Source organism: Rheinheimera sp. ATLC3 (assembly GCF_059429535.1).
Map to the genome: position 1 here is coordinate 3,453,822 of NZ_CM182103.1, position 56,379 is coordinate 3,510,200.

At 49.5% G+C, this 56,379-nt stretch carries 58 protein-coding genes and 5 tRNA genes (2 of these 63 running past the window's edge); 36 read left to right on the forward strand and 27 right to left on the reverse strand.

What is annotated here, in order from left to right; genetic code table 11:
• Positions 1-210: the beginning of an ABCB family ABC transporter ATP-binding protein/permease gene (locus tag AC5SV9_RS16005; protein WP_475148474.1), read on the reverse strand. Its footprint begins 1,593 nt before the window's first position; the window shows 210 of its 1,803 coding nt (coding positions 1-210); it begins with the start codon at positions 208-210; its stop codon lies off the left edge, out of view.
• 21 nt (positions 211-231) lie between these two features.
• Positions 232-513: a pyrimidine/purine nucleoside phosphorylase gene (ppnP, locus tag AC5SV9_RS16010; protein ID WP_134056460.1), complete on the reverse strand. Its 282-nt coding sequence runs from the start codon at positions 511-513 to the stop codon at positions 232-234.
• A gap of 255 nt (positions 514-768) precedes the next feature.
• On the opposite strand from ppnP, the gene AC5SV9_RS16015 reads away from it, so the two are divergent.
• A complete protein-coding gene (locus AC5SV9_RS16015; RefSeq protein ID WP_475148475.1) occupies positions 769-3,351 on the forward strand; it encodes an ExeM/NucH family extracellular endonuclease in 2,583 nt (860 codons plus the stop codon).
• 65 nt (positions 3,352-3,416) lie between these two features.
• Here the strand turns inward: AC5SV9_RS16015 and fadE are convergent, their stop codons facing one another.
• Positions 3,417-5,894: an acyl-CoA dehydrogenase FadE gene (fadE, locus tag AC5SV9_RS16020; protein ID WP_475148478.1), complete on the reverse strand. Its 2,478-nt coding sequence runs from the start codon at positions 5,892-5,894 to the stop codon at positions 3,417-3,419.
• A 173-nt stretch (positions 5,895-6,067) separates the two neighbouring features.
• Between fadE and AC5SV9_RS16025 the strand changes: the two genes are divergently transcribed.
• A complete protein-coding gene (locus AC5SV9_RS16025; RefSeq protein ID WP_475148479.1) occupies positions 6,068-6,835 on the forward strand; it encodes a class II glutamine amidotransferase in 768 nt (255 codons plus the stop codon).
• On the opposite strand, the gene AC5SV9_RS16030 is transcribed toward AC5SV9_RS16025, so the two are convergent.
• The 8 genes from AC5SV9_RS16030 to AC5SV9_RS16065 all read right to left on the reverse strand — a co-directional run bounded on the left by AC5SV9_RS16030 (position 6,814) and on the right by AC5SV9_RS16065 (position 13,267).
• A complete protein-coding gene (locus tag AC5SV9_RS16030; protein WP_475148481.1) occupies positions 6,814-7,563 on the reverse strand; it encodes a DUF3108 domain-containing protein in 750 nt (249 codons plus the stop codon). The two genes, AC5SV9_RS16025 and AC5SV9_RS16030, sit on opposite strands and share 22 nt — an antisense overlap.
• Entirely contained in the window at positions 7,547-8,194 is a 648-nt protein-coding gene (gene purN / locus AC5SV9_RS16035) for a phosphoribosylglycinamide formyltransferase (RefSeq protein WP_475148484.1), read from the reverse strand. Before purN ends, AC5SV9_RS16030 begins: the two co-directional genes overlap by 17 nt.
• A gap of 8 nt (positions 8,195-8,202) precedes the next feature.
• Positions 8,203-9,246, reverse strand: a complete 1,044-nt coding sequence (gene purM / locus AC5SV9_RS16040; protein WP_475148486.1) for a phosphoribosylformylglycinamidine cyclo-ligase — start codon at positions 9,244-9,246, stop codon at positions 8,203-8,205.
• Between the two features lie 78 nt (positions 9,247-9,324).
• Complete coding sequence (locus tag AC5SV9_RS16045; protein ID WP_475148487.1) at positions 9,325-9,732, reverse strand: hypothetical protein; 408 nt, start codon at positions 9,730-9,732, stop codon at positions 9,325-9,327.
• 7 nt (positions 9,733-9,739) lie between these two features.
• Positions 9,740-10,636, reverse strand: coding sequence for a LysR family transcriptional regulator (locus tag AC5SV9_RS16050; RefSeq protein ID WP_475148490.1), 897 nt, complete (start codon positions 10,634-10,636; stop codon positions 9,740-9,742).
• A 23-nt stretch (positions 10,637-10,659) separates the two neighbouring features.
• On the reverse strand, positions 10,660-11,625 hold the full coding sequence (gene cmoB / locus AC5SV9_RS16055) for a tRNA 5-methoxyuridine(34)/uridine 5-oxyacetic acid(34) synthase CmoB (protein WP_475148491.1): 966 nt from the start codon (positions 11,623-11,625) through the stop codon (positions 10,660-10,662).
• A gap of 8 nt (positions 11,626-11,633) precedes the next feature.
• Positions 11,634-12,359, reverse strand: coding sequence for a carboxy-S-adenosyl-L-methionine synthase CmoA (cmoA, locus tag AC5SV9_RS16060; protein ID WP_475148492.1), 726 nt, complete (start codon positions 12,357-12,359; stop codon positions 11,634-11,636).
• Positions 12,360-12,430: 71 nt separating this feature from the next.
• The gene (locus AC5SV9_RS16065) at positions 12,431-13,267 is read right to left on the reverse strand and encodes a DUF72 domain-containing protein (protein WP_475148494.1); all 837 of its coding nucleotides are present in this window, start codon (positions 13,265-13,267) and stop codon (positions 12,431-12,433) included.
• A gap of 67 nt (positions 13,268-13,334) precedes the next feature.
• Here AC5SV9_RS16065 and AC5SV9_RS16070 point away from each other — a divergent pair, with 67 nt between their 5' ends.
• The 21 genes from AC5SV9_RS16070 to AC5SV9_RS16170 all read left to right on the forward strand — a co-directional run bounded on the left by AC5SV9_RS16070 (position 13,335) and on the right by AC5SV9_RS16170 (position 30,762).
• Complete coding sequence (locus AC5SV9_RS16070; protein ID WP_475148496.1) at positions 13,335-16,157, forward strand: transporter substrate-binding domain-containing protein; 2,823 nt, start codon at positions 13,335-13,337, stop codon at positions 16,155-16,157.
• Positions 16,158-16,240: 83 nt separating this feature from the next.
• Positions 16,241-18,019: an aspartate--tRNA ligase gene (gene aspS, locus AC5SV9_RS16075; protein WP_475148498.1), complete on the forward strand. Its 1,779-nt coding sequence runs from the start codon at positions 16,241-16,243 to the stop codon at positions 18,017-18,019.
• 69 nt (positions 18,020-18,088) lie between these two features.
• The gene (locus tag AC5SV9_RS16080) at positions 18,089-18,832 is read left to right on the forward strand and encodes a YebC/PmpR family DNA-binding transcriptional regulator (protein ID WP_475148500.1); all 744 of its coding nucleotides are present in this window, start codon (positions 18,089-18,091) and stop codon (positions 18,830-18,832) included.
• Positions 18,833-18,834: 2 nt separating this feature from the next.
• Positions 18,835-19,359, forward strand: a complete 525-nt coding sequence (gene ruvC / locus AC5SV9_RS16085; protein ID WP_475148502.1) for a crossover junction endodeoxyribonuclease RuvC — start codon at positions 18,835-18,837, stop codon at positions 19,357-19,359.
• Between the two features lie 38 nt (positions 19,360-19,397).
• Complete coding sequence (ruvA, locus tag AC5SV9_RS16090) at positions 19,398-20,018, forward strand: Holliday junction branch migration protein RuvA (protein WP_475148503.1); 621 nt, start codon at positions 19,398-19,400, stop codon at positions 20,016-20,018.
• 2 nt (positions 20,019-20,020) lie between these two features.
• Positions 20,021-21,031 carry a Holliday junction branch migration DNA helicase RuvB gene (ruvB, locus tag AC5SV9_RS16095; RefSeq protein ID WP_475148504.1) on the forward strand — a complete coding sequence of 337 codons (1,011 nt, stop codon included), beginning with the start codon at positions 20,021-20,023 and terminating at the stop codon, positions 21,029-21,031.
• A gap of 721 nt (positions 21,032-21,752) precedes the next feature.
• Entirely contained in the window at positions 21,753-22,163 is a 411-nt protein-coding gene (ybgC, locus tag AC5SV9_RS16100) for a tol-pal system-associated acyl-CoA thioesterase (protein ID WP_475148507.1), read from the forward strand.
• Positions 22,153-22,842, forward strand: coding sequence for a protein TolQ (tolQ, locus tag AC5SV9_RS16105; protein ID WP_134056423.1), 690 nt, complete (start codon positions 22,153-22,155; stop codon positions 22,840-22,842). The genes ybgC and tolQ overlap by 11 nt, the downstream gene beginning before the upstream one ends.
• The gene (gene tolR, locus AC5SV9_RS16110; RefSeq protein ID WP_475148510.1) at positions 22,842-23,267 is read left to right on the forward strand and encodes a protein TolR; all 426 of its coding nucleotides are present in this window, start codon (positions 22,842-22,844) and stop codon (positions 23,265-23,267) included. Before tolQ ends, tolR begins: the two co-directional genes overlap by 1 nt.
• A 7-nt stretch (positions 23,268-23,274) precedes the next feature.
• Positions 23,275-24,186, forward strand: coding sequence for a cell envelope integrity protein TolA (gene tolA / locus AC5SV9_RS16115; protein ID WP_475148511.1), 912 nt, complete (start codon positions 23,275-23,277; stop codon positions 24,184-24,186).
• An 8-nt stretch (positions 24,187-24,194) separates the two neighbouring features.
• Positions 24,195-25,541, forward strand: a complete 1,347-nt coding sequence (gene tolB / locus AC5SV9_RS16120) for a Tol-Pal system beta propeller repeat protein TolB (RefSeq protein WP_475148512.1) — start codon at positions 24,195-24,197, stop codon at positions 25,539-25,541.
• Positions 25,542-25,584: 43 nt separating this feature from the next.
• Positions 25,585-26,106 (forward strand): peptidoglycan-associated lipoprotein Pal, encoded by a 522-nt coding sequence (gene pal, locus AC5SV9_RS16125; protein ID WP_475148514.1) that lies wholly within the window; start codon positions 25,585-25,587, stop codon positions 26,104-26,106.
• 27 nt (positions 26,107-26,133) lie between these two features.
• Positions 26,134-26,931: a tol-pal system protein YbgF gene (gene ybgF, locus AC5SV9_RS16130; RefSeq protein WP_475148516.1), complete on the forward strand. Its 798-nt coding sequence runs from the start codon at positions 26,134-26,136 to the stop codon at positions 26,929-26,931.
• A 146-nt stretch (positions 26,932-27,077) separates the two neighbouring features.
• Positions 27,078-27,153 (forward strand) — tRNA-Lys (locus AC5SV9_RS16135).
• A 27-nt stretch (positions 27,154-27,180) separates the two neighbouring features.
• Positions 27,181-27,256: transfer RNA gene (locus AC5SV9_RS16140), tRNA-Lys, on the forward strand.
• Between the two features lie 18 nt (positions 27,257-27,274).
• Positions 27,275-27,350 (forward strand) — tRNA-Lys (locus tag AC5SV9_RS16145).
• Between the two features lie 23 nt (positions 27,351-27,373).
• A tRNA-Lys gene (locus AC5SV9_RS16150) sits at positions 27,374-27,449 on the forward strand.
• Between the two features lie 70 nt (positions 27,450-27,519).
• Entirely contained in the window at positions 27,520-28,578 is a 1,059-nt protein-coding gene (nadA, locus tag AC5SV9_RS16155; RefSeq protein WP_475148517.1) for a quinolinate synthase NadA, read from the forward strand.
• Between the two features lie 115 nt (positions 28,579-28,693).
• Positions 28,694-28,783, forward strand: a tRNA-Ser gene (locus AC5SV9_RS16160).
• A gap of 127 nt (positions 28,784-28,910) precedes the next feature.
• Positions 28,911-30,407, forward strand: a complete 1,497-nt coding sequence (bdpA, locus tag AC5SV9_RS16165) for a BAR domain-like protein A BdpA (protein WP_475148519.1) — start codon at positions 28,911-28,913, stop codon at positions 30,405-30,407.
• Between the two features lie 166 nt (positions 30,408-30,573).
• Positions 30,574-30,762, forward strand: a complete 189-nt coding sequence (locus AC5SV9_RS16170) for a hypothetical protein (RefSeq protein ID WP_475148521.1) — start codon at positions 30,574-30,576, stop codon at positions 30,760-30,762.
• Between the two features lie 12 nt (positions 30,763-30,774).
• On the opposite strand, the gene yjjX is transcribed toward AC5SV9_RS16170, so the two are convergent.
• Positions 30,775-31,293, reverse strand: coding sequence for an inosine/xanthosine triphosphatase (yjjX, locus tag AC5SV9_RS16175; protein WP_475148522.1), 519 nt, complete (start codon positions 31,291-31,293; stop codon positions 30,775-30,777).
• Positions 31,294-31,528: 235 nt separating this feature from the next.
• On the opposite strand from yjjX, the gene AC5SV9_RS16180 reads away from it, so the two are divergent.
• On the forward strand, positions 31,529-32,176 hold the full coding sequence (locus tag AC5SV9_RS16180) for a DUF445 domain-containing protein (protein WP_475148524.1): 648 nt from the start codon (positions 31,529-31,531) through the stop codon (positions 32,174-32,176).
• Between the two features lie 45 nt (positions 32,177-32,221).
• On the opposite strand, the gene AC5SV9_RS16185 is transcribed toward AC5SV9_RS16180, so the two are convergent.
• Entirely contained in the window at positions 32,222-33,421 is a 1,200-nt protein-coding gene (locus tag AC5SV9_RS16185) for a dipeptidase (RefSeq protein ID WP_475148527.1), read from the reverse strand.
• 147 nt (positions 33,422-33,568) lie between these two features.
• On the opposite strand from AC5SV9_RS16185, the gene AC5SV9_RS16190 reads away from it, so the two are divergent.
• Positions 33,569-33,949 carry a cytochrome b562 gene (locus tag AC5SV9_RS16190; protein WP_475148528.1) on the forward strand — a complete coding sequence of 127 codons (381 nt, stop codon included), beginning with the start codon at positions 33,569-33,571 and terminating at the stop codon, positions 33,947-33,949.
• A gap of 52 nt (positions 33,950-34,001) precedes the next feature.
• Here the strand turns inward: AC5SV9_RS16190 and AC5SV9_RS16195 are convergent, their stop codons facing one another.
• On the reverse strand, positions 34,002-34,703 hold the full coding sequence (locus tag AC5SV9_RS16195; RefSeq protein WP_475148529.1) for a YebC/PmpR family DNA-binding transcriptional regulator: 702 nt from the start codon (positions 34,701-34,703) through the stop codon (positions 34,002-34,004).
• Positions 34,704-34,809: 106 nt separating this feature from the next.
• Positions 34,810-35,397: an acyl carrier protein phosphodiesterase gene (locus tag AC5SV9_RS16200; protein WP_475148530.1), complete on the reverse strand. Its 588-nt coding sequence runs from the start codon at positions 35,395-35,397 to the stop codon at positions 34,810-34,812.
• A 137-nt stretch (positions 35,398-35,534) separates the two neighbouring features.
• Between AC5SV9_RS16200 and AC5SV9_RS16205 the strand changes: the two genes are divergently transcribed.
• Genes AC5SV9_RS16205 through AC5SV9_RS16215 form a run of 3 tightly spaced genes read left to right on the forward strand, consistent with a single transcriptional unit; the run spans position 35,535 to position 36,748 of the window.
• The gene (locus tag AC5SV9_RS16205) at positions 35,535-35,918 is read left to right on the forward strand and encodes a flagellar biosynthesis anti-sigma factor FlgM (RefSeq protein WP_475148533.1); all 384 of its coding nucleotides are present in this window, start codon (positions 35,535-35,537) and stop codon (positions 35,916-35,918) included.
• A 24-nt stretch (positions 35,919-35,942) separates the two neighbouring features.
• The gene (locus tag AC5SV9_RS16210; RefSeq protein WP_475148534.1) at positions 35,943-36,461 is read left to right on the forward strand and encodes a hypothetical protein; all 519 of its coding nucleotides are present in this window, start codon (positions 35,943-35,945) and stop codon (positions 36,459-36,461) included.
• A complete protein-coding gene (locus tag AC5SV9_RS16215) occupies positions 36,458-36,748 on the forward strand; it encodes a hypothetical protein (RefSeq protein ID WP_475148535.1) in 291 nt (96 codons plus the stop codon). Before AC5SV9_RS16210 ends, AC5SV9_RS16215 begins: the two co-directional genes overlap by 4 nt.
• Here the strand turns inward: AC5SV9_RS16215 and AC5SV9_RS16220 are convergent.
• Complete coding sequence (locus tag AC5SV9_RS16220) at positions 36,745-37,083, reverse strand: MGMT family protein (RefSeq protein WP_475148538.1); 339 nt, start codon at positions 37,081-37,083, stop codon at positions 36,745-36,747. The two genes, AC5SV9_RS16215 and AC5SV9_RS16220, sit on opposite strands and share 4 nt — an antisense overlap.
• Positions 37,084-37,099: 16 nt before the next feature.
• A complete protein-coding gene (locus AC5SV9_RS16225) occupies positions 37,100-37,513 on the reverse strand; it encodes a YccF domain-containing protein (protein WP_475148539.1) in 414 nt (137 codons plus the stop codon).
• A 153-nt stretch (positions 37,514-37,666) separates the two neighbouring features.
• On the opposite strand from AC5SV9_RS16225, the gene AC5SV9_RS16230 reads away from it, so the two are divergent.
• Positions 37,667-38,257 carry an HAD family hydrolase gene (locus AC5SV9_RS16230; protein ID WP_475148541.1) on the forward strand — a complete coding sequence of 197 codons (591 nt, stop codon included), beginning with the start codon at positions 37,667-37,669 and terminating at the stop codon, positions 38,255-38,257.
• Positions 38,258-38,358: 101 nt separating this feature from the next.
• On the forward strand, positions 38,359-39,348 hold the full coding sequence (locus AC5SV9_RS16235) for a GGDEF domain-containing protein (protein ID WP_475148544.1): 990 nt from the start codon (positions 38,359-38,361) through the stop codon (positions 39,346-39,348).
• Here the strand turns inward: AC5SV9_RS16235 and AC5SV9_RS16240 are convergent.
• The 3 genes from AC5SV9_RS16240 to AC5SV9_RS16250 all read right to left on the reverse strand — a co-directional run bounded on the left by AC5SV9_RS16240 (position 39,345) and on the right by AC5SV9_RS16250 (position 44,182).
• Entirely contained in the window at positions 39,345-42,413 is a 3,069-nt protein-coding gene (locus tag AC5SV9_RS16240; RefSeq protein WP_475148545.1) for a transglycosylase domain-containing protein, read from the reverse strand. The two genes, AC5SV9_RS16235 and AC5SV9_RS16240, sit on opposite strands and share 4 nt — an antisense overlap.
• 5 nt (positions 42,414-42,418) lie before the next feature.
• Entirely contained in the window at positions 42,419-43,507 is a 1,089-nt protein-coding gene (gene hemH, locus AC5SV9_RS16245; protein WP_475148548.1) for a ferrochelatase, read from the reverse strand.
• A 186-nt stretch (positions 43,508-43,693) separates the two neighbouring features.
• Positions 43,694-44,182 (reverse strand): FKBP-type peptidyl-prolyl cis-trans isomerase, encoded by a 489-nt coding sequence (locus AC5SV9_RS16250; protein WP_475148549.1) that lies wholly within the window; start codon positions 44,180-44,182, stop codon positions 43,694-43,696.
• A 156-nt stretch (positions 44,183-44,338) separates the two neighbouring features.
• On the opposite strand from AC5SV9_RS16250, the gene AC5SV9_RS16255 reads away from it, so the two are divergent.
• Positions 44,339-45,088: a substrate-binding periplasmic protein gene (locus tag AC5SV9_RS16255; protein ID WP_475148551.1), complete on the forward strand. Its 750-nt coding sequence runs from the start codon at positions 44,339-44,341 to the stop codon at positions 45,086-45,088.
• A gap of 16 nt (positions 45,089-45,104) precedes the next feature.
• Here AC5SV9_RS16255 and trpA read toward each other — a convergent pair whose 3' ends face one another.
• Genes trpA through AC5SV9_RS16285 form a run of 6 tightly spaced genes read right to left on the reverse strand, consistent with a single transcriptional unit; the run spans position 45,105 to position 51,689 of the window.
• Positions 45,105-45,905, reverse strand: coding sequence for a tryptophan synthase subunit alpha (gene trpA / locus AC5SV9_RS16260; RefSeq protein WP_475148554.1), 801 nt, complete (start codon positions 45,903-45,905; stop codon positions 45,105-45,107).
• Positions 45,902-47,092 carry a tryptophan synthase subunit beta gene (gene trpB / locus AC5SV9_RS16265; RefSeq protein WP_475148556.1) on the reverse strand — a complete coding sequence of 397 codons (1,191 nt, stop codon included), beginning with the start codon at positions 47,090-47,092 and terminating at the stop codon, positions 45,902-45,904. The genes trpA and trpB overlap by 4 nt, the downstream gene beginning before the upstream one ends.
• Positions 47,085-48,476: a bifunctional indole-3-glycerol-phosphate synthase TrpC/phosphoribosylanthranilate isomerase TrpF gene (gene trpCF / locus AC5SV9_RS16270; protein WP_475148559.1), complete on the reverse strand. Its 1,392-nt coding sequence runs from the start codon at positions 48,474-48,476 to the stop codon at positions 47,085-47,087. Before trpCF ends, trpB begins: the two co-directional genes overlap by 8 nt.
• Positions 48,469-49,515, reverse strand: coding sequence for an anthranilate phosphoribosyltransferase (gene trpD, locus AC5SV9_RS16275; RefSeq protein ID WP_495473523.1), 1,047 nt, complete (start codon positions 49,513-49,515; stop codon positions 48,469-48,471). The genes trpCF and trpD overlap by 8 nt, the downstream gene beginning before the upstream one ends.
• A complete protein-coding gene (locus tag AC5SV9_RS16280) occupies positions 49,515-50,099 on the reverse strand; it encodes an aminodeoxychorismate/anthranilate synthase component II (RefSeq protein ID WP_475148564.1) in 585 nt (194 codons plus the stop codon). The genes trpD and AC5SV9_RS16280 overlap by 1 nt, the downstream gene beginning before the upstream one ends.
• 3 nt (positions 50,100-50,102) lie before the next feature.
• Positions 50,103-51,689 (reverse strand): anthranilate synthase component 1, encoded by a 1,587-nt coding sequence (locus AC5SV9_RS16285; RefSeq protein ID WP_475148567.1) that lies wholly within the window; start codon positions 51,687-51,689, stop codon positions 50,103-50,105.
• A gap of 365 nt (positions 51,690-52,054) precedes the next feature.
• On the opposite strand from AC5SV9_RS16285, the gene rnm reads away from it, so the two are divergent.
• Genes rnm through rluB form a run of 5 tightly spaced genes read left to right on the forward strand, consistent with a single transcriptional unit; the run spans position 52,055 to position 56,024 of the window.
• Entirely contained in the window at positions 52,055-52,909 is an 855-nt protein-coding gene (gene rnm, locus AC5SV9_RS16290) for an RNase RNM (RefSeq protein WP_475148568.1), read from the forward strand.
• Positions 52,910-52,941: 32 nt separating this feature from the next.
• Entirely contained in the window at positions 52,942-53,562 is a 621-nt protein-coding gene (locus AC5SV9_RS16295; RefSeq protein WP_475148571.1) for an L-threonylcarbamoyladenylate synthase, read from the forward strand.
• 34 nt (positions 53,563-53,596) lie between these two features.
• Positions 53,597-54,442 carry a segregation and condensation protein A gene (locus AC5SV9_RS16300; protein ID WP_475149449.1) on the forward strand — a complete coding sequence of 282 codons (846 nt, stop codon included), beginning with the start codon at positions 53,597-53,599 and terminating at the stop codon, positions 54,440-54,442.
• On the forward strand, positions 54,442-55,026 hold the full coding sequence (gene scpB, locus AC5SV9_RS16305) for an SMC-Scp complex subunit ScpB (protein ID WP_226767029.1): 585 nt from the start codon (positions 54,442-54,444) through the stop codon (positions 55,024-55,026). Before AC5SV9_RS16300 ends, scpB begins: the two co-directional genes overlap by 1 nt.
• The gene (rluB, locus tag AC5SV9_RS16310) at positions 55,026-56,024 is read left to right on the forward strand and encodes a 23S rRNA pseudouridine(2605) synthase RluB (protein ID WP_475148574.1); all 999 of its coding nucleotides are present in this window, start codon (positions 55,026-55,028) and stop codon (positions 56,022-56,024) included. The genes scpB and rluB overlap by 1 nt, the downstream gene beginning before the upstream one ends.
• Before the next feature lie 172 nt (positions 56,025-56,196).
• Here the strand turns inward: rluB and AC5SV9_RS16315 are convergent, their stop codons facing one another.
• Positions 56,197-56,379 carry the 3' portion of a hypothetical protein gene (locus AC5SV9_RS16315; RefSeq protein WP_475148576.1) on the reverse strand. The gene runs 183 nt beyond the window's last position, so 183 of the gene's 366 nt are visible here — the last part of the coding sequence; the start codon falls outside the window, past its right edge; its stop codon occupies positions 56,197-56,199.

Genomic DNA, 56,379 nt, shown 5'->3' on the forward strand with positions numbered 1-56,379 from the left:
ACTATCAAGCGCATCAACAATATATTTAAGCGCCAGTGGCATCAGCAGTACCGCAGCCTTGGCGGCGATCAGCGCCAGCAGGGCCAGCAATACGCGGTACTTAAACTGCCACAGATAGGGCCAGAGCATTGTTAGCGTTTGTTTCAGGTTAGTGGCTTCCGGCCGCTTGGTCGGGGCCGGTTGTTTTGCTGCAGAGCGCATACCGCGCATTGCGTTGTCCTTATAGCTGTATCAGGCGTAGGTGCAAAGGTACGCGGTATCTACTGCCACCTGCAACTGAAACTTGCTGTTGGCCGGTACTTCAAACTGCTGGTTACGGCTAAACGTTTGCCAGCCATTGCTGCCGGGCAGCAGTACAGTGAGTGCGCCGCTAATCACTGTCATGACTTCGTGCTGGCTGGTACCAAATTCGTACTCGCCCGGTGCCATTACACCTACCGTAGCGGGTAGTTGCTCACCGGCAAAGGCGATAGAGGCAACTTTGCCGTCAAAATACTGGTTTACTTTAAACATGGGGTTTCTCCGTTAATAGGGCGGGCTTTAGTAAACCCGATCCGCTACGCGGATGGAAGTAGCAGTTAAAAATTTAGATGTCTGTACGGCTGATTTTGTCCTGGCAGGCTTAAGTAACCGCTGCTCTGAAGGTGAGTAAAATTTGCTGACGATTTTATGTAAAAAAATAGACCTGGTTATTTATCTAAAGTTAATGATTCTGCCATAAAAGCGTTTTATATTCGCTTGTCCTTAATAATAAAGCAGGGAGAAAACATGAAACTCAGGACGCTATCAGCAACTATCGCCATGTTACTGGCACCGGCAGTGAATGCCGAGCTGTTTATTTCAGAATACGTGGAAGGTTCAGGCAATAATAAAGCGCTGGAACTGTATAACCCAACCGATGCTGTCATTTCGCTCGATGGCTATGCGATAAAAGTGTATTTCAACGGCAAAACGGATGTTGGTACTACTGTTAATTTGCAAGGCAGCGTAGCGGCAAAAAGCACCTTTGTCTATGCCTCCAGTGCTGCCGTGGCAGAGTTGGTTGCGTTGGCCGATCAGACGTCAGGCCAAAGCCTGTGGAATGGTGATGATGCCATAGTGCTGACCAAAAATGATGTGGTTATCGATTCATTCGGCCAGGTCGGTTTTGATCCGGGTTCAGCCTGGACAAGCGGTGATGTGACGACAATAGACCGCACCTTGCGGCGTAAAGCCGTGTCTTATGATACTAACAGTGGCGATGTGTTTGACCCAGCGGTCCAGTGGGATGTTTTTGCCACCAACAGCTTTGACGACCTTGGCTTATTTAATGGTGAAGGTGGCAACCCGGGCGACCCGGATCCGGATCCTGAACCGATATTAAATTGTGGTGAGCCAGCTACTGCCATTTCAGCTATTCAGGGTGCAGGCAGTGCCAGCCCGTTAGTGGGGCAAGTGGTGCAGATAGAAGCCGTGGTTACCCAAGCTCTGCCGGGCCTGAAAGGCTATACCGTGCAGGCAGTCGGTGCCGAGCAGGACAGCGATATCGCAACGTCTGAAGGCTTGTTTGTTTATGTCAATAACAGTGCGCTAACGGTAGATGTTGGCCAGCGCGTGCGCCTGCAAGGCACAGTGGGTGAATACTTCACCCAGACACAGCTGGCGGATATTACAGCCACGCTGGATTGTGGTAGCAGTGCGTTGCCAGAGCCGGTAGAGATGAGTCTGCCGGTAGCCTCTCTTACCGAGCTTGAAGCGATAGAAGGTATGTTGGTACGCTTTAGTCAGCCACTGACAGTAAATGATACTTATACGCTGGGACGCTTTGGTGAGCTTACCTTATCAAACGGCCGCCGTTATACGCCCACTCAGGTAGTGATGCCAGGCGCAGAAGCAAATGCGCTGGACGCCCAGCATGCGCTGAACAAAATTTTAGTCGATGATGCCAGCACGGCGCAGAACCCGGCTACAGTGCCATACCCAACCGGCGGTTTATCGGCATTTAATACGGTACGCAGCGGCGATACCGTAACGGGGCTGACGGGTACCGTACATTACAGCTTTAATGAATATCGCGTAATGCCAACCGTAGCACCAACCTTTATCCAGACCAACCCGCGCACGGCTGCCCCGGAACTGGCCGCAGCAGGCAATGTGAAAGTCGCCAGCTTTAACGTGCTGAACTACTTTAACGGTGATGGTGCTGGCGGTGGGTTCCCGACAGCCCGTGGTGCAAATACTGCGCTGGAGTTTGAACGGCAACGGGCGAAAATTCTTGCGGCGATGAGTGCGCTGGATGCCAGCGTTATCGGCTTAATGGAAATAGAGAACGATGGTTTTGGCAGTACCTCTGCCATTGCTGATTTAGTCAGCGGCTTGCGCACGGTTACAGGCAATGACAGCTGGCAGTATATTAATGCCGGTGGCCCGGTTGGCAGCGATCAAATTGCGGTTGGCCTAATTTACCGTAGCGACCTGGTGGCGCCTGCTGCAGAGCTGCTGATACTGAACTCAGCCAATTCAGCACTGGATGAGCAAGGTGTCGCATTGTTTGATGATAGCCGTAACCGGCCTATGCTGGCGCAGCGTTTCCGCTTACTGGAAAACGATGCTGAGTTTGCCGTGATGGTGAATCACCTGAAATCGAAAGGTTCAGGCTGTGGCAGTGCTGATGGCGATAAGGGTGATGGCCAGGGCCAGTGCAATATAGCGCGTACCCGTGCAGCTCAGGCTATAGGTGTGTTCGCGGCAGAGCATTTTGCACAGGTGCCAGCATTGGTGATTGGCGATCTGAACGCTTACGCCAAGGAAGATCCGATCATGGCGCTGGCGCAAGCAGGTTACATCAATGTGTTTGAAGCGCTGGGTAAAGAGCCCGGCCACGGTTATGTGTTCTCGGGTATGTCTGGCTCACTCGACCATGCACTGCTGAACGATGTAGCCTTGCAGCATCTGGCCGATGCCACCAAGTGGAACATTAATGCTGACGAGCCGATAGTGCTGGATTACAACACTGAGAACAAGTCGGAGCAGCATCTGGTTGATTACTATGCTGCCGATGCTTACCGCTCATCAGATCACGACCCTGTGGTAGTCGCATTTGATTTGCCAGGGGCGGTACCTGAGCTGGATGTCAGTCTGCAATTGCAGCGCACTGTCAGTGCCCGCTTTGGCATGAAGCTGACGCAGTTGCGTTGGTCAGGTGAGGGCAGTGGCTTAATGCTGTACCGTGACAATGAGCAAATTAAGCCTCTGAACCGTTCCGGTTTAATTAATGACAGCTTCCGCTCAGATGCGGTGTCATTTACCTATAAAATTTGTCAGCCGGCTACCGGCAGCTGCTCAGCAGAGCTGCAGGTAAACTTCGATTAACATTGACACTGTTATCACTAATAAAAACGCCGGCTAATAGCCGGCGTTTTGTTAACAGCGAGAGATCAGGCTGCTTTATCTTTTTTGTCTTTCTCCACCGCACCGGCGCCTTGCTGGGTCAGGGTTTTATCTGCTGCCAGATATTCCGGTTCAAAGTCATCGACATTAATCGCGAACAAGCGGCCTTGCTCAGCATCACGCAGTAGCTTAGCTTCGGCTTCACTGATAACTTTCAGCTCTAAACCTAAGTCAGCCACTTCATTCAGGCGATAAAATGGCAGGCGTTTACCGGCAGCATGGCTGACTTTATCAAACACAGGTTCGGCAGCCAGCACGTCTTTTAACGCCTGTTCCATTCTACCCAGCTGATTCAGCGGCTCGTTTTGCAGGTATAAGTGATGGCCAAGGCGTGAGCGCGCTTCGCCTGGTGTTTGCATGATGCGGGCAACTTTATGCTCGGTAATATCAGAGGCTTTACGCAGCGTACGGCCCCATGGGAACACCACGCGTTTTAACACTGTACCGACGATACGGTTCGGGAAGTTATCAAACAATTCGTCTAAAGCCAGCTGGGCTTTGGCCAGATTGTCTTCACAGCACCACTGCACCAGTGGCAGATCTTCTGTTTTACGGCCTTCATCATTAAAGCGTTTTAACACTGCTGATGTCAGGTACAGCATACTTAAGATGTCACCCAGACGGGCCGAGATCCGCTCGCGGCGTTTTAAATCACCCCCCAGGGTGCCCATTGCCACATCCGACATCAGGGCTAAAGCGGCACTGAAGCGGTTCATCTGTTTATAGTATTTTGCTGTGGCATCGCTGTAAGGTGCAGTGCTGAACACGCCACCGCTTAACGATAACCAGAACGTACGGAAGAAGTTACTGATAGCAAAGCCAATATGACCAAACAGTGCTTTATCAAAAGCAGTGACTGCTGCCGCTTCATCATCCAGCTGCGCTGCCTGGAGTTCAGCCAGTACATAAGGATGGCAGCGGATAGCGCCCTGACCATAAATAATCATGTTGCGGGTAAGAATATTGGCACCTTCTACAGTAATTGCAACCGGTGCACCCTGATAACCTCTGGCCAGATAGTTATTTGGCCCCATACAAATGCCTTTACCGCCGTGCACGTCCATTGCATCAATAATGGCCTGACGCATGCGTTCAGTCATATGGTATTTGGTAATGGCAGAGATAACCGACGGTTTTTCACCTAAGTCGATAGCGCCAACCGACATCGTGGTTGAGGCTTCAGCCATATAGGCATAGCCGCCGACACGGGCCATCGCTTCTTCAACGCCTTCCATTTTACCGATAGGCAGCTTGAACTGACGGCGGATACGGGCATAAGCACCAGTCGCCATAGCAACGGCTTTAATACCGCCGGTACTGTTAGAAGGCAGTGTTATTGCACGGCCTACCGATAAACATTCAACCAGCATACGCCAGCCCTGGCCAGCCATTTTGGCGCCACCGATAATGTAATCCAGCGGTACGAAGATATTTTCACCCTGCGTCGGACCATTTTGGAAAGGGACGTTTAGCGGAAAGTGACGGCGGCCAATTTTGACCCCCGGTGTGGTTACCGGAATAAGGGCACAGGTAATCCCCAGCTCTTCTTTGTCACCCAGCAGTTTTTCCGGGTCGTACAGTTTAAATGCCAGACCCAATACAGTCGCGATAGGCGCCAGCGTAATATAACGTTTGTTCCAGGTCAGGCGCATACCGATGACCTCTTTGCCTTCCCATTCGCCTTTACAAATGATGCCGGTGTCCGGAATAGCACCAGCGTCAGAGCCAGCTTCCGGGCTGGTCAGCGCAAAACAGGGGACTTCCAGGCCTTTAGCCAGGCGCGGTAAGTAGTGTTTTTTCTGTTCATCAGTACCATAATGTTGCAACAGCTCACCCGGGCCTAACGAGTTAGGTACACCGACAATGCTTGATAACACCATGCTTTTACTGGTTAATTTTTGCAGCACACAAGACTGGGCATAAGCAGAAAACTCCAGACCACCGTATTGCTTTTTGATGATCATGGCGAAGAAACCTTTGTCTTTCAGATACTGATAAACTTCAGGTGCCAGATCTGCCCGCTCATGCGTGGTGTGCCAGTCATCCATCATGGCCAGTAACTCTTCTACCGGACCGTCGAGGAATGCCTGCTCTTCAGCGCTTAAGCGCGGCACCGGGAAGTTATGCATCTTGTGCCAGTCAGGGTTGCCACGAAACAGATCTGACTCCCACCAGGTGGTACCGGCATCAATTGCTTCTTTTTCTGTACTGGACATTTCCGGCATAATTTTGCGGTACAGTTTCAGCAGCGGCTTCGTCAGGTATTGCTGACGCACGCTGGCAATATTCAGTGGCAAAGCCACTAACAAAAAGACAACCCAGCCTAAGGTAGAAACCACATCCAGCGCTGTGCCAATAGCCAGGATAATGGCGATGGCTGCTGTAAACATGGTAAGACTGGCCCGGTTATATGCCAGAGCCGCAATGGCGGCAACAAGCACCACGCATAGAATTAACATTTCCATTTTTTACTCCCAATCAGAGGTCTGACCACTATCCGGCTAGAGTAGAACGCTTTGCACAAAGTTGCAAGCCCTGAACAGTACAACACAGAAAGTGATTGTCAGCTGAAGTGGCAACTTATACGCTTAAGCATAGCCTGTCGACGGGGCTCAGTCTGCTTAAGGTAAGATGTACTATGTGTGAACTACTTGGCATGTCAGCCAATGTGCCAACCGATATCTGTTTTAGTTTTAAAGGCTTGAAGGAGCGGGGTGGTCGCACCGGGCCGCATAAAGATGGCTGGGGCGTGGCATTTTATGAAAACAAAGGCGTTTGCACCTTTAAAGATGCGCTGCCAAGCTATCAGTCAGAGATTGCCAGACTGGTATCGGATTATCCGATAAAAAGCTGTGCTGTCATCGCCCATGTCAGGCAGGCTAACCGTGGCCGCGTCGCCCTGGAAAACACCCACCCGTTCAGCCGTGAGTTGTGGGGGCGCTACTGGACCTATGCCCACAATGGTCAGCTAAGTGGTTATCAGCAGCTACCGGTAGACCGCTTTACGCCGGTTGGCACCACAGACAGCGAACGGGCATTTTGTTATCTACTCAGCGCGTTGGATAAGCGTTATCCTGACAAACCACCCAGCCGTAAAGCGGCGTTTAAGTTTATTCAGCGTCAGTGCAAAACCCTGCAAAAACTCGGTGTGTTTAATATGTTGCTGACGGATGGTGAGTACTTATTAACCTACTGCAGCACCAAACTGCACTGGATCACGCGGCGGGCGCCTTTTGGCATGGCCCGCTTGTCAGATGTGGATGTCGATATTGATTTCAGCCGCGAAACCACGCCTGACGATGTTGTGACGATAATCGCAACTGAACCACTGACCAAAAATGAGCAGTGGCATCAAATGCAAAGTGGTGAAAGTCAGCTGTTTCGCTATGGAGAAGCGCTGGCCTGAATGGCTGGCGTAAAGTCCAGTTTATGCAGCTGGACATCGAATTGCTCAACGTTGTCTTCACCGCGCCACAACCGTACCAGCATGTAGTCAAGCTCAGGTGCTACCCAGGCATAAATTTGTTTGTCGCTGTTTTGTTCGATACGGGCGATACGCAGTGTTTTGATATTGCCGTAAGGTAGCGGCAGCATTTCTTCAGCGACGACTTTGTAGTGGTACATTTTGCTGTCGCCATGCCGGTTTAACACATTGTAATGAAACTCTGTCTGGCCGGCTTTTAAATCCAGTGCCAGCTGCAACTGATAGCTTATTTGATCCAGCCAGTCATCTTGCCAGTTAACATCCTTTGGTTTACGGTTTTTACCTTCGCGCAGTATGTTCTGCTGGCGGTCAAGATTAAGTTCATAGTAACGATCCGGCCCGGTGCCCGTGCGTTGCATGGTATAACGCAGTGGCTTTATCCGGCCGTCTTCGAGCGTAAAATCAGAGGTTTCACGACGTGAATCTGAGAAAATCATCCAGCTGATGTCGCTGCTATAGCCCATTTGATAGCCTTGCTCTGTGGTTTTCAGATAGCGGTTGGCTTCACCGTGTTTTTTACCGGCACGATAGACAATATAGTCGGCATTGAAACTACTCAGCTTGGGCGTTTCGGCGTAAAGGCTGTTAGTAAATAAAGTTGTAACTACAATAAAAGGCGCCCATAAGCGCCAGTTAATCTTCTTCATCATTGGCGTAACCGTTGGCTGCTAAAATATTGCCGTCCAACCATGCCTGATCTGCTTGCTGTTGTAAACGGTTTTGGCAAAACCAGCGCACAACTAACGGATAAATACGGTGCTCCTGCTCATGAACACGCTCAGAAAGTGCTGCGACATCGTCGTCGCTGAATAAAGGCACTTTCGCCTGCAGTACTACCGGGCCGCCATCGAGCTGTTCGGTTACAAAATGCACACTGCAACCGTGTTCGGTATCGCCTGCGTCAATGGCGCGCTGGTGAGTATTCAGGCCCTGGTATTTAGGTAACAGCGAGGGGTGAATATTCAGCAAACGGCCGGCATAATGCTGCACAAAAGCCGGGGTTAAAATACGCATAAAACCTGCCAGCACCACCAGATCAGGTTGGTGCTGGTCAATAGCGTCTATCAGCGCTTCGTCATAATGATCACGACTGGCATAGGTTTTGTGGCTTAACACCTGAGTGGTAATGCCGGCATCGCTGGCCCGTACCAGGCCGTAAGCATTCGCTTTATTGGCGATAACGGCACTAATTTTTCCCGGGATAAAGCCGCTGCTGCAGGCATCAATAATGGCCTGCAGATTGGAACCGCTGCCCGAAATCAGTACAACAATAGATTTCATGACAGGCCTTATTCGTTTATTACCACTAACTCATCACCGGCAGCGGCAGCGTGAATTTCGCCAAGGTGCCAGGCAGTTTCACCGGCAGCACTTAATAAGCTAAGGGCGGTTTGCAGTTTGTCCTGCGGTACCACTACTATCATGCCCACACCGCAGTTAAAGGTGCGGTACATTTCATGACGGCTGATATTACCTTGCTGCTGCAGCCAGTTGAAAATTACCGGCCACTGCCAGCTGGTGCCATCGATAACAGCTTTAGTATTTTCTGGCAGCACGCGCGGGATATTCTCCCAGAAACCACCGCCGGTAATGTGGCAAAGTGCGTGCACAGGAGTCTGTTTGAACAGGTCCAGCAGGTTTTTCACATAAATGCGGGTCGGTTCCAGCAGGTGGTCAGCTATTGACTTGCCTTCGAGTTGTGTATCAGGGCTCTGGCCACTCACTTCTAATACTTTACGGATTAACGAAAAACCATTTGAATGCGGTCCCGATGATGCCAGGGCAATCAGTTGATCGCCCGGTTGCACTTTACTGCCATCAATGATGTCCGCTTTTTCTACTACGCCAACGCAGAAACCCGCGATGTCGTAGTCTTCGCCATGGTACATGCCCGGCATTTCGGCGGTTTCGCCGCCAACCAGCGCACAACCAGACTGATAACAGCCTTCGGCGATGCCATTGACTACAGCTGACGCAGTGTCGACATCCAGTTTACCGGTGGCGTAATAATCCAGGAAAAACAGCGGTTCTGCACCTTGTACCACTAAGTCATTTACACACATGGCGACCAGGTCGATACCCACGCCATCATGACGTTTCAGATCCATTGCTAAGCGCAGCTTAGTGCCGACACCGTCAGTACCCGATACCAGTACCGGTTCTTTATAGCCAGCAGGGATTTGGCACAGCGCGCCAAAGCCGCCTAAACCACCCATGACTTCAGGACGACGTGTGCGTTTAACGGCGCCTTTAATTCGTTCTACCAACGCGTTTCCTGCGTCAATATCTACTCCGGCGTCTTTGTAGCTTAAAGATGTTTTCTGCTCGCTCACGGCTATCCTCGAATGGCTGAAAGTGGAAAGGCTTAAAATTGGCGGCATTTTACCTGCTTAACGCCGCCGACAAAAGCCTTACTGCATAGCATTTGCCATTGCCTGTTTGACATAACCTAGCAAACTGATGCTGTCGTCGCGGGTTATTTTATGGTAACACACTGATGCAAATGGAAATTCTTTATCCTGGAACTGCACAAAAACAAAAGGTGCAGTTTCATCCTGCTGATTGTGCTGCCAATGGCCGCCGACATGAGCAATAAACAACTCACCTATGTAAGCGCCCAGAATATTTGATAGCGTAAACAGCATTTCGGCAGAATGGTGTTTGGTTTTTTCCCGTACATGTAATTGACTAAGTACGTTATCGACAGCGGCTAAGCTGTCGATATTGCCATCCAGCGTTTGTTGATGTTCCTCTTTTGCATAGGATACCGCATCGGCGGCTGCATCTTGCATAAGTTGATTCAGTTCTGATTGTTGCATAGTGGCCTCAGCTTTTATGGTGGGCTGCCAGTATCAACTGGCGTAACTGTTTACTGCCTGGCCCTAAGGTTTCTTCCTTGGGCGTAACCAGTGAGATGGCGGCAATACGTTCGCTGCTTTGTTTCATATTAAGTTGTATCAGGCTGCCTTGTTGTAAAGCGTCTTCAACCATAAAGTCGGGTAGCCAGCAAAATCCTAGTCCCAGCTGCAGAATTTCTATGGCTTCATGAAAATTATCGACGGTCCAGCGCTGTTCAGCGCGCAGCCAACCGACATTATCAAGTGGCTTTTGTGCGGTGTCGCGAATAACCAGTTGCAAATGCTGGCTCAGCTCGTTCTGATCAAGTTCAGTTATCCCGGCTAGCGGGTTATCGCGGCCGGTTACCGGTACAAAACGGGTAACACACAGTGGCTCACCAAGATAGCCCTTGGGAATAATGGCGGATGCAGCGATGACCAGGTCGGCTTTTTTCTGCTGAATAATTTCGGTACTACCGGTAATAACACTGTCTATCAGTTGAATACGGCTACCGCGGCTTAGCGGGTAAAATGCCGCCAGTGCAGCATTTAAAAAACGCCGGGGGTAGGCAAGTTCAACCGCCACCCGGATCTCCGGCTCCCAGCCCTGGTCAATGTTTGCTGCCAGCAGCTCTAAATCTTCTACCTGCTGTGTCAGTAAACGTGAGCGTCGCAGCATCACCTCGCCAGCTTCGGTCAGATAGGCTTTGCGGCCCCGCACTTCCAGCAGCTCTACCCCAAGCTGGGTCTGGAGCTTGGCAACTGCATGATTTAACGACGACTGGCTTTTACTCAGTAACTCTGCTGCCTGAGCATAGCCTCCGGCGTCCACTACAGCCTGTAGTATGCGCCATTGTTCCAGGGTTGAGCGCGGACGATAGGGCATAACGCTGATACCACTCTGTAAAGCTAGTTATTGGCAATAAGCACCGCCCTAAGCGGTGCAGGGTAGCCTTCAATGGTTTTACTATGATCAGTTGCATCAAGAAAATCAATCAAACTTTCGTTTTCCATCCACTCTGTTTTGCGCTGCTCTGCCAGGCTGGTCTGGTTTAAATCCGCCAGGCGAACATTGCTAAAGCCTAACCGCTGCAGCCAGTGTGTCAGCGCCGCAACGCTTGGAATAAACCAGACATTACGCATTTTGGCGTAGCGTTCTCCCGGCACCAGCACAGTGTGCTCATCGCCTTCAACCACCAGGGTTTCCAAAATCAGCTCGCCGCCTGGGCGTAACTGGTTTTTTAATTGCTGTAAGAAATCCAGTGGTGAGCGGCGGTGATACAGCACCCCCATTGAAAACACGGTATCAAACTGCTTGAGTGCAGGCATATCATCAATGCCAACCGGTAACAGGTTTACTGCCGGATCCGGGTTAAAGTGTTTTATCGCCTGAAACTGGGCATAAAACAGTTGCGACGGGTCAATTCCTACCACAAACTCTGCGCCTTCTCCACGCATGCGCCACAAGTGGTAACCGCTACCGCAGCCAACATCCAGCACAAAACGGTTATGCAGCGGGGCAATGTGCGGTAGAACCCTGTCCCATTTAAAATCAGAGCGCCACTCGGTATCAATATCGATACCATGAATGCTGAATGGCCCCTTACGCCAGGGTTTTAACTGCTGCAGCAAATACCGGATCTGCTGCGCTTCACCGCTGCTGATATCGTCTGAATGGCCAAACTGCACAGCGCTTTTCAGTTCAGTCTGGCTGCTTTGTGTAACTGGCAAATTGGTTATCACTTTCTGCCATTGTTTAAAATCGCCGTGCAGGGCATCTTTGCTCCAACTGGCTAATTGTGCTGGTAATGATTCCAGCCATTTATGCAGTTTATTGCTGGCCAGTTGGGCATAAAACGAAGTGAAATCGAGCATAGCTGACCTTATTTAATGGCGACCATAGAGCAGAAGTTAAAACACTGAAACCACAGTGTCTGGCTGCTAAAACCCGCCTCGCTTAAGCGTTGTTGGTGTTCGGCCAACGTATCGGGTTTCATTACATTTTCCAGCGCGCTGCGTTTTTGGCTGATCTCCAGCTCACTGTATCCGTTGGCGCGTTTAAAGTCGTAGTGCAGCTCAACAAGCAAGTCGTTTGCTGTGCTGTCAGCGCTGACAAATTTTTCTGAAAGGATCAGCAAACCGCCCGGTTTTAAGCCCTGATAAACCCGTTGCAACAGCGCGCTACGGTCGGCTTTGGGTAAAAACTGCAGCGTAAAATTAATTACCACTATGGCCGCGTTTTCAATACTTTGCTCACGGATATCAGCCAGTTTTACCTGTACCGGCACCTCAGAGCGAAACGCCTGTAAATGCCGTTCACAGCGCTCCACCATCGCACTGCTGTTATCAACGGCAATAATATTACTGTTTGCCGCGTTAATATTACGCCGCATGGCCAGCGTTGCCGCACCTAATGAACAGCCTAAGTCGTAATAGTTGCTGTCTGCCTGCTGAAACCGGCTGCTGAGTTTGCCGATGGTTTGGATAATTGTCTGGTAGCCGGGCACAGAGCGCTGGATCATGTCCGGGAAAACGTCGGCGACCTGCGCATCAAAACTGAAGTCAGGTACCTGGGCTAGTGGCTCGGCGAAAATATCATCTTTTTGCATAGGTTTATCTGGGGTGCAAGTTAAGTATGGCGATAAAAATGGCCGTTAGTTTAACGCAAATCTGCCAAACACTACAGCAGGCTGAACTGTTGCTCACCCGGCCAGGTGGCCAGGCACTGATGCGGGTAATTTAAATCGCGGGCGAACTGGCGGCATAGTTGTGGGGCTAAATCGTTATCCGGCGTGTGAAAAAAGCAAAACGGGGTTTTACCGTCATCCAGCCATTGTTGCACTTTTTTAAGCCAGGGCTGATAAAACTGCCTGTTCAGCGCCATATCGTCACTGCCAATAAAGCGTAGTACAGGTGTGGCGCTAAAACTGATGGCATGCACCGGCACTCTGGGTTTCTTGGCATGCGCATCCAGCAGCGCCGGTGTGGTGGGAGCTACGGCAAACAATGCCCGGCTGTCAATAACGACACGCTCGGCATTAAACTGTTGCAGCATCTTGTGCAGCGCAATTTCGTAAGTCGCTTTATCAAAAAATGCAAGGTGGCGCACTTCCAGTGCACAGTGTCTGGTCTGGCTAATCAGCTGTACCATGTGACTGATCCGCTGCAGCTGCAAAGGCCCGGCACTGGCAGGAAGTTGCAAATGTACCAGGGCCAGTTTATCCGCCAGTACTGCCATACGGCTTAACCAGTCGGTTAATTGTTCTGCGTAATCAGCGCTGTCAGCATGACTGATGCGCTGGGGGACTTTTAACACAAAACGGTAATGTGCCGGCGTATCCTGCAGCCAGCGCTGTAGTGTGTGCTCTGATGGGTCGGCGTAAAAGGTGGTGTTTCCTTCTGCCGAGTTAAAAAAGCGGGCATATTGCGCCAGAAAATCTGCCGGTTTTGCATCAGCAGATAGCAGGCTTGTTTTCCATTTCGGGTTGGCCCATACCGGGCAACCAAGATATAACATCAGCAACTTGACCTTATTAAAGTGGCGGCGTAAAACTAAAGGTACTGCAGTCAGGAAGCATAACATAATGATTGGTAAATCTATCTTGGCATCACTGTTTGTTTTTCTGCTGGGTATAACCGGTGCGGGCGCAGCGCCATTACCGCAGCAGTTAAAAGTAGCCGTCAGTGTAGACTCCTATCCTTATATGTTTACTGATGATAACGGTGAGGTAGCCGGGCTGGTTATAGACTACTGGCGCGAAATCGGGCGTCAGCAAAATATCAGTATTAAGTTTGTAGCGGCTAATTGGCCAGACACACTGAAGCAGCTGCAATCCGGCGAGGTTGACCTGCACGGCGCTGTCGGGCGTACTCCGGCGCGTGACGCCACCTTTTTGCTGACTGATTTGAATATCGATGCGTTCAGTAATGTCTACGTTATGCGGGATTTGGTGGGGGCTACTGCGCTAAAAGACCTGCAGCCTTTCGTTATAGGCGTTATCGAGAACACCGCTCATCTGGCGGTATTGAAACAGCAATTGCCGCAAGGCAACTTCAAGTATTTTCCTAATGTTTCAGCAATGTATCAGGCTGCACTGGATGGTCAGATTGCCGCTTTTGCCGGGCTCGATAGGCTGCCGGAACAATTTAATGGTCATAGTGAGCTCAGACGTTTGTTCCCGATGCACCGGCGTATTGCATTAAGCCGCATGGAACTGGCATTCGCAGTAATGCCGCAAAACAAGGTGTTGGCAGAACAACTGGCCCAGGCCACAGCGCAACTTAGCCGCAGTTACCTGGACGAGCTGGAGCGGAAATGGCTTGGCGTTCCGGCTGATAAAGATACGTTAATACTGGGGGTATCAGTTAATAATCAACCTTATATGCACGTATCGCCGCAAGGAGACGCGCAGGGACTATTTGTTGAGCTGTGGCAGCACTGGGCTGAGCAAACCGGAACCAAAGTGGTTTTCGTGCCTGATACGTCATCTAACAATCTGCAAAATCTTAAAAAGGGCCGGATAGATGTGGTTATTGGTTTCCCGGATAACACAAATTTGCCTCAGGGGATTGGCCCGGCGTATCAACTGTATGGCTTTAAATCCCATTTTTTTACATTAAACCAGCGCAAGTTTCCGCCGCTGACGGCGGTATCAGAGGGTAATGTCGGGGTCTTTGGCAATGCGCCTTATCAGGCCGAATTGAGCCGGCGTTATCCTCACGCAGAGTTTATGCAGTATCGCCAGCTGGAAGATATGGTGCAGGGCACGTTAAATGGTGAGCTGAATGGTTTTTTTGGTGCGTCTGCCATCATACCCCTTAGGTTACAGCAGCTAAATCAAAATGATGTTTTTGTCGCACAACCGGATTCAGTAGTTTTCGCTCCGATATACAGCCTGATCCGGGATGACAATACCGAGCTGGCAGAAAAAATCCGTCAGGGCTTTTCAAACTTTACGCTGGACTGGTTTATTGAGGTGGAGAAAAAATGGGTTGTGCAACCCGACCTGAGGTATTTCCCGCAGTTCCGTAAGCAGATCCCGCTGACCGAAACTGAAGTTAACTGGCTAAATTCGCACCCGGCTTTACGTGTCGGCATGCTGGATAACTGGCCGCCAATGGAGTTTGTTGACGATGCCGGTAACCCGGCTGGTGTTACCGTTGATATGTTTAACCTGCTGTCTGAGCGGTTAAAGGTCGATTTTACTATCCAGATTTACAGTAACTTTAATGACATGCTTAAGGCGCTGGAACACAAAGAGATTGACGTAATTGCCAATGTTTCTGAACAGGAAGAAAGGCGCCGCTATGCCCGCTTTACAGACGAGTTTTGGTCGACACAATGGGCCGTTATTGGCGCTTTAAATGCCGACCTCATTGTTAATACTGCCGATCTGAATGGAAAAAGCGTTGCCATCTATAAGGACTATAAACTGGCGAGGCACTTAAACGATATTTACCCGCAAATTAAGGTCGTGCCGGCCAGATCATTGCGTGACGGATTGGAGTTATTGCAACAGGGTAAAGTTGATTATGCTCTGGATTCGGTTGAAGCTTCCAGCGAAATGGTGCGCCAGGCAGGATACTTGTATTTACGTGTGCAAATCCTGGAAGACCTTCCCACTTACCCGTCACTTATTGCTGTCAGGGAGGACTACGCGCCGTTGGTGGTTATGCTGAATAAAGGCCTGCGCAGTATAGGCAAAGAAGAGCGTCAGCAGTTATATCAGAATTGGTTCAGCTTTCAGGTGACGCAGGGCATAAATCAGGCACAGTTCAGGCAAACAATGTGGCAGATTGGCGGTGTAGCTGCCTTGCTGCTGACGTTTGTTGTAATCTGGAATTTGTCACTACGCAGAGAGGTATCACTGCGTCGTCAGGCTGAACAAAAAATGCGGTTTATGGCGACACATGATGATCTGACACAGATCCCTAACCGCTCTTTAATTAAAGAACGGATAGAACAGGCGCTGCTGCAACATGCGCGGCACAATGAAATTCTGGCGTTGTTGTTTATCGACCTGGATGGTTTTAAAGAGGTTAATGACCAGTTTGGCCATGAGGTCGGTGATGAATTACTACAAAAACTGGCGGCCATTTTAGGTACTGCGATACGTAAAAGTGACACCGTGGCCCGCTTTGGCGGTGATGAGTTTGTTATTTTACTAACCGGTTTGTTAAGCCGGGACGATGCCGCCATCGTTGCGGAGAAAATTCTGCATCAGCTGGCCGAACCGGTGACGTTGTCTGTCGGTGAAGTGCAGGTGGGGGCCAGTATTGGCATTGCTGTGTACCCGGATGATGGTACTGACTGCGCACGGTTACTCAGAGTAGCCGACAGTTTGATGTACCGCGTGAAGCAGCAAGGTAAAAATCAGTACTGTTTTTCCCGTGTAGTGAATTCGTAAGCGGGCAGTGACATTAAGCGTCAATTCTATATAATTAGCCGTCATTTTAGTGCCGCTGATTAGCAAGGTAGAAGGAAGGTTTAATGCGTAGCCATTATTGCGGTTTGTTAACTGCACAACATGTTGGGCAACAGGTGTCTTTATGCGGTTGGGTGAATCGTCGCCGCGATCTGGGTGGGTTGATATTTTTAGACCTGCGTGACCGCGAAGGCATGGTGCAGGTGGTGTGTGACCCAGACTTAAAAGACCTGTTCGATGTGGCATACACGTTACGCAATGAATTCTGTATTCAGATTAAAGGCCAGGTGCGTGCGCGCCCTGAGTCTCAGGTTAATAAAGACATGGCAACCGGTGAGGTGGAAGTCTATGCCAGTGAGCTGGTTATCCTGAACAAAGCTGCGCCGCTGCCATTAGACTCGAACCAGAACAACAGTGAAGAGCAGCGTTTAAAATACCGCTACCTTGATTTACGCCGGCCAATGATGACTGAACGGCTGAAATTCCGCGCTAAAGTGACCAGCTTTGTCCGTAATTTCATGGACAGTCATGGCTTTATGGACGTGGAAACGCCCATTCTGACCAAAGCTACGCCAGAAGGCGCGCGCGACTATTTAGTGCCAAGCCGCACCCATAAAGGCCAGTTTTTTGCTCTGCCGCAATCACCACAGTTGTTTAAGCAGTTGCTGATGATGTCGGGTTTAGATCGCTACTATCAAATCGTTAAATGTTTCCGCGATGAAGATTTACGTGCTGACCGTCAGCCGGAATTCACCCAGATCGATATTGAAACCTCGTTTATGAGTGCTGAGCAGGTAATGGAAGTTACCGAAAAGATGGTGCATCAGATGTTTAACGAGTTACTGGGTGTAGATCTGGGCCAGTTCCCGCGTATGCCATATTGGGAAGCGATGCGCTTATACGGCTCTGATAAACCGGATCTGCGTAACCCGATGCAGTTTGTCGATGTGGCTGATTTATTAAAAGAGGTTGATTTCAAGGTGTTCTCTGGCCCGGCAAACGATGCCAAAGGCCGTGTAGTGGCACTGAAAGTACCTGGCGCTGCTGAGAAAGTATCGCGTAAAGATATCGATAACTACACCAGCTTCGTTGGCATCTACGGTGCTAAGGGCCTGGCGTGGATGAAAGTGAATGATGTTGCGGCAGGCGTTGAAGGTGTGCAATCTCCGGTGGCGAAGTTTTTAACGCCAGAGATCGTCTCGACCATTATCAGCCGTACAGAAGCACAGAACGGCGATTTAATTTTCTTCGGTGCTGACAGCTACAAAGTGGTATGTGAAGCCATGGGAGCGCTGCGTCTGAAACTGGGTGAAGATTTAGGTATTACTCAGCCAGGCTGGAAGCCTTTGTGGGTAGTAGACTTCCCGATGTTCGAAGAAAACGATGACGGCAGCTTCTCCGCAGTGCATCACCCGTTTACCTCGCCACTGGATACTGCTGCATTCTTAAATACCGCTAATAGTGAGCTGAAACTCGGTGAGTTGTTGTCTAACGCCTACGATATGGTACTAAACGGCACGGAATTAGGCGGTGGTTCGGTACGTATTCATACTGCTGACGTTCAGGCCAAAGTATTTACTCTGCTGGGTATCAGCGATGAAGAAGCCGCTGAAAAGTTTGGTTTCCTGCTGGAAGCATTAAAGTACGGCGCACCACCACATGCCGGTTTAGCCTTTGGTCTGGACCGCTTAGTGATGCTGATGACCGGCGCAACCTCTATCCGTGACGTGATGGCGTTCCCGAAAACAGCAACGGCAGCGTGCCCGCTGACAGATGCGCCAGGTGCTGCGAACCCGGCACAACTGGCCGAGCTTGGCATTAGTGTGGTTGCTAAGCCACAATAAACTAAATCTCGTCTGTTTTATCTGCAATACCGTGGCAGCAGCTTTGCTGCCACAACTAAGGAGTAACTGATGGCCGGCCATAGTAAATGGGCGAACATGAAGCATCGCAAAGCCCGTCAGGATGCGAAAAAGAATAAAATTTTTACCAAGATTATCCGTGAGCTGACAGTTGCCGCCAGGTTGAATCCTGACGTAACGGCTAACCCGCGTTTACGCTTAGCGGTAGACAAAGCACTGTCAGAAAATATGACCCGTGACACCATAGACCGGGCTATAAAGCGTGGTGCCGGTGCGAATGATGGTGAAAACTACGAAGAGCTGGTGTACGAGGGGTATGGCCCGAACGGTGTGGCGGTAATAGTCGAGACAATGACGGATAACCATAAACGTACCGTGGCCGACGTACGCCATGCTTTTACCAAAGCCGGTGGCAGCCTTGGTACTTCCGGCTCTGTTGCATATCTGTTTACCCGCCGTGGTGTGCTGATGTTTGCTCCCGGTGCAGATGAAGATGCACTAATGGAGGCTGCGCTGGAAGCGGGCGCTGAAGATGTGGTCACAGATGATGATGGCAGCATCGAAGTGTTTACCACTGCAGAGACATTCAGTGATGTGAAAGACGCGCTGAACGCAGCAGGCTTTATTGCCGACAACGGCGAAGTCACACTGGTGCCTGCAACCCGGGCCGAGGTGGATGCCGATCATGTTGCTGCATTTTTTAAAATGATCGATCAGCTTGAAGACTGCGACGATGTGCAAAATGTCTACCATAACGCCGATATCAGTGATGAGCTGATGGCAGAGCATAGCTGAGCGTGAATATTATTCTCGGCATCGACCCCGGCAGCCGGTTAACGGGCTACGGTGTTGTGCGTCAGAGCGGTATGAAGTTTGAATACGTGGCCAGCGGTTGTATCCGGTTAAACCCGGATGATTTATTGCCTGAGCGGCTGCTGGATATTTTTAACGGCGTCAGCGAAATCATTGTTCAGACCCGGCCAACCATTTTTGCCATCGAGCAGGTGTTTATGGCACGTAATGCTGACTCTGCGTTAAAGCTGGGCCAGGCCCGTGGCGCGGCTATAGTAGCTGCTAAACATGCCAGCCTTGACGTATTCGAATACTCAGCCCGCCAGGTTAAACAGTCTGTTGTCGGTACCGGCGCTGCCGACAAAGCGCAGGTGCAGCACATGGTACGTACCTTACTGAAGTTACCAGCCAACCCCCAGGCCGATGCCGCTGACGCCCTTGCAGTTGCGTTATGTCATGGGCATACTCAGCAAAGTTTAGTGAGTCTGGCCGGGCAAGCACGTAAAACCGTGCGTGGACGCCTGCGCTAGTGCTTTGCATATAACGGTCTAACCAATAAGCAGATTCTATGATCGGACGTTTACGCGGTATCCTGCTGGAAAAGCAGGCGCCGGATTTATTAATAGAAGTGGCCGGTGTGGGTTACGAAGTACAGTTACCGTTAACCAGTTTCTATCAGCTGCCCGCCACGGGTGAAGAAGCCACTATTTATACACATTTTGTCGTGCGTGAAGATGCGCAGCTATTATATGGCTTCGTTAATCCAAACGAACGCGCCCTGTTCAGGCAGTTAATTAAAGCCAATGGTGTTGGCCCCAAGCTGGCACTGACGATTCTGTCCGGCATGACCGCGCAGCAGTTTGTCCGCTGCGTGCAACTGGACGACGTCAGCACACTGGTGAAGTTACCCGGCGTCGGTAAAAAAACGGCAGAACGGCTGGTAATAGAAATGCGTGACCGCTTAAAAGATTGGGGTATAGCGCCCAATACTCCTGTGACAGATGCACTGATATTGCAAGCTGATGAAGCCGTGTTTAGCCCGCAGGAAAGTGCTGAGCACGATGCAATTAGTGCGCTGGTGTCTCTGGGCTATAGTCAGGCGCAGGCAGATAAAGCTGTGCAAAAAGTGAAGCAAACTGACATGAGCAGTGAACAACTGATTAAAGCCGCCCTGCGGAGCATGATGTAACGATGATAGAAGCTGACCGTTTAATTCAAACTGCTGCTACGCGTGAAGATGAGGTTATAGACCGTGCTATCCGGCCGAAAACCCTGGCGGACTACACTGGACAGCAACATGTTTGCCAGCAGATGGCCATTTTTATTGAAGCCGCCCGCGGTCGTGGTGACCCCTTGGATCATTTACTGATTTTCGGTCCGCCTGGCCTGGGTAAAACCACGCTGGCAATGATAGTGGCCAATGAAATGGGCGTAAATATCAAGACCACTTCTGGCCCTGTGCTGGAAAAAGCCGGCGATTTGGCTGCGCTGCTAACCAACCTTGAACCGAACGATGTGCTGTTTATTGATGAGATACATCGTTTAAGCCCGGTTGTTGAAGAGATTCTGTACCCGGCGATGGAAGATTATCAACTGGACATTATGATAGGGGAAGGCCCGGCAGCCCGATCTATCAAGCTGGATTTGCCCCCTTTCACACTGGTTGGGGCAACTACCCGTGCCGGCGCTTTGACATCACCACTGCGTGACCGTTTTGGTATAGTGCAGCGGCTTGAGTTTTATAAAGTAGATGAGCTGACGCAGATTATTCTGCGCTCGGCCCATTTTCTTAATTTACAACTGGACGAAGCCGGCGCGGCCGAAATTGCCCGCCGCTCGCGTGGTACACCGCGAATAGCCAACCGTTTGTTACGGCGGGTTCGTGACTATGCGCAGGTTAAAGCCGGTGGCGTAGTCACCGTTGACGTTGCAGCTTCTGCACTGCAGATGGTAGATGTCGATGCCGAAGGCTTTGACTACATGGACCGTAAGCTTATTTTGGCCATTATTGAAAAGTTTATGGGTGGACCGGTAGGGCTGGATAACCTGGCCGCTGCCATTGGTGAAGAAAAAGATACCATCGAAGATGTGATAGAGCCGTTTCTGATCCAGCAGGGCTTTATTCAGCGCACACCACGCGGACGCATTGCAGCGCCACGCGCCTACACCCATTTTGGCTTTGATCTCCCGACAAATGAGTAGTAAATGATAATCATACCCTAACCAGTTTAATCTGCGGCTAGGCGGCCAATGAGCGACTTCCCATGAGCATAGTTTCCTATGTGATTGGGAGGCGCGAGTGCAGCCAATAACGCAGCAGGTTAAAATGGGACGGGTATGAAAAAAAAAGCCCGCTTAATTAAGCGGGCAGCAACAAGTTGAAGGAGTGCTTCAAAAAATCCAGGGAACATGTTGAAACAGCAATAAAATTCGGTTCAAACACAAATCTCATTACTTTGTGATCCTTACTAAGACTCAGCAAAAACTTTGCTGCCTCTTTGCGCTAGCTCAGAACACATGCGTATGATAGATATTTGGAGTATTTACTTCAAACGAGAAAAACTGCTATTTAGGTATTAGAAAAAATAATGCATCAGCTTGGCTGGGTTGTATTAAAAATATGCAATCGTAAGCGTGCCATGCGTTGCAGGCTTCTGTTCATACACGGTTAATGTAAAATCGGGATTATGGCCAACATTACTTTTTGTCAGGTTTTAGCATTAAGTAGGTGTTTATCCTGCAAGGAAGGGGATTGGTCGATTCTGAGTAAAACACAGGAACTTACTGCTGAAATAACAGTCGACAGAAATTAATATAAAAAACAAGTGGGCGGCGCAGAAAAATATAGTTGGGTTTCATCTGTACAGATGATTGAGTTGTTGTTCGGCCTTACTTATCATATGCAGCAATTAAAGCGAATATCATGTCTGAAACAGTCTATACATTCCCAGTGCGCGTGTACTATGAAGATACCGATGCCGGAGGAATAGTTTACTATGCAAATTATTTAAAGTTTTTTGAAAGAGCGCGCACCGAATGGTTGCGTGCCTTGGGTATTGAGCAGGATTTTTTATTGTCAAAAAATGTCGCTTTTGTTGTTACTCAGGTTTTAATGGATAACAAAAAGGCGGCTAAATTTAATGAATTATTGACGGTATCTAGTCAAATCAGTACCTTAAAACGCGCTAGTATGGTTTTTCAGCAAACAATACACAATAGTGCCGGTGATTTAAATTGCACAGCGCAAATTACAGTGGCTTGTGTTTCGCTACAGGAAATGAAGGCCAGAGCTATTCCGGCCGAAGTGACAGAGGGTTTATTACGTGGCAGGTGAGATATCTATTTTAAGTTTGTTAATTGAAGCCAGTTTTGTTGTGCAGCTGGTGATGTTGATATTGCTCGCGATGTCAGTGATGTCCTGGACCATTATATTCCGCCGTCGTAAAGCATTAAGTGATGCTGTAACCGACGCGAAAAAGTTTGAAGATAAGTTCTGGTCGGGTGTGGATTTATCCAAGTTATATAACGAAGTAAGCGCGCGTGCTGCAAACAGTGGCCTGGAAGCGCTGTTTAAATCGGGTTTCAAAGAGTTCGCCAGGCTGCATAAAACTAACAGCCGGCAACCTGCAGCTGTAATGGAAGGCACACAGCGCGCAATGCGTGTTGGTTTGTCCCGCGAAGTTGAAAGGTTAGAGATGCATTTACCCTTTCTGGCGACGGTTGGCTCTATTAGTCCTTACATTGGTTTGTTTGGTACTGTGTGGGGCATTATGAACTCTTTTATTGCGCTTGGCGCAGTTGAGCAAGCGACATTGTCGATGGTTGCGCCGGGCATTGCCGAAGCACTTATAGCAACAGCGATCGGTTTATTTGCCGCTATACCGGCAGTTATTGCTTATAACAAGTTTTCACATCAGGTTGAGTCATTGGAAAGCAGTTATGCCAACTTTGTAGAAGAGTTTTCCAATATTCTTCACCGCCAGGCCGTATCGAATAACGGAGATGCTGCCTGATGTATGTACGTAAGAAACGCCGGTTAAAGGCCGAGATAAACGTGGTGCCCTATATCGACGTTATGCTGGTTTTGCTGGTGATTTTTATGGTGACAACACCACTTATTACCCAAGGGGTAAAAGTAGAGCTGCCAAAATCTGCTGCAGAGCCAATAAAGCAGATGCAGGATGGTAAAACGCCACTTGTTGCCACGGTTGATCAGGATGGGCTGTATTATTTTGAGAAAGATGGCAAACAACAGGGGCCTTTTACAGCGGCTGAGTTGACGGTGGAAGTTGCCAGTTGGCTGACTATCGAGCCTGGCACCCAGGTGATTGTAAAAGGTGACGCCAAAGTAAGTTACGATGCAGTGATTCGCCTTATCAATGTACTCAAAAGCGCTGGCGCCCCGGCTGTTGGCCTGATGACAGACAACCTGGAATAGAATTGATATGGCAGTGGTAATAGAACCTTCATTGGCAAAATCACTGGGCTTACATCTGGCTATACTGGTGTTGCTGGTGTTTGGTGCTGATTTTTCCAGCAAGCCAGAGATGGTAACAGTAAGCTTGCAATCTGAGGGTCAGGCGCCGGTTGAGGCCGTGGCGGTGGACGAGAAATTGCTGAATGAGCGCGTGCAGCAAATGCAACGCGAGCGTGATGCGGCTAAAGCGGCAGAAGAAAAGCGGATTCGCGATCTGGAACGCCGTGCAGCTCAGGCTGAGCAAAACCGTACGGCGGAAGAGCAACGTTTGAAGCGGGTGGCTGAGGAAAAACGCAAGGCTGATGCCGAAGCGCAAAAAGCGAAAGCTGCGGCGGCTGAAGCGAAAAAGCGTCAGGAACAGGAAAATGCTAAAGCTAAGCAAGCTGAGCAGGCCCGGATAGCGAAAGAGCAGGAGCGCCAGAAAGCGGAAGAGGCAGCTAAAGCTGCTGAGCAAAAACGCAAAGCTGAGCAGGAAGCAGCAGAAAAAGCAGCCGCAGAACGTGAACGTAAAGCGGCAGAAGCAAGACAGCGTGCCGAGCAGGAACGCGCAATGCAAGAGCAAATGGCGAAAGAAGCTCAGGCAAGGGCGGCAGCCCGAGCGCAGCAATCTGCTACGGAAGTGCAACGCTACACGGCTTTGATTAAAGGGGCAATTGAGGACAATCTTCTGGGAGACAGCAGTATGAGAGGGAAGAGTTGCCGTATTAATATTAGGTTAGCGTCCAGCGGTTTTGTGATTAACGTTAGTTATGTTAGTGGCGATAGAACTCTTGCTGATGCAGCTATAAGGGCTGTAGAAAAAGTGAGAACTTTTCCAATGTCAGATAACCCTGATGTGTACAATCAATTGAAAGACATAACATTGACCGTGGAGCCATAGTTTTTAATATGTTTAGAATAATTGGAATAACCTTCATTTTCGTAACTGCGGTGTTCAGCTTTAGTGCTAAGGCATCATTAGAAATAGTCATTACTGACATTATTGATTCTGCCAGGCCGATAGCTGTTCTGCCATTCACTTTTAAAGGCTCTAACTTACCAAAAGAGCGTATAGATGAGGTTATTGCTGCGGACCTTATGCGTAGTGGCAAGTTTAATGCACTGGCTAGCATTAAAATGCCACAGCGGCCGCAAAGCGCAGCACAAATTGATTACGCTGCCTGGTCACGTGAAGGTGTTGAAGCCATTGTTATTGGCCAGATCACTGAAATTGGTATTGACCGCTACACAGTGAGTTTTGAACTTATTGACGTATTAAAAGGCAGTAATGCTGCCAGTCGCCAATCGCTAAATGCCGGCCGCTTAGGGGGCAGCAATGAGCATATTCTGGATAGCCGTGAAACCACTATTAATGGCAGCCAGTTCCGTCAGTATGCGCACCGGATCAGCGATATCGTTTATGAGAAGCTTACCGGTGAGCGCGGTGCTTTCCTGACAAAAATTGCTTACGTGCTGGTGAATCGCAAGCTGGAATTCCCTTACCAGCTGGTGGTAGCAGATTATGATGGTGCGAACGAGCAGATATTACTGCGCTCGAAAGAGCCGCTGATGTCTCCGAGCTGGTCACCGGATGGGACTAAACTGTCTTATGTAACCTTTGAGAAACGTCAGTCACAAATCTATATCCAGGATATTTACACTGGCCGGCGTACTATGTTGAGCAGTACACCTGGTATTAACGGTGCGCCAGTATGGTCACCGGATGGCAGAAAGATGGCGATGGTATTGTCCAAAGACGGTAACACCGAGATTTACACCATGGATATTGCCACTAAGGCGTTAACCCGGATCACTAACCACCGTGCCATTGATACCGAGCCGTCGTGGTCACCGGATGGCAAGGAGCTGTTGTTCAGTTCTGAGCGTGGTGGTAATCCACAACTTTATAGCGTAAATTTGTTAACGGGTACGACCAGACGTTTAACTTTTGAAGGTGAAATGAATCTGGCCGGCTCTTATACACCGGATGGTAATTCGGTGGTGATGGTCAACCGCATCCGCGGTGAGTACCGTATCGCAAAAATGGATCGTCAGACCCGGTTTCTGCAGGTACTTACCAAAACTAATCTGGATGAGTCGCCAAGCGTGGCGCCGAACGGTTCGATGATCATATACAGCACCATGCATGGTTCTACGCAGGTGTTAGCACTGGTTTCTATGGATGGTCGTTTTAAAGCACGACTGCCGGCAGTCGAAGGACAGGTTAAATCGCCGGCGTGGTCGCCGTTTTTATAGAAAAGCAAGATAGTTATTACATTTAAATACTAAGGACAACATCATGAAATTAAATAAAGTGTTAAAAGGTTTATTCATTGCATTACCAGTGCTGACTTTGGCTGCTTGTAGCTCAACTTCATCTACTGACCAGTCAGGTGCGGACACATCAAACATGCCGCAAGAGACTGTTCAGGTTGAAACTGTTGAGCAAACAATCAGCCCTGCAGAACAAATGCGTCAGAAACTGGAAGCGCTGCGCCAGGAAAACACCATTTACTTCGACTTCGACAAAGCTACTGTACGTCCTGAGTTCATCGAAACTCTGCAGGCGCACGGTGCATTTTTAACGTCTAACCCAAGCGTACGTGTAACAATTGAAGGCCACTCAGACGAGCGTGGTACTCCAGAATACAACATCGCACTGGGCGAGCGTCGTGCTCAGGCTGTTGTGCAGTATCTGCAAAACTTAGGCGTGTCAGCAGGCCAAATCTCTACTGTTAGCTACGGTGAAGAGAAGCCGGTTGATATGTCACGTACTGAAGCAGGTTTTGCTAAAAACCGTCGTGCAGTGTTAGTCTACTAATCCAGACTAATTACTGTATTGATACGCATGACTGTTAAATATACTCTGCTCGCTGCACTGACACTGGTTCATACCGGTGTTAGTGCTAATCCTGCGCCGGTTACTGATATTAATCGTAACCGCGCTTCCTCTACTTCCATGACTGCGACTCAGCCATCCGGTTCGCTGGAACAGCGTCTGACAACACTGGAGCGTATTGTGGAAGCGCGTACAGAAGCCCAGCTTCGTATGGCACAGCAATTACAAACCTTATTGGATGAGGTAAGTGAGTTGCGGGGGGTAACAGAAACACATACGTATCAGCTTGACGAAATCCTGCAACGCCAACGCGATTTGTATCAGGAAATAGACCGCCGGGTCAGTGCTATCCAGCAGCCAGCTGCTAATAACAATGCGGCAGTAACGCCGGTAGACACGCCTGTGGCGACGCCTAGCTACTCCAGCGATGTTTCTGAGAACGACGCGTATGACAAAGCTGTCAACATGGTGCTGAAAGACCGGCGCTATGAAGCGGCAATTCCGGAGTTCGAGAACTTTATTCAAAACTACCCCAATTCAGGTTATGCACCTAATGCTCATTATTGGTTAGGCCAGTTATTGTTTAACAATAACGAACTTGCCAAGGCAAAAACGCATTTTGAGCGGGTAGTGAATAATTTTCCTCAGTCAAATAAAGTTGCCGACGCCTTACTGAAATTAGGTCAGGTGGCCGAGCGCGAGAACCAAAAAGACGCAGCCCTGCGGTATTACCGTCAGCTGGTTGATAAGCATTCAACTGCGACATCAGCGAAACTGGCGCAAGACAGGATTGACGCACTTAAGTAACTCAACCCGGCGTTAGCCGGGTTTTTTCTGTGCACAAGATGTTAGCATCCGCTGGCATTTTGAGCAGTCAGACTAGTATCAGCCGGTTTTTGACACTTTTTGGTTGCACAAAAGCCGTAAATCAGTAAGATATGCGTCCGCAGTGGGGGTCATTAGCTCAGCTGGTAGAGCAGCGGACTTTTAATCCGTTGGTCGATGGTTCGAATCCATCATGACCCACCAAAGCGCACAAACTAAAGTTATCGAAGTGGGTCATTAGCTCAGCTGGTAGAGCAGCGGACTTTTAATCCGTTGGTCGATGGTTCGAATCCATCATGACCCACCACTTCGACACCACCTGTTTGGGTCATTAGCTCAGCTGGTAGAGCAGCGGACTTTTAATCCGTTGGTCGATGGTTCGAATCCATCATGACCCACCACTTATTTTTCGTTTTTCCTGCATGGGTCATTAGCTCAGCTGGTAGAGCAGCGGACTTTTAATCCGTTGGTCGATGGTTCGAATCCATCATGACCCACCATGCAATGTTCTGTATTTTACCAACACGCAGCGCTATAATAGCCGCCCTTTTAAGCCAGCGGGTGAGCCCTATGGAACAAGTGTTGTATTTCACAGAGCAAGATTTTGCCTTCCCTAAAAAGCCGCAGCCGTTAAGCAGCGATGACAAGCAAGCCTACAAGGATCGTATTAAAAAGCTGTTACAGCAAAAAGACGCTGTGCTGGTAGCCCATTATTACACCGACCCTGAAATTCAGGCGCTGGCGGAAGAAACCGGTGGCTGTGTATCTGACTCCTTAGAAATGGCTCGTTTTGGTAATGAACACCCGGCGAAAACCCTGATTGTCGCAGGTGTTAAGTTTATGGGCGAAACGTCAAAAATTTTAACGCCGAATAAAACCGTACTAATGCCCACGTTGGAAGCCACCTGCTCGTTAGATTTAGGCTGCCCGGCAGAGCCATTTTCAGCATTTTGTGACGCGCACCCTGAGCGGGTAGTGGTTGTGTATGCTAATACCTCAGCTGCGGTTAAGGCCCGCGCAGATTGGGTGGTAACCTCGTCTATTGCTTTAGATGTGGTGGATTACCTCGATAGTATCGGTAAAAAGATTATCTGGGGGCCGGATAAGCATTTAGGGGCCTATGTACAAAAGCAAACCGGCGCCGACATGTTGCTTTGGAACGCAGCCTGCATCGTACACGATGAGTTCAAAGCCAATGCGCTGATAGAGCTGAAAAAGCAATACCCGAGCGCCGCAGTATTGGTTCACCCTGAATCACCTGATAGTGTAGTGCAGCTAGCCGATGCGGTAGGCTCTACCAGTCAACTGATTAAAGCCAGTCAAACGCTGCCTAACGACACCTTTATTGTCGCAACCGATAAAGGCATCTTTTACAAAATGCAGCAGCAGATGCCGGACAAGGTATTTATCGAAGCTCCAACCGGCGGTAACGGCGCAACGTGCCGCAGCTGCGCTCATTGCCCCTGGATGGCAATGAACGGCTTAAAAGCGATAGAGACAGCATTAACCGACACCACAGGCCATGAGATCTTTGTTGATGCGGTGCTTCGAGAAAAAGCCTTAGTGCCGCTAAACCGCATGCTGAGCTTTGCAGCGGAGCTTAAAAAGCAGGTTAAAGGTAACGCTTAATAACCAAAGGCAGCATAGTGGCGAAAATTCCGGCAGAAACAACCGGCTTTGCGATATAACAGTTGCAGCAGACAGGGAATTTCCCTAGTATAGCCGCGCTTGCAACGCAAGTTCCGGAGAGATGGCTGAGTGGCTGAAGGCGCACGCCTGGAAAGTGTGTTTAGGTTAACCCCTAACGAGGGTTCGAATCCCTCTCTCTCCGCCATATAAAAAACAAAAGGCCCGCGCATTAAGCGCGGGCCTTTTGTTTTACCATAAGCTGCTGGTAAAATAACCCATCTTTAATATCACCGTCCGGTGATCTGTTTACCCATACTGTTTGCGGAGTACCGATGCGTAATCTGATTGCGTTGTTTTTTGCTGCCTGGCTGCCAGCTGCCGCTGCGCAGGCTTATTCGGCAGTATTGCAGGACGGCTTTGAGCAGGGCAGTGAGCAGCACTGGCGTCAGCTGGGCGATTGCCGGGCATTATTGGGCGCGCCACGTTCTGGTGAGCTGGCCTTGCGTTGTAAGGCGGGAACCAGTGTGCTGTTTAGCAATCAGCCACTGAGTGAGATGGGTGTACTGGAGCTGTGGGTCAAACCTGAAACTGATATAACGTCCTACCGTATCCAGGTGCTGGTGTCGGATTTGCCTTCGGTTAATGCGCTGTGGCAGCCGGTTGCGCTGATCGACTATAACGGCGGTGAGCAAGGTTATAAAGCACACCGGGTATCGGTTGACGACCCTGCAAAGCGCTATTTAAGGCTGGATATAGAAGCCGTTAACGGCCTTATCGATATCGACGATTTGCAGATTGAACGTATTTTACTGGCGACTGCGCTACAGAAGAATGAGCAACGCATTGTCAGTGGTATTCTGGATAAGCTACGTCAGGACCAGAATGTGGCATTGCAGGCAGAATCATTTCGCACACTGGGTGTGAATTACGCGGCGCAGCTGGATATGCAGCGCCAGTACCTGGAATACGCTAATGCTCTGTATGCCGGCAATGCGCTGGTGCTGGCCAGCGGCGAACGTAACCGCATGGCAAATCCGATGGCCTATGCCAGCTTTCGCAGTATTATCAATGACACCAAACGTGTTACCACACCACTGCAACAAGCGCGGTTAAATTCGATGCTGAAGCCTTTTGGTGATTTGGCCACGGCGACACTGAATGTGGTCAGTGGCGGCGCTTATTCTGCTTTTGCCGAGCCTTTTAAATCTTTTTTGGCCTCCAGCTTTGATAAATCAAGCTACAGTGATGCCGGGCTCAGCCGGTCAGACAGAAAGTTTGCCGAGCAAAATGGGCTGAAAATTTATCAGGATGCTGAGCGCTTTTTATCTGAACTGGAGAAGGAGTTGGTGCAGGTAGCCGGCTTAGAAGCTGAACTGCTGCAAATTCAGCTTTCGATTGAAGATTTCCGCCGTCATCTGACTAAGCAATTACGCGACACGCTGCAGCACGCCAGTATGGCGCGCTCGCAGGAAGCCTTAAGCAGGGCGCTGAGTAAGGATGAAACCATACGGCAGAAGTTGATGCAGGAAGTGGCGGGAAACATCAGCCTGCAGGCAAACAGCTATCTTAATGGTGGCAACAATACCGAATTGGTGCGCTTTGTGCTCAAAACCTCTGAGCAGCTTGAGCAGACGCAAAGCTATAAAGACCAGTTTAATCAGATCACCTCGGCAATGTTAACTTATTACGACCGTTTTGAGCGCTCGGTAAACGCCAGCCAGAACCCCTTTACCGACAATAACGATAAACAGCTGTGGGAAAACCACGCGCAAAAGGCCCGCGCTTATCTGCAGCAATCTAAAGAGTCATTTAACCGCGCTTACCTTTAAGCGCGGTGCCGTTCTTAGCCACGCAAAAAAACATTTATTTTTTTACCTATTTTGACTAAGTTCAGCTGCTGCTCAGCTTGACTCTCTTATGCTTAACCCGTATTCGCCGTTATGTACTGTAAGCAAGTACTGACCAGCCACTATTTTATTAAAGCAGGAGTCTGCTATGAGCGCCGTTAAGCAAAGCCATGTTCAGCAACAACGTTTTTTCTTTCAACAGCAAAAAACGGTTGATTTGACCCAGCAGGAACGCAAAGCGTTAAGCTTGGTGTGGGCCGAAGATGAGGCTGAGTTATCTAAATCTGTTCGCCAGGATACTGATACAGCGCACTGTGCGGTGCTGGGTTACAACTAATTTGTTTAACGTTCAACTGCTGAATAAGTGCGGCTGAATAAACGGGATCATTGCCAGGATAATCGCCTGTTGATAAACACCAGAACGTGTTAGCAGATGGTTGGTTAGCATAGCAATGGCCCCGCCCTGTTGTTTGACGTTATGCTGCGCGAACATACGGTCCATTACATCGCCCAGCTCTTCTCCCTGTTGCATTGCCATGAGGGCAGCCGGCGGAAGTGGCAAACTGGCGGAACGGGTTTTACTGATCCTGCCCTGATGTGATACGCAGACCCAGGCGAAGCTGCTGTCGGTATCCAAACCAGCTTCCAGCGCAACATAATAGTCTGCTCCCGGCGCGGCAGCTGCAACTGCCTGCAGCCGGTTGAGCGCTCCTTCTAAAGTTTCCTCACTTGTCATCGGCTGTGCAGCTACGCCGGAAACGGTTTTCTGGCCACTGCATTGCAATGGCTGCCCGCTGAATATCTGGCAGAATGCGTCCTGCACGGCACGAATTTTCGCCGGGTTGGCTGAGGCAACAATAATTTTCATGTTTTGTCTCTGTTCTGGCTGTCTGCTGACAGCATAACGCGAAGCAGTATCAGGCGAAACTATGCAGCGTTAACATGCGCACTTGCTACGGTAAGCGCTGCTGATTAGAATCGGCGCATTGTATCCGGTACTTTGGTTAACCTGGCCAGAGTTTCTATGCGTAGTTGAGGCTCAGATGAATAAAAATGTTGTTACAAATGGGGTGGCAGCGCTTGTCACATTTGCAGGATGGTATTTGCAGCAGCCACTGCTGTTAAGTGTCGGGCTTTTTGCATTATCAGGTGCGCTAACCAACTGGTTGGCTGTACATATGTTATTTGAAAAAGTACCGTTGCTTTACGGTTCAGGTGTTATCCCTCAGCGCTTCGAGCAATTTAAAAGCGGTATTTATCAGCTGGTGATGACACAGTTTTTCAGCAGTGACAACATCGACCGCTTTTTAGCTGATGAGCAGAAAAGCGCCGATCCGGTATTTGATTTTGAGCCAGTTATTGCGCAGACAGACTTATCACCGGCATTTGATTCATTGTTAAACGTCGTTGAGCAGTCCTCTTTTGGTGGCATGCTGGGCATGTTTGGTGGCAGTGCTGCGTTACAACCGCTAAAAGAGCCATTTATCGCTAAACTCAAGCTGTCGCTGACGGATATTTCCCAGTCCGAGCAGTTCCGTCAACTGGTGTTAGCTCAGCTGGACCAGCCTGAGCAGCTTGAAGGGGTTCGTAATAAAGTAGATACCATAGTGCGCCAGCGTCTGGATGAACTTACGCCTGAGCTGGTAAAAGATATTATTCAACAGATGATCAGGCAGCACTTGGGTTGGCTGGTGGTTTGGGGCGGCGTGTTTGGCGGCATTATTGGCCTGATAGCAGGAGTATTGCAGTAAGCTAACAGCAGACCGCACCGGTGGGTGCGGTCTTTGTTAACATACTCAGGCTTTGTGTTTAGCGGCGTAAGCTTCTACTTCACGCCATACGCGCAGCAAATTGCCAGACAGAATCTTTTCAATATCTGCTTCGTTGTAACCGCGTTTTAGCAAGCCCTCAATCAGGTTCGGATAGCTGGCAACGTCTTTTAACCCAATTGGCAATGAGTCACCGACACCGTCGTAATCTGAACCTATGCCGACGTAGTCGATACCAACCAGTTTTACCACGTGATCGATATGATCCAGCACCGTATCTAAGGTGGCAAACGGGTAGGGGTTTTGCTTTCTAAACTGCAGCTCAAAGGCTTCGTCGTCTGCCACACCAGCCTGTTTGGCTGCGGCTTTTCGCAGGGCGCCATACTGATTCGCCATTTGTGTTACAAAAGACGAGCCGAAGTTTATCTGTACTACACCGCCATTTTTGGCCAGTGCCTTAATCATGGCATCATCCATATTGCGCTCAAAGCCGGGTGTGTAGCTGCGCAGAGACGAATGTGAGGCGATAACCGGTACTTTACTGATCTCAACTGTTTGATAAAAAGCTTGATCGGACACGTGTGAAATATCAATCATCATGCCGATGTTGTTCATTGCAACCACCAGTTCTTTGCCAAACGGGCTTAAACCGTGCCAGCGCCGGCGCAAGTCGTAGCTGGAATCAGCAATATGGTTACTCTCAGAATGTGACAAGGTGATATAGCGGATACCTCTGTCATAAAAATGCTGTAGGTTCTCCAGCTTGCCTTCTATCGGCGTGCCATTTTCCATACCTAGCGCCAGCGATATTTTACCGCTGCCAAATTGTGACATCACATCCGCCGTGCTGTGTGCCATGGCAAATTTGCCCGGTGCGCGGCCTACCAGCGCTTCCATGCTATCAATCAGTTGGTTCGCTAACTGGTAGCCGCCGCCAGTGCGCTCATAAGAAGCCGGTATATAAATCGACATAAAGGGCGCGTTTAAACCGCCCTGGCGGGCCCGCGGATAATCAAACTCACCTCGTTGTGTTGCCACACTGACATCTTCCCAGTCTTTGTGCAGGCGATACGGCACATCAATGTGCGTATCTATAATAATGTGCTGCTGCGCCAGCTGTCTGGCCTTGTCAGCGGTAACCGATGTCTGCTTTGCTGTGGTGCTGCTGCAGCCTGCTACACTGATTGCCGCTAATGTCAGGAGTAAAAGAGTCGTTTGTTGTTTCATGTTGTTGCCTCTTGCCAGTTCAGATACTTATCTCAACAGCTTTAAAACGAAACAGCAAGGTTTGTCAGACCGGTTTGCTGATTTAAGCGCCAGACATTTTCCGCTACAATACAATGCCATTTTTGACGCCATTTTTGAGAACTTATTATGCGAGCTGTCTGGTTAAGTTTATGTTTGTTTTGTGCCTGCTCCGTCACGGCTGCGGTTGATCTGGAAAAAACGATGAAAGACATGGCATTTGAATATAAACAGGCATACGAAACAAGCATTAGCAGTGAAATGATACCGCATCTGGATCGTCTTATAATGCTCACAGAACAAGCCTTGCAGGGCAATTTTGCTGCAGATAAAGCCGAATCGTTTACGCATGGCCTGCAGCAGGTTTTGACCCAACTACAACTGGCAAAAGCAGAAGCTGCGCAAAATAATGCCGACGCGGCGAAAAATCATCTACGTGAAGTGGACGCGCTGCGCAAGGACTACCATAAGCAACGAAAAGTCAGTTTCTGGCAGTTGCTGTTTGGCTGATCCAGCGATAAAAAAGCCATCCTGAAGGATGGCTTTTTGTGGAAGCAGCGGCTTAGTCTGCTAAACCGACATATACGTTTTGCACATCGTCGTCAGCGTCAATCGCATCTAAAAAGGCTTCAACCTCAGTTCGTTCAGCGTCACCCAGTGCTACCGGGTTGTTGGCACGGTATACCAGCTTGGCTGTCAGTACTTTGTAACCAAATTCTGGCAAGGCTTTAGCAACGGCGTCTAAATCGGTCGCTTCAGTTAAAAACACCACTTCGCCATCTTCGCCCTGTTCGAAATCCTGTGCACCTGCCTCGATGGCGGCTAATTCCATATCAGCGTCAGCATTGTCAGCTTCGGCTTCAATCTGGCCTAAATGTTTGAAATCCCACGACACCGCACCCGATGTTGCCAGCTGGCCTTTGCGAAATAGCTGACGAATACTCATAGCGCTGCGGTTTTTATTATCGGTCAGACATTCAACAATGACTGGTACCTGGTGTGGTGCAAAACCTTCATACACTACGGTTTCGTAGTTGGCCGGGCCGTCAAGCAAACCTGCACCCTTTTTAATGGCGCGTTCCAGCGTATCTTTCGGCATTGAGGCTTTTTTAGCTGCTTCAATGGCTGAGCGTAGCTTGGCATTCATATCCGGGTCGGCACCATTACGCGCAGCTACAGCGATTTCTTTTGCCAGCTTGGTGAAAATGCGGCCTTTGGCATTAGCTGCATCCATTTTGTGTTTGGCTTTCCATTGTGCGCCCATTGTTGCGCTCCTGTGTAGGTGACTATCAAAACAAACAGGGCGCTAGTCTAGCCAATAGCAGGCTTTTAACGCAACAACGCTTACGATAAATCTGCAGTAAACCTGCTCAGTTCTGCTCCAGTGCCAGGTGTTGTACATGTTGCTGCAATTGTGGATAAAACAGCAAAAAATCCCGCTCTAACAACGAGTAAACAGGCTCTATCTCTTTAATCACGCCACTGAATTGATTAGTGAAGCGTATGCGCTGTGCAATTCTGTCAAGCGCGTAGCCCAGTCTTGGTAACTGCTCATAGCTGGCAAACCAGTCGTTCTGATAGACATTTCGCATAGTGGCAGCCATGACTGGCGGCATCAGATGTTCCGCCGCGGCAATATCACTGTATATCTGCTGTTTAGCGGTGCTAAATGGCTGGCTGTAAAACGCTGGCCAGTGCTGAATCAAAAAATGATCAAACAGCACATCCAGCGCGATACCGGCAAAGCGGCGGCGCTGTGGTGAAAAATATGTTTTAGCGTGGCGTATCAACGGGTGATGGTCTGTAAAATGGTCCACCGCACGATGATTCGCTAAGCCCTGACACATCGCAGGCGGCAACCTCTCTATCTGCACACCTTTACAGAAGTCTCCCAGCAGGTTGCCAACCAGTGAATATGAATTAGGCTGCGACAGTGCAATATGCGCCAGATAGTTCACGATGAGTCCTTGTTAGTCTTTAAATACAATGTTTTGCTAAATATCATTTTTTTGTCAACTTTAACGAGTCATCTTTACTGGCGTTATTGTTGACCAGTACTTAGTATGGGGTTGTCAACAACTCAGATACGAGGTTAATGATGTCGATCGGTAATGTTAATAATAATAATGCAGCGCAATTGCAATTTTATGCTCAGGAAAAAAATGCATTAAGCACTAAAGCAGAACAAACAACACAGACTCCCGCTACAGCATTAGCATCTGGTAGTGATTCCGTGCAAATTAGTGACAAAGCCCGGTTGTTGCTTGCCAGAGATACGCCAGCAGCAACTCAGGGCAATGGCGAAGGTATAGAACCACCAAAGACAATTACTGGTAATGGCGAAGGTATAGAACCTCCGGTAACACTGGGAAATGGTGAGGGCATTGAACCACCAAAAACGATTACCGGCAATGGCGAAGGTATTGAACCTCCGGTAACTTTAGGTAATGGCGAAGGCATAGAGCCGCCGAAAACCTAACAGACTGATTATTGAGAGGATATTATGGGATGGGATACCGTTGAAGCATTACTGTTTGAGCTTGGAAAAAGTGTCTTCATAGCCTATTTTGTTCTGTTTGTTTTGTCCGTAGCGTTCGAGCGTAAGGTTTCATCTCTTGTTATTTCGCTGATGGTATTGGCTGTGGCAAACGGCGCTATGACGGCTTTAACTCCGCTGCTTTACCAGCTTGCCAGCTCTCCGGGCTTGGTATACAAATTCCTTTGGTACGCCGTATTTGTTTGTATTGATGGTATAGCAATTTTTCTTCTTTATAAGTTTCATGCAATGTTGCGACAGAATGTCAGTCTGATTGCTAATGTCATCGGTTTTGCATTTCTGATGCTGGCATCAATTCAGTCACTGCGGTTTGTTGATCGTTTTGTCAGTAATACTGAGTTGTTGCAGGCTGTGTATCAGTATGGCGTACCGTTGATAAACATTATGTTGGTGCCAATGATTGTCGTGTTATGGGTTGCAAACATTAAAGCTGAACACAAACCTGCCGAGGCGGTCATGGGATGAATTTATTCCTTACACTGATACTGTTGTTAATCAATGTGCTTGCAATCAAAGCATACAGAAAGCTACTGCTGTTGCGGTCGATCAGTCAGATTGAAGCAGAGGTGGAACTTGAGATGCATAGCCGTGCACATCAACTGCTGGTGCGCCGGGACCAGTTGGAGGTAGGTTTACTCAAAGATGCGGCTGATGCGGTTGATGAACAGTGGAAAGGCGACCTGGCGGAATACATGGAAGAATATGAACAGGAAGCTATGCTACGCGCCAAAAGCAGTTTAAAGCGGATTTAGTAGCTTAATTTAAACAACAACTCCGCTAAGTCGGGTTGCCAAACATCTTGTAGCTTTGCACGATAATTATTAAGTATTACGCCTTCTGCCAGTAACAGTTGGCGTTGAAGCTGAGCTGTGTCTGAACCTGGCGAAAACGCCAGGCTTCTGTCGCTTCTTAATACTCGGAACCACGGTACTTTTAGAGCAGCGGGCGCTTTGCCAAGAGCTTTACCAACTAATCTGGCTCTGCCTGGCAATCCTGCCAGGTCGGCAATTTGGCCATAGCTTGCTACTTTGCCGGCAGGTATCTGTAGTACAGTCTGCCAGATCCGCTGGTACTTGCTCTCATCCATGCTTATTCCTGACCTGTTATACAGTTTGACGCGAAATGACTGTTTTGCCAATTGGAGCCAAGGTTAATAATGCCAGCTTTAAGTGTTGTATGCCAAAGGGGATACCAATAATACTGACAAAACACACTAGGGCGTGCCCGATATGCCCAAGTGCCAGCCAGATACCAAAGCATAAAAACCAGATGATATTCCCCAGCATACCTAAGCCACCGGTACCGATATCATCATAGCGGTTAATGTAACGCCGGTTAACGGCATCCTGCCCGAATGGCCAGAACGCCATCTCTCCTATCACAAAACAGCTACGACCGAATGGAATGCCTATGATACTGACGAAGCAGATAATCCCGGCAAGCCACCACAGTACGCCCATAATAAAGCCACCCATTATAAACCACAGTATGTTGAAGATTAAGCGCAGTACACTCATGTATTATGTCCTTTATGATATAGCCTGGTAGTAAGAAGCACGGCTTGTGCCATATTTAAATTTATTTAAAATCAGCGCCTTATACTTATGGTGGTTTTATGGTAGAGGTCTATTCCACCACTCAGTGGTGAAAAACACGAAGTAGCAGGAAGAATGATGGTATTTAACGATATTAAGGCAGTGGTATTTGATTTGGACGGTACTTTGGTTGACTCGGCGTTGGATTTTGCGCTGATCTGCGACGATATTGGCTGGCCGCACGGTACACCATTACTTGAGACACTCGCTACGATTGAGCAGCTGAATGAGCGGCAGCGTATTGCTGATATTATTTGCCGTCATGAAATGCACGGCGCGCAAATGGCCAGCTGGATGCCGGGCGCCCGGCAATGCCTTGAGCAGTTAAGTGAGGTCGGTATACCGCTGGCTATTTTGACACGTAATATGCGTGCAGCAACCCAATTGACGGTATCGAGGCTACAGATCCCGATACAGCACATTGTTACCCGGGAAGATTGTGCTGCAAAACCTGACCCGGAGGGGTTACTACGTATTGCTGCACAATTACAACTGGATGTCAGCGAAATGATTTACGTTGGCGATTACCTGTTTGATTTACAAACAGCTGCCAATGCCGGTATGCGGTCTTGTCTGTATCTTAATGAACATAATCGCCATTTTGCGCCGCAGGCCAGCTGGTCATTTTGCCATTTTGATGAACTGAGCAGAATGTTAGTCCGGTGACGTGACAATGCGCCGCCAATTGCCGACTTTGCTTTAGGGTTAGTTTATAGCTAGGATGCTTCTATATTAATAAGAATAAAATGCCTGTCGGGGATAGCTAAGTGTTAGAGCGGCTAAAAAACGATTTCTATCTGGCAATGTTGACACTGGTTGGCTGTATCATCGTGATTTGTGTAACCCCTTATGGGATATACAGGTTATACAGTGGCAATTACATTGTTGGTGCATCCGATCTGTTTATGGTGTTGTGCGCTATAGCGGCAACCCGCATGGCTTGGCGCAGTGGCGATACGGTAAAACCTGGCTTATTTATGGCTCTGGTGTTTTGTGCCGGCGCTTTGCTGGTATGTATTAACCTCGGTGTTGACGGCTTATTCTGGGTGTATCCTTTTTTAGTTTTTATTTTCTTTCTGGTTGCACCAATCCGTGCTTTTGTATTACTGGCACTGATGCTGGGTTCATTGTTTGCTATTGCTAATTTGTATCCACAGCTTATTTTTGCCAGTCGGTTTCAGATGCTGGCGTTTTTTGTTACCACCAGCATTACCAGCTTATTTGCATTTATATTTGCTTATCGCGCCCAGTTGCAACGCCGTGAACTGCAGCGTTTAGCAACGACTGACAGCCTGACTGGTGCCGGCAACCGGCGTACACTCAATGATCAGTTGGCGGTAGCTATTTCGGAGTTTGCCCGCCTGTCGCGGCAATACGGTTTGATTCTGTTGGATTTAGACCATTTTAAGCAGATTAACGATAACTACGGCCATAAGGTAGGTGATCAGATCCTGATTGAGCTGGTACCGGTATTGCAATCTATGTTGCGTCAGAGCGATCAGGTATTCCGTTTCGGCGGGGAGGAGTTTGTGGTGTTGGTTGCCGATATTAAGCAGGCAGATATAGAGCGCCTGGCTGAGAAGCTACGGGCTGGCGTACAGCGCAAAATAATACTGCCTGACGGCGCACAAATTACCACCTCTATCGGCGTCGCCATGCAAAAAGCTGATGAAAGCTGGGAAGCCTGGTTACACCGCGCTGATCTTGCGTTATATGAGGCGAAACATCAGGGGCGTAACCGGGTCGTCACAGCTTAATGGCACCAGTTGCCATTATCGAGATAGGGCTGCAATACCGGGGCTAAACTGTTCATTACCTGCAGTGGCAATGCTGAGGTAAAACTGAACTGTTCAGCCTCTGCATCCGGTACGTAAGCTGTTAGCACACCAAAATGTTGATACCCCAGATAAAAGGCAAAGGTTGCGGTACGGTTCAGGGCTTTTGAGCTGATATGCTGCCCTTTGGCATTTAACTGGACCAGGCGGTTATCCCCGGTGCCGGTTTTACCACCTATGATGACATTCGCGCTGTTATAGGCCGTATGTAACCGTCTGCCGGTACCTACTGATACAACCTGCTGCAGCGCTGAACGCACTGCTGCGGCAACTTCAGGTTCCAGCACTTGCTGCGCTTGCGGTGACGGCCGGTCAAAATGGGTTTCATAAGGCGTGCCTGAAGCAAACGCCAGCTTTTCTACGCGAAACACCGGCAAACGTTTACCGTCGTTGATAATAATGCCGATAAGCTCCGCCAGCGCTGCCGGCCTGTCGCCGGAACTGCCAAGGGCTGTCGCCAATGATGGCACCAGATAATCAAACGGATAACCCAATCGTTGCCAGCGCTGGTGTAAATCCCAGAAGGCTTCTATCTCCAGCATGTTGCGGATACGGTTATCGCGGGCACTGCGAAAACGGGTTTTAAACAGCCACTGGTATACTTCCTGTCGTACATCAGCGCTGTCGGTAATCGCCTGTTGTAAATTAGCCTGTGGATACTGCTGCAGGTATGCAAGCAGCCATAATTCTAACGGGTGGCTGCGTGACAGGTAAGCGCGGTCTGGCAGGTTAAATGCACCCGGCTGATATTTGTCATACAGTTTTAGGCTGTCGGCTTCAGTGACCTCATTGCCAAATTGTGCTCTAAGCGCGGCATCCAGTTTAGCCGGCGTGCTGGCAGAGTTGATATAAAGATAGGCAACTGCGAGGCGCTCTGGTGTTTGCCGGCTGCTGCCAACATAGAGTTGCATACGTTGCTCTGCCGTACTGTCTTTGTATTTCTGCCAAAAGCGGCGGATAAAAGTCGTGCCTTCGCGATCAGCAAAACGGCGCAAATATTGATCACGACGCGGGTTATCGTCATCGGCCAGCAATTGGTAACTGCTGTTTTCACCATGATAAATACTGTAATTGACGATGTCCTGCAACAATCTGACAAAGGGCAGGTTAATCGATTGCTGCAGCGCTTCAGCAATAGACGGCGTCATATTGTTTTCTTCTTTACGGAAATTGTTAAAGGTGTGCAGACCACCGCCAGTATAGAAACTTTCTTTTGGATCGGCGCTGTACCGGCGCTCCAGCGCCGCCTGTAACAAAGCATCAAGCCTGGTATTAGGGTGCTCGGTCAGATAACTGATCACCCAACCGGTCAGATGATCCTGTGGTGCTATATTCACAAACTGCAGGGTGTCGGTATCTTCTTCAGCGTACAGCCGGTGCAGTTCAGCAATAATTTCCAGGTAAGTGACCAGCACCCGGAGCTTGGCGGTGGAGCCCAACTCCAGTTTACTGGCGTCATTCATATCAAAAGGCTGGTCAGTATTGTCGGTTTGCACCCGCACCTTGTTGCCGCTATCTGTACGCTGATACAGCGTAAAGCTGTACTTTACCTTACCTTGCTGGCCGCTTTGCAGCAACCGGTCGGCAAACAAGCCGGCTTTTTCTGCTTCATCATAGCGACTGAGGGCCCGTAAATGCTGGCTGATATCCTGTTGCAGCTGCAGGTGCAGGGTAGTTTGGACCGTCATGTCAAGCCTATCCAACTGATACAGGCTTTGCTCCAGTAACTGACTGACACGGTTTCGCACCATGGTACTGGCTTTGAAGTCTTCACCAGATTGTGCTGCAGGCGCGGCTTTGCCATTAAACTGCAGCGGTTGCTGCATAGCTTTGGCTGCCAGCGCTGAGGGCACTACACCCTGTTGTTGCATCAGGCTCAGATGGCGGTTACTTAGCTGCTCCAGTTCATTTCTGCCTTGTAGCAGATAATACGATGGCCGTCGCTGGGCAATGATTAACGCCATAATCTGTTTTAAAGCCAGTCCTTGTTGTTCAGTGTACGGTGGGCCTTGTTGTAACAGCTGGCTTACGTTTAGTGGCTCTGCGCCAAACCAGGCATATAAACCCTCCGCCATGCCGTTCACTTCACCATAAGCAGGCGTAGCGGCAAGCGGCACGGTATTTATATAATCGAGCACTATTCTCTGTCTGGCCATGCTGGTATCAGGGCTTTGCTGATACGCTCTGACACTGGCTGACACCAGCTGGCGGAATTTGTCAGCAACATCAGAGGTAAACCCCTGCGGGCTGTGGCGATACTTTTCCAGTTGCGTTGCCAGTGTACTCCCGCCGGCGGCTGCGGCTGGAATGCCGGCTGCTCGTTGCAGTTGTGACCAGACAGCGGCGCCTAAACGCGGCAGATTCAGTACCGGGTTGGCCTGCACGTGCTCAGGTGTCAGTAAGGTTCTGTCTTCGACAAATAGCAGGCTTTGGATAATCAGTGGCGCTACTTTCGTTAAATCATCAAACTGCATGGCAGGTGCCTGATGACTATACAGGGTTTGTTGCTGGCAGCTGTTTACCCACAGGCCGGCACTTTGTTTCTCAGTATAAGGTGGGTAAAAACCCAGCCCGGTGTACTGCATTAGGGCTGGAGAAAATTCGCTTTGTGCTGTCAGACGAAAGCCTGATTGCTGCAGCTTTTCAATCCACACCGGCAAACGGCTATAGCCAAAACGCTGATCAAAGGGGCCTGCTGCGGGGTAGCGGATCTGTTCAGAAGCGGAATTTTTTACCTGATAGGTGAGTTTATTGCTGTACCAGTGCCAGAATGCCGATTGATAAAAATGGTTGCGGCTTTCCTGATAAATAACCAGCGCCAGCACAATAAAAAGAATCAACAGCAGCCAGGGTAAGTAACGTACCGCCGGCTGTTCCGGTGCGACATAAGGCGGCTCCCGGACATTGTCAAATGCCATACGCTGCAACATAGGTTTGGCGTGCAGCGTGGGTTCAGTTCTCGGCTTTTGATTCTGCGATACACTCATACCCGCTAGGTTTGCTCCCGCATTTTCTGTTTTAACGCTTCTGCATACAGAGCCTTGTCATTTGCACTGGTAAAATGCCAGCCGTGCAGATTGTCATAAATTAGCTGACACAGTGCAGCAATATGCCCAGGTTCTGCATTCAGTGCGCTGATGTATTCATAGCGTTGCCCGCCGGCATGCAAGAAGTACTCTTTGTTTTCCTCACCAATTTCTTCAATGGTTTCCAGACAATCTGCCGAGAAACCCGGGCAAAATACCTGCACACTGCTGATGCCCTGGGCGGGCAGTGATTTTAACGTGGCATCGGTATATGGTTTTAACCATTCTTCGCGGCCAAAGCGAGACTGAAAAGTAGTGATGTACTGGTTTTCATTAAGCCCCAGCTCTGTGGCAATTAAACGTGAGGTTTTGTAGCACTCACAGTGGTACGGGTCGCCGTTTAGCAGATAGCGTTTGGGGATGCCGTGATAAGACAAAATAAGTTTTTCTGCCTGACCATGCGTGTGCCAGTGCTGGCGAATTTTATCGGCCGCGGCCTTAATAAAAGGCGGGTAGTCGGGGTAGTGCGAAACAAAGCGCAGGTCAGGCAGCCAGCGCCTTTGCATAAAATTGCGTGCCAGCTCATCAAAGCTGGATGCTGACGTTGATGCTGAATATTGCGGATATAGCGGCAGCACTAATAGCTTGCGCACACCTTGGGCAAACATCTTGTCCAGTACACTATCAAAACCGGGATTGCCGTAGCGCATAGCGAACTCAACAACGATGTCGCCGCGGCCATCTGACGCTAGCTGTGCTGCGATGGCATCGCGCTGTGCCTGAGTGTGAAATAACAGTGGCGAGCCTTGCTCGGTAAATACTGTGGCATAGGCTTTAGCAGAGCGGCGGGGCCTGAACTGCAAAATCACACCATTGAGAATAACCCACCATAGCAGGCGGGGAAACTCAACCACGCGCGGGTCAGATAAAAACTGCTTTAAATAGCGTTTTAATGCCTTCGGTGTAGGCTCGTCCGGGGTACCAAGGTTGGTAAGCAAAATACCTATTTTATCTTGTTGCTGGTGATTGAAGTCGCGGGTATTGATATAGCGCATAACAGGGCGGCTGCTCTTTTTATTAAAAAGGAACTGACAGTACGGCAGTAACACGTTATCAGTTTACCTGATCTAAGGCCTGAGCCGATCTTAGCAGTTTATAAGGCACATACGTAAGGAGGGTTGAAAAATTAATCTTGCTACCAGCAGATGAAAAGGCCGCTACGCAGCGGCCTGGTACCCTGATTAATGGTGATGATGACCACCTTCACCATGTGCGTGGCCATGAGCAATTTCTTCATCCGTTGCTTCGCGTACCGATAAAATGTCGATAGCAAATTGCAACGTTTTGCCCGCCAGAGGGTGGTTGGTGTCAACGTCGGCTTTAAACATGCCCACTTTAACGATAGTCACCTGACGTTGTCCATGCTCGGTTTGCACGACTGCGGTCATGCCCGGTTGCCATTTTTTTGCGCCCAGCAGATGTTTTACCTGAATGCTCTGAATCGCATTTTCGTCGCGCTCACCATAAGCCTCTGCTGGCGTTAACGTGACATCCAGCTTGTCACCGATGGTTTTGCCACTCAGTTTCTGCTCCAGCGCCGGCAGCATTTGCTGATGACCATGCAGATACAGCAGAGGGTGGCTGCCCTGTGAACTTTCGATTTGCTCGCCACTATTGGCATCACTTAAGGTGTAATGAAACTGCACTACGCTGTTGTCACTGATTTGCATAATAAATTAAATCCGGTTGGCATAAAGCCGTTATTATCCTGTGTCGCAGCCGAAAAATCGACTGTTTTCCGTCAAGTCTCCAATCTGTTGGTTGGCGTATTGTTAATTGCTCACTACACTGCTTAGTGACAGAGCATTTTGTATTAGCAGGTAGTTATGCGAACACAGATAGCAGCCGTAGTTAGCATAGTGATGTTGATTTATACAACAACGCTAACAGCTCAGACGCAGTTTATTATTGGTACCGAGGATATCAACTTTTACCCGCATTACAATTTTACCCGTGCTGACAGCACAGGCTTTGCCAATGACGTGCTGCAGTTATTTGCCCGTGAATACGGATACCATTTTAGTTTTCAGCCGTTGCCGGTAAAGCGCCTGTACCATGAGCTGGATAATCTGGTGGATTTTATTTATCCGGATAATCCCAGGTGGGCAAAGTTTCAGGGCTCGCAGGCAAATCGTACTTTTAGTGAGCCGCTGATTTATAACCTGGGCACGACCTTGGTCTTGCCGGTAAACAAAAATATCCACTTGCAGCATTTTCGTACCTTAGCAGTCATACACGGTTTTACCCCAACGGCCTGGTTAAATTTACGCAATCAGTATCGGTTCAAACTATACGAAGTACCTAATGCTATATCGGCGGTAAATCTGGTGCTAAAAGGGGAGTTGCAAGGTGCAGATGTTGAATACAATGTAGCGCAGCATATTCTACGGACACAACAGCAAGAAGGTGCCTTAGTGGTGGCAGAACAGCTACCGGTCACACGGATCAGTTTCCATTTATCTACCATTCGCCACCCGCAGGTGATACAGCAATTTAATCGATTTTTACTTAGCCATCAGGCTGATATTGCGGCGCTGAAGCATAAATATCAGCTGACAGACAGCCTGCCGCAGTAGCAGGCTGTCTGTTTGGTTATGTTGCCGCCTTCATGCTGCTGACAAATTGTGTTAACTGCGCCAGTAAATGTTCAGGCTGATGCTGGTGCTGCTCGATAAGCTTAACAATTGCTGAGCCCGAGATAGCTCCGGCGGCGCCACTGGCCAGTGCTTCTTTAACATGCGCTGGTGTCGAGATGCCAAAGCCCAGTAAAGGCGGCGCCGGGTTGTAGCTGCGAATGCGGCTTATCAACTCAGAAGTGGGCATAGCCGCGGCAGTTTCGGTGCCCGTTACACCGGCACGGCTGAGCAGATAGGTATAGCCACGGCCGTATGATGCTATCTGGCGTAAGTCCTCATCATCTACATTTGGTGGCACGATAAAAATCGGCGCTATGTCGTGCTTTATAGCGCTTTGCCGAAATGGCTTGCTTTCATGCAGCGGCACATCGGCAATTAATACTGAATCGACACCGGCTGCTGCTGCCCTGGCATAAAAGTTATCGACACCGCGCGCCATCACCAGGTTTGAATACAGCAGCAAACCAATAGGAATAGTGGCATGGTATGAGCGTATTCGGGCGATAATGTCAAAGCTGATGTCAGGGGTGACGCCAGCGGCTAAGGCGCGGATATTGGCGCCCTGAATAGTCGGGCCGTCGGCAATAGGGTCTGAAAACGGTATACCCAATTCCAGCGCATCGGCACCGGCATCAATTAACGTTTTAATGATCTTAAATGACAGCTCTGCAGTCGGATCGCCGATAGTGACAAAAGGCACAAAAGCCCCACGGTTTTGCTGCTGCAGGCGGGTAAACATCTGTTGATAACGTTTCATAGTGTCGCTCCTGCTAATACGCTGTGCACATGGGCTAAATCTTTGTCGCCACGGCCAGATAAATTCACCAGCAGTACAGTAGGTTCGGTTGCCTGTTCTGCCATTTTTAATGCATGAGCCAGCGCATGGGAGCTTTCCAGCGCCGGAATAATACCTTCGCTTTTTGCCAGTTGCTGAAACGCGGCTAACGCTTCATCATCGTTTATTGCCACATAGCTGGCGCGGCCGGTTTGTTGCAGATGGGTATGTTGCGGGCCTACGGCCGGATAATCGAGGCCGGCAGAGATAGAGTAAGACTCTTCAATCTGGCCATCAGTGGTTTGCATAATAGCGGTATAGGCGCCATGTAATATGCCATAACTGCCGGTAGACAGCGCTGCACCATGCTGAAGAGTATCGATGCCTTTACCGCCGGGTTCTACGCCGATCAGTTTTACGCCCGGCTCTTCAATAAAGTCAGCGAACATGCCAATAGCATTGGAGCCGCCACCAACACAGGCAATAACAGCGTCGGGCAGTTTGCCTTCGGCTTTTAGCAACTGTTGCTTGGCTTCTTCACCTATCATTTTCTGAAAGTCACGTACTATGGTTGGGAAAGGGTGGGGCCCCGCAGCAGTGCCGAGCATATAGTGCGTACTGTCGTAACTGGCAGACCAGTCGCGCATTGCTTCATTGACTGCATCTTTTAACGTGCCGCTGCCGCTGGTAACAGGTATAACGGTAGCGCCCATCAGCTTCATCCGAAATACATTTGGCTGCTGGCGCTCGATATCTTTGGCTCCCATATAAATACGGCACTTTAACCCGAGCAAAGCGCAGGCTAACGCCGTTGCAACGCCATGCTGGCCGGCACCGGTTTCGGCTATCACTTCCTGCTTGCCCATACGTTTAGTCAGCAGTGCCTGCCCCAGCACCTGATTGGTTTTATGCGCACCACCATGCAGTAAATCTTCCCGTTTTAAGTAAATTTTAACTTTCGGGTTAGGCGAAATATTACGGCACAATGTTAAAGGGGTTGGCCTGCCGGCGTATTCTGTCAACAGTTGCTGAAATTCGGCATGAAAAGCCGGATCGGCCAGTGCATCAACATAAGCCTGCTCCAGCTGTTTCAGTGCCGGTACCAGTAATTGCGGTACAAACATACCGCCGTACTGGCCAAAGTAAGGGTTAAGTTTTAGCTCACTCATAATGAAATTCCCGGATTTTGGTAAATGCTGACTGGATTTTTACTGCATCTTTGCAGCCTGGTGCGCTTTCCAGCCCTGAATTAAAATCTAGCCCGGCTACGGGCAGCGTTAATGCTGTGCTGCAGTTGTCGGGGCTTAGGCCGCCAGCCAGCATCAGCGGCAAGGCGGAGGATTGTTGTGTCAGTATTTGCCAGTCAAAGCTGATACCGCTGCCACCATGTTGCTTTGGATGAAAAGCATCAAGCAAGATACGATCTGCAAGCGGGGTAAACTCCGGCAAGGCATCCTTTACCCGGTAGGCTTTCCAAATCTGACAGCTGGCATCGAGCATCTTACGCAGCTTTTGCAGGTAGCTATCGTCTTCCTCGCCATGCAGTTGCACTGCGCTTAGTTTCAGCTGCTTAGCCAGCTGAGCTACCAGCTCGATATCGGCATTAACAAAAACACCAACGTATTGCAGTGGCGCAGCTTGCTGCACTATTCCGGCTTGCTCTGGCGTAATATAACGCGGTGATGCCGGGTGAAAAATCAAGCCGCCGTAATACGCCCCGGCGGAATGTGCGGCTTCAGCGTCCTGTGGCCGGGTTAAGCCGCAGACCTTGTGCTCACCCAACACCAGTTTGCGGGTTGCAAGTGCCAGGTTGGCTTCAGCCATCAGTGAGCTGCCGACTAAAAAAGCATCGGCTACCCGGGCTAAATGCCGCACTTGCTGGTTAGTGTAAATGCCAGACTCTGATACAACAGTGCTGTCTTTTGGGATCAATTTAGCAAGCTGGAAACTGGTCGCTAAGTTGGTGCTCAGATCGCGCAGATCGCGATTATTAATACCAATAAGCTCGGCATCCAACGCCACCGCCCGCCGTGTTTCTTCTTCGTTACTGACTTCTGTCAGCACTGTCATATTCAGCTGTTGTGCAATAGCCGACAGCTCACGGTACTGGGCGTCATCTAACACCGACAACATCAGTAACACTGCATCTGCGCCACAGTGGCGGCCTAAATAAATTTGATAGCTGTCAATGATAAAGTCTTTATGCAGCAGAGGCTTGGCAGTCAGACTACGCATGGTTCGCAGATAGTCGTAACTGCCCTGAAAGAATTTTTCATCGGTTAATACTGAAATGCAATCGGCATAGCGGTTATATACTTGCGCCAGTTCTTGCAGATTAAAATCAGCGCGGATCAGCCCTTTGGATGGCGAGGCTTTTTTACACTCTAATATAAAGCGTGGTCCACTTTGTTTCAGCGCGGCCAGAAAATCATGCTGGCTTGGCAGCACCCCGCCCGCGAAGCTCTCAAGCGGTAACTGCTGTTTTAACTTTGCGACTTCATCACGTTTATGGGCAACGATTTTTGCCAACACGTTTGGCATTTGCTCAGCCATGTTGGGCCTCCTTCGCGGGTGACTGACTCAGTGCGATAAACTGGCTAAGGGTGTTGTAAGCCCGGCCGGATTGCAGCAGCTCCAGTACTGCGCGGGTATTCACTTTTAGATCATCACCCAAGCCGGCAATTTTCAGCATCGTCGCCACATTGATTGCCACTGCAGCATTGTGCGCGGCCTGGCCTTGGCCTTGCAATATCGCCCGGGTTGCTGCGGCATTTTCGCCAGGTTCACCGCCGGCCAGTGCACTTAAAGGCATTAAGCTTACGCCAAAGTCGTCCGGTGTCAGGCTAAACTCGGTGATATCGCCATCTTTTAGTTCACAGACATAAGTTGTGCCGTGCAGTGCAACCTCATCACAGCCACTGCCATGCACTACCCAGGCGCGTGTCAGGCCAAGCTGCTTTAATGCCTGTGCCATTACGCGGCACAACTTAGGATCATATACGCCGAGTAACTGATAGTCAGGTGCTGCAGGGTTAACCAGTGGCCCAAGCAGGTTAAACAGCGTCCGGCTTTTTAGCGTATTGCGCACCGGCATCGCATGCTTTATACCAGCATGGTACAAAGGCGCAAACAGAAAACTACAGTTACTCTGCTGTAACGTATCTGCGGCTTGCTGCGCCGACAGCTGAATGTTGACACCCAGTTGTTCCAGTAAATCGGCAGAGCCGGAGCGTGACGATACACTGCGGTTACCATGTTTAACGACTTTTAAACCCATGGCCGCGCCTACGATGGCAGCAGTGCTGGAAATATTAATGGTATTGCTGCCGTCGCCACCGGTGCCACAGCAATCAATACTGCCACTGATACGGGCAGGGAAAGGTGCTGCTGCTGCGCGTAAGGCACTGGCTGCACCGGCTATTTCGTCAGCTGTTTCGCCACGCATCTTTAGCGCGACCAGTAAAGCTGTCAGCAGTACAGGGTCAACATTACCCGCGACCACGGCAGAGAAAAACTGTTCAGCCTGCTCAAAACTAAGCGTCTGGCCGCTAAGGCTATGCTGGACTGTTGCTAAAATCTTGTCTGTCATCATTAGCCCCGTAATAAATAATCAATGCTTTGTTTCAGCAGCGGTTTGCCAAGCGTCGTCAGGATCGACTCCGGGTGAAACTGAAAACCCAGCATACGTTTTTCTTCATTAATAACGGCCATTGGGATATGGCGATCATTGGCCAGCAGCGTCAGCGCATTTGGCATCTCAGTCGCCATCAGTGAATGGTAGCGAGCCACCGGAAAGGGGTTGGGCAGGCCATTAAATAACGGATGCGTGGTTAGCGTAATCGCCGCTGTTTTACCATGCACCGTTTCACCGGCCCGGCCGACAACACCGCCAAAGTGTTCGACAATAGCCTGGTGGCCAAGACAAATACCCAGCACCGGAAATTTTGCTTCGCACAGCAACAACAGTGCGGGCATTGAGCCGGCATCAGCAGGGCTACCGGGGCCTGGCGATAACACCAGCAATACCGGCGAGGTTTCGGCGCACATCTGCTGAAAAATGTAGTTCGCCGGCACCGTATTGCGATACAGCCTGGTTTCATAACCTAGTTGGGCAAATTCATCAACCAGGTTGTAGGTAAAGGAGTCGATATTATCAAGCAAATAAATGATAGCCATAACTTACTCCTGTACCGGTGTTTGATGGGCAGCGATAACGGCGCTTATCACAGCCTGCGCTTTACTGCGGGTTTCATCGGCTTCTGCCTGGGCGACAGAGTCGAATACCACCCCGGCACCGGCCTGTATATAGGCGGTGTTATCGGCCACATAGGCTGAGCGGATCACAATGCAGCTGTCAAAATCACCGTTGCCGGCAAGGTATCCTACGGCACCGCCGTAGCTACCACGGCGTTTGCCTTCTACCTGGCGGATAAGTTCAGCGGCTTTTACCTTTGGAGCACCAACTAAAGTGCCCATATTCATGCAAGCCTGATAAGCGTGCAGGGCATCAAGTTCCGGTTTTAACGTGCCGACCACACGTGACACCAGATGCATGACATATGAATAACGGTCTACTTTTAGCAGCTCTTTAACATAACGGCTGCCCGGCACGCTGATACGCGCGACATCGTTGCGGGCTAAATCAACCAACATTAGATGCTCGGCTTTTTCTTTTTCATCCTGTCTCAGTTCCAGTTCAATGCGGCTGTCCAGATCGCGGTCTATGCTGCCGTCACTTTTGAAACCACGGCGTCGGGTGCCTGCAATCGGGTATATTTCTACCTGGCGGTTTTGGGCATCAAACTTCAGTGCCGATTCTGGCGATGCGCCAAACAGTGTAAAAGCGGCATCTTTTAGGTAGAACATATAAGGGCTTGGGTTTTGTTGTTTTAACCGGGCGTAAGCGGCCAGTGGCTGTGGGCATGGCAGGCTGAAGCAACGCGATGGCACTACCTGGAAAATATCGCCGGCGACAATGTGCTGTTTCAGTTTTTCTACCTGCTGCATAAAGTCGCTGTCGCTGATATCAACTTTTAACTCAGCAGATACCGGTAAAGCGGTGTTTTTTGTTGCCGGCGCTGACTGTAACACCTGCTTTAGCTGCTCCAGACGTTTACCAATAACAAAACAGTTCGCCGGTGCCTGCTCACCACAAAACACATTGCCGACCAGGCGGCTGTCGCCGGTTTGATGGTCCAGCACCAGTAACGTTTCGGCCAAATAAAATACATAGTCCGGACATTTATTTTCCGCTGCCGGTACGTCAGGTAATTGTTCCACCGTGGCCACCATGTCGTAGCCAATGACACCCCCTAAAAATACTGCAAAAGGTTCATCACTCTGACAATGCAGTTCGTGTTGCAACGTGCGCAGTACCGTAAAAGGGTTTGGCATTTGCAGGCGGGCGGTCTCTTCGAGTAACAACGGTGGGCGCTGGTATTGAATACTCAGCTGCTGGCCCTGTTGCTCAACGCGGGCATCGGTGCTTAGCTTTTGTGCCAGATAAGGTAGCAGTACAGCGCCATTGTTGCTGACAGCGGTGATAATGACGTTTTGGTCATTACATTCAATGCGCAGTGCCGCATCTACCAGCAGCAGGCTTTTTAAGTTGTCCTTGCTGTCGATTTCGGCCGATTCCAGCAATAAAGAATAAGGGCTTTGTGCCGTCAGCATCTGGTAGCAGGATAATGCGTCTGCCTGATATGGCAGCTGCATGGCGATACTGGCCACCTCGCCGGGCGTGTCAGTGATATGACTAAAAATCATGCTTAATTTTGTCCTTTTAAATCAACAAGTTTTTGTTCAGCTCGCTGCCACACATTTTGCAGGCACATAAAAAAAGCCCGCTTCTTGTGGAAACGGGCTTCGGTAATTAAAGCTAATACAACGCCTACACACGCCCGTTGGGAATGTGCCACCACCAGTTAGTCAGGTTAAGGGTTGTTATAAATTGCATTAGCTTTATCTACCTCGTTAATTACGCCCACATAAAACCGCAAAACGGTAGCCGGCGTCAAGTGCTTATTTGTTATAACACAGAAATAAAAGCGTATAAGCTTCCGGATGGCTGCGCTCTGGCTTTGCGATAGGTCTGTGCTGTGCGACAATAGCAACCTTATATTGAGGTGCTGATGAAAATTGATTTACACAGCCATACGCTGTTCTCTGATGGTGTGCTGTCGCCGGCGGATTTAGTGGCGCGGGCTGCAGAAAAAGGCGTAGATGTACTGGCGATTACCGATCATGATTCGGTTGCCGGATTAACTGCAGCCAGAGAAGCCATAGCAGCGCAGCACTTGCCGCTGACGCTTATCAATGGTGTAGAAATCTCTACCAGTTGGCAGCAGTTGGAAATTCATATTGTCGGGTTGAATATTAACCCTGACTGTCCGCTGTTTTTACAACGCCTGGCTACGCAGCAACAGGCAAGAGTGGTGCGCGCCGAAGAAATGGCACGACGGCTGGCGAAGAATAATATCCCTGATGTGTTGCCGGCAGTGCTGAAGCTGGCAAACGGTGCTGCGTTGACCCGGGCGCATTTTGCCCGCCATCTGGTCAGTATTGGCAAAGCCAGCACCATGGATAATGTATTTAAGAAGTACCTTGGCCGGGGCAAAATAGGTTATGTGCCGAATAATTGGGTGGACATGGCCGAGGCTATTGCGTGGATCCATGACGCTGGCGGAGTGGCTGTGCTGGCGCATCCGCTAAAATACAAATTGACCACAAAGTGGGTAAAGCGGCTGGCGGAACAGTTTGCTGCCGCCGGTGGTGATGCTATTGAGATTATCTCGCCACAACAAACGCCGGTGCAAAAGCGTGAGCTGTGGGCTCTGTGTGAACTGCATGGCCTGACAGCATCGGTCGGTTCAGATTTTCATCAGGTAACAACTTGGAATGACATCGGAAAAAACCTATATTTAACCGACGATGTTATTCCTGTATGGGCAAATTGGCCGCAGGTGGCCCAGGCGCAAAGCGCTTGATTAGCCTTTAATTTTATTTAAGCAGAATACTAATGAGCCAATTTTTTCATATTCACCCGGAAACCCCGCAACAGCGTTTGCTAAAGCAGGCAGTACAGATTATTCAGCAAGGCGGCGTAGTGATTTACCCGACAGACAGCGGTTATGCGCTGGGCTGCCATGTAGGCGATAAAAGCGCTATGGAACGTATTTTACAGATTCGCCAGGTAAGCGGTGAACATCACTTTACGCTGATGTGCCGTGATTTATCTGAGCTTTCAGTGTATGCCAAAGTAGAAAACGCGGCCTTTCGGCTGATAAAAAACAATACGCCGGGCGCTTATACCTTTATTTTACGTGGTACGAAAGAAGTGCCAAAGCGCTTACTTAATGACAAAAAGAAAACCATTGGTCTGCGTATTCCACAGAATAAAATTGCGCTGGCGTTGCTCGAAGAGCTGGGAGAGCCGCTATTGAGCACCAGCCTGATTTTACCGGGTGAGGAGTTTGCCGAAAGTGATCCTGAAGATATGCGTGCCAGGCTGGAGAAACAGGTTAGTTTAATACTGCACGGTGGTGTAATCGGTGAGTCGCCAACCACGGTTATTGACTTATCGGATGACGAGCCTGTGGTGCTGCGCGAAGGCTGTGGCGATCCGGCTCCGTTTCTCTGAGTTTCAGCTTTTATAAGAGCCGGCCTTGAGCGATATTCAACCTGTCAGCATTCAACCAGACACTGTGCAACCAGACTGTTTAACGGTACAACAACCGTTGCCACTGGCTTTTGTACGCGGTGAGGCGGTGCTGGAGCGGCCGGAAGACTTGTACATTCCGCCTGATGCGCTGGAGATACTGCTTGATGCCTTTGAAGGGCCGCTGGACTTTCTGCTGTACCTTATACGCAAGCATAAGTTTGATATCGTCGATTTACCGGTAAACGAAATTACGCTGCAATATATGGAATACATTGACCTGATGCAGGGGCTGAATTTTGAACTGGCGGCAGAGTATCTGGTGATGGCGGCAATGCTGGCGGAGATCAAATCACGCTTGCTGTTGCCACGGCACACTGAGACGGACGATGATGAAGCAGATCCCCGAGCCGAACTTATCCGTCGCCTGCAGGAATATGAAGTGTTTAAACAGGCCGCGTCAGAGCTGGACAGCTTACCGCGGGACGAGCGCGATCATTTCACCGGCAATGCCAGTCTGGCAGACAACTTTGCCCCGCTACTGATTTTGCCTGATGTGGAGTTAGGCGAGCTGGCGCTGGCGCTAAAAGATATCGTCAAACGGGCGAAGGATTTTCAGCATCATCATATAAAACGTGAACATTTATCTACCCGTGAACGCATGAGCCGTATTCTGGATTTACTCAGTAGCCATCAGGGCTATCTGGCATTTTCTGCCTGTTTTGACATCAGTGAAGGCCGTGAGGGTGTGGTAGTTACATTTCTGGCGATGCTGGAGCTAACCAAAGAAAAGCTGATAGACATTATTCAGGTGCAGGCGTACGGCCAGATCCATGTCAAATTAAAGGATACTGAGGCATAATGGCGGGCAAAATTAATGATGTTCAGTTAATGCAGTTGGTTGAGGCTGCTATTTTCGCAGCTGACAAACCTCTTAGCCAAGACGATATACAGTCAACAGTGCTGGATGGGCTGAACATCAGCAAAAAACGCCTGAATGACACCTTAGCAAGGTTGCTACAGGACTATGCCGGGCGCGGCGTTACACTAAACCAAACGGCATCAGGTTACCGTTTTATTACTCGGCCTGAGTTAAGTGATTATTTAGCAAGGCTTTGGCCAGAGCGCTCGCCGCGCTATTCGCGGGCGGTGCTGGAAACACTGGCATTGATAGCGTACCGTCAGCCCATTACCCGTGGCGAAATAGAAGATATTCGTGGTGTATCGGTCAGCAGCCAGATCATGCGAACTCTACTGGACCGTGGCTGGGTTAAGGTGGTAGGCCATAAAGAGGTGCCGGGCAGGCCGGGACTTTATGCCACCACCAAAGAATTTTTAGATTATTTTGGGTTAAAAAGTTTAACCCAGTTACCCCCCTTGCCAGAATTTCAGGCGATAAGCCTGGATTTGGCAGACACCGTCGTGACGACAGGAGAATTACACTGATGAGTGATAAAACCGCTAGTGAGAAACTACAAAAAGTGCTGGCCCGCGCCGGTCTTGGCTCTCGCCGGGAAATGGAAGAGTGGATAAGCGGTGGCCGCGTGACCGTTGATGGTAAACCGGCAACCCTGGGCGATCGTGTTAGCTCAAACCAGCAGGTAAGGGTTGATGGGCATCCGGTACAGATTGCCAGTGAAGAGCAACAAATTTGTCGCGTATTGGCTTATCACAAGCCAGAAGGTGAGATTTGCTCACGTACCGACCCTGAAGGGCGGCCAACGGTGTTTTCCCGCTTACCTAATATCAAAGGTGCACGCTGGATTGCTATCGGCCGGCTTGATATTAATACCTCGGGTTTGCTGCTATTTACCACTGATGGCGAACTGGCCAACCGTCTGATGCATCCCAAGTTTGAAGTTGAACGTGAATACGCGGTTCGGGTATTTGGTGAGATTAATGATGCAATGATCCAGCGCTTGCGCACCGGTGTTGAGCTAGAAGATGGTAAAGCGAATTTCAAAAAAATTAAAGCCTTACCAGGCGAAGGTATTAACCGTTGGTTCCATGTTGTGTTGACAGAAGGCCGCAACCGCGAAGTGCGCCGGATGTGGGAGTCGCAAGGTGCGGTGGTTAGCCGCTTAATCCGGGTACGCTATGGCGATTTATTATTACCTAAGCATTTGCCGGCCGGTGGTTATGCAGAATACCCACTGGACGAAGTGAACTACCTGCGAAAGTTAGTCAGCCTGGCGCCGGAAGTGGCAACCTTAGTGAAACCGGAAGACAGAGACGAGCGCCGCCGCCGCATGGCCAGTATGAAGCGGGCAGTGCGTAAGCATCAGATCGCCGAGAAAAGCCCGGAGCGTAAACCGAAAGAACGTAAGCCTGTTGAGAAGACAGACGCTAGCAAAGCTGCCACGCGGCAGAAACCTGCACCCGCCAGAGGCAAGCCACAGCGCCAGCCTACCGGCAAAAAGCCCAGCCGTGAAGGCAGAGGTTAATATCAAAAGAATCAAGGCGCGTTAAGCGCCTTGGTTTTGTTTAAAGGTATTGCAGCCTCAACTAAGCGTCTGTGTCGATTGTTCTGGGGACAGTAGACATCGCTACCAATCTATCGGTAACCGCAATGAATGGGCCCTCGATAAGAGCAAGTCTGAGCTAGTACACCTTAGCTTATTGTTGATTTTGCAGCTCGTCTTCACTAGCGAGCATATCAAAGTTATTAATAGAACAAGTCACGCTGTCCAAAATTGGATAACACTGATTTTTAGAGCCACTTGAACGTGTACTCCATTTATTGCCGCCTTTGTATTCAGCAAATGTCATCTCATCTTCACCACAAGAGGTGGTATAAGT

Coding starts and splice junctions, on each gene's coding strand:
- AC5SV9_RS16285 (WP_475148567.1), bottom strand. CDS start 51,689: ATGATTTTTAGTCATATCACTGACACGCCCGGCGAGGTGGCCAGTATC.
- bdpA (WP_475148519.1), top strand. CDS start 28,911: ATGCGTAATCTGATTGCGTTGTTTTTTGCTGCCTGGCTGCCAGCTGCC.
- AC5SV9_RS16025 (WP_475148479.1), top strand. CDS start 6,068: ATGTGTGAACTACTTGGCATGTCAGCCAATGTGCCAACCGATATCTGT.
- AC5SV9_RS16080 (WP_475148500.1), top strand. CDS start 18,089: ATGGCCGGCCATAGTAAATGGGCGAACATGAAGCATCGCAAAGCCCGT.
- AC5SV9_RS16210 (WP_475148534.1), top strand. CDS start 35,943: ATGGGATGGGATACCGTTGAAGCATTACTGTTTGAGCTTGGAAAAAGT.
- ppnP (WP_134056460.1), bottom strand. CDS start 513: ATGTTTAAAGTAAACCAGTATTTTGACGGCAAAGTTGCCTCTATCGCC.
- AC5SV9_RS16205 (WP_475148533.1), top strand. CDS start 35,535: ATGATGTCGATCGGTAATGTTAATAATAATAATGCAGCGCAATTGCAA.
- pal (WP_475148514.1), top strand. CDS start 25,585: ATGAAATTAAATAAAGTGTTAAAAGGTTTATTCATTGCATTACCAGTG.
- rnm (WP_475148568.1), top strand. CDS start 52,055: ATGAAAATTGATTTACACAGCCATACGCTGTTCTCTGATGGTGTGCTG.
- ruvB (WP_475148504.1), top strand. CDS start 20,021: ATGATAGAAGCTGACCGTTTAATTCAAACTGCTGCTACGCGTGAAGAT.
- AC5SV9_RS16195 (WP_475148529.1), bottom strand. CDS start 34,703: ATGGGCGCACAATGGAAAGCCAAACACAAAATGGATGCAGCTAATGCC.
- rluB (WP_475148574.1), top strand. CDS start 55,026: ATGAGTGATAAAACCGCTAGTGAGAAACTACAAAAAGTGCTGGCCCGC.
- ybgC (WP_475148507.1), top strand. CDS start 21,753: ATGTCTGAAACAGTCTATACATTCCCAGTGCGCGTGTACTATGAAGAT.
- AC5SV9_RS16190 (WP_475148528.1), top strand. CDS start 33,569: ATGCGAGCTGTCTGGTTAAGTTTATGTTTGTTTTGTGCCTGCTCCGTC.
- AC5SV9_RS16070 (WP_475148496.1), top strand. CDS start 13,335: ATGATTGGTAAATCTATCTTGGCATCACTGTTTGTTTTTCTGCTGGGT.
- AC5SV9_RS16050 (WP_475148490.1), bottom strand. CDS start 10,636: ATGCCCTATCGTCCGCGCTCAACCCTGGAACAATGGCGCATACTACAG.
- AC5SV9_RS16170 (WP_475148521.1), top strand. CDS start 30,574: ATGAGCGCCGTTAAGCAAAGCCATGTTCAGCAACAACGTTTTTTCTTT.
- trpD (WP_495473523.1), bottom strand. CDS start 49,515: ATGATGACAGACAAGATTTTAGCAACAGTCCAGCATAGCCTTAGCGGC.
- scpB (WP_226767029.1), top strand. CDS start 54,442: ATGGCGGGCAAAATTAATGATGTTCAGTTAATGCAGTTGGTTGAGGCT.
- AC5SV9_RS16065 (WP_475148494.1), bottom strand. CDS start 13,267: ATGTTATATCTTGGTTGCCCGGTATGGGCCAACCCGAAATGGAAAACA.
- trpA (WP_475148554.1), bottom strand. CDS start 45,905: ATGAAACGTTATCAACAGATGTTTACCCGCCTGCAGCAGCAAAACCGT.
- aspS (WP_475148498.1), top strand. CDS start 16,241: ATGCGTAGCCATTATTGCGGTTTGTTAACTGCACAACATGTTGGGCAA.
- tolB (WP_475148512.1), top strand. CDS start 24,195: ATGTTTAGAATAATTGGAATAACCTTCATTTTCGTAACTGCGGTGTTC.
- AC5SV9_RS16220 (WP_475148538.1), bottom strand. CDS start 37,083: ATGGATGAGAGCAAGTACCAGCGGATCTGGCAGACTGTACTACAGATA.
- trpCF (WP_475148559.1), bottom strand. CDS start 48,476: ATGGCTGAGCAAATGCCAAACGTGTTGGCAAAAATCGTTGCCCATAAA.
- hemH (WP_475148548.1), bottom strand. CDS start 43,507: ATGCGCTATATCAATACCCGCGACTTCAATCACCAGCAACAAGATAAA.
- AC5SV9_RS16015 (WP_475148475.1), top strand. CDS start 769: ATGAAACTCAGGACGCTATCAGCAACTATCGCCATGTTACTGGCACCG.
- ruvA (WP_475148503.1), top strand. CDS start 19,398: ATGATCGGACGTTTACGCGGTATCCTGCTGGAAAAGCAGGCGCCGGAT.
- yjjX (WP_475148522.1), bottom strand. CDS start 31,293: ATGAAAATTATTGTTGCCTCAGCCAACCCGGCGAAAATTCGTGCCGTG.
- purN (WP_475148484.1), bottom strand. CDS start 8,194: ATGAAATCTATTGTTGTACTGATTTCGGGCAGCGGTTCCAATCTGCAG.
- trpB (WP_475148556.1), bottom strand. CDS start 47,092: ATGAGTGAGCTAAAACTTAACCCTTACTTTGGCCAGTACGGCGGTATG.
- AC5SV9_RS16225 (WP_475148539.1), bottom strand. CDS start 37,513: ATGAGTGTACTGCGCTTAATCTTCAACATACTGTGGTTTATAATGGGT.
- tolA (WP_475148511.1), top strand. CDS start 23,275: ATGGCAGTGGTAATAGAACCTTCATTGGCAAAATCACTGGGCTTACAT.
- AC5SV9_RS16185 (WP_475148527.1), bottom strand. CDS start 33,421: ATGAAACAACAAACGACTCTTTTACTCCTGACATTAGCGGCAATCAGT.
- cmoB (WP_475148491.1), bottom strand. CDS start 11,625: ATGCTCGATTTCACTTCGTTTTATGCCCAACTGGCCAGCAATAAACTG.
- fadE (WP_475148478.1), bottom strand. CDS start 5,894: ATGGAAATGTTAATTCTATGCGTGGTGCTTGTTGCCGCCATTGCGGCT.
- AC5SV9_RS16255 (WP_475148551.1), top strand. CDS start 44,339: ATGCGAACACAGATAGCAGCCGTAGTTAGCATAGTGATGTTGATTTAT.
- AC5SV9_RS16045 (WP_475148487.1), bottom strand. CDS start 9,732: ATGCAACAATCAGAACTGAATCAACTTATGCAAGATGCAGCCGCCGAT.
- ybgF (WP_475148516.1), top strand. CDS start 26,134: ATGACTGTTAAATATACTCTGCTCGCTGCACTGACACTGGTTCATACC.
- nadA (WP_475148517.1), top strand. CDS start 27,520: ATGGAACAAGTGTTGTATTTCACAGAGCAAGATTTTGCCTTCCCTAAA.
- AC5SV9_RS16250 (WP_475148549.1), bottom strand. CDS start 44,182: ATGCAAATCAGTGACAACAGCGTAGTGCAGTTTCATTACACCTTAAGT.
- AC5SV9_RS16030 (WP_475148481.1), bottom strand. CDS start 7,563: ATGATGAAGAAGATTAACTGGCGCTTATGGGCGCCTTTTATTGTAGTT.
- AC5SV9_RS16280 (WP_475148564.1), bottom strand. CDS start 50,099: ATGGCTATCATTTATTTGCTTGATAATATCGACTCCTTTACCTACAAC.
- AC5SV9_RS16295 (WP_475148571.1), top strand. CDS start 52,942: ATGAGCCAATTTTTTCATATTCACCCGGAAACCCCGCAACAGCGTTTG.
- AC5SV9_RS16215 (WP_475148535.1), top strand. CDS start 36,458: ATGAATTTATTCCTTACACTGATACTGTTGTTAATCAATGTGCTTGCA.
- tolR (WP_475148510.1), top strand. CDS start 22,842: ATGTATGTACGTAAGAAACGCCGGTTAAAGGCCGAGATAAACGTGGTG.
- AC5SV9_RS16230 (WP_475148541.1), top strand. CDS start 37,667: ATGATGGTATTTAACGATATTAAGGCAGTGGTATTTGATTTGGACGGT.
- AC5SV9_RS16240 (WP_475148545.1), bottom strand. CDS start 42,413: ATGAGTGTATCGCAGAATCAAAAGCCGAGAACTGAACCCACGCTGCAC.
- cmoA (WP_475148492.1), bottom strand. CDS start 12,359: ATGCAAAAAGATGATATTTTCGCCGAGCCACTAGCCCAGGTACCTGAC.